The following is a 57671-nucleotide window of genomic DNA, read 5'->3' as shown; positions in this document are numbered from 1 at the left end:
CCCACCCTGCCCACCGCGGTCGCCGCGTACCGTTCCTGGTGCGGTGACCACGACGGCGATCCCGGCCGGGCGGACCGGCCGGAGACCGGTCTCGCCTGAGAGGCGCACCGCCCGAGCCGGCCGAGCGGGTCCGGCGTGCTCACGGGATCTCCTGTTCGGCCCAGATGACCTTTCCGTCCGGCGTATGGCGGGCGCCCCAGCGATGGGTGAGTTGGGCCACCAGGAACAGGCCCCGACCGCCCTCGTCCATGCTCCGGGCATGGCGGAGCCGCGGGGCGGTGCTGCTGGCGTCGGCGACCTCGCAGGTCAGCCGGGAATCGCGGAGCAGCCGCAGCCGGATGGGCGGTTCGGCGTAGCGGATCGCGTTGGTGACCAGTTCGCTGACGATGAGTTCCGTCGTCATGACCAGTTCCCCGAGCCCCCATCCCTCGACGACGCGCGTGGCCCGGGCCCGCATGTCGGAGACGGCGGCGGGGTCCACCGGCACCTCCCACGAGACCACATGGTCGTCTCCCAGGGTGTGCGTGCGTGCCAGGAGCAGGGCGATGTCATCAGGTTGCGGTACGGGCACGAGCTGCCGTACCGCGGCCGAGCAGAGCGATTCGAGATCGGGGTCCGACCGGGCGAGCAGCTCCCCGAGCCGCGTCATCCCCACCTCCATGTCGTAGTGGCCCCCCTCGACGAGGCCGTCGGTGTAGAGACCGATCAGGCTGTTCTCGGCGAGCTCGATCTCGTGGGTCTCGAACGCCATGCCGCCGAGCCCGAGCGGAGGCCCGGCGGGCAGTTCCGGAAAGGAGAACTGTCCGTCGGGGGTGACGACGACGGGGGGCGGATGTCCGGCCCGGGCCATCGCGCAGCGCCTGGTGACCGGGTCGTAGACGGCGTACAGGCAGGTCGCCCCGAGGAAGGACGCGGTGGTGCTCCGGTCGGACTCCCGTTCGTGGGTCCGCTCCTCGCTCAGCCGGAGCACGAGGTCGTCGAGGTGCGCCAGCAGTTCGTCGGGAGGCATCTCCATGTCGGCGAGGGTCTGGACGGCGGTGCGCAGCCGGCCCATGGTGGCCGCCGCGGTGATGCCGTGGCCGACCACGTCGCCGACGACCAGGCCCACGCGGGCGCCGGACAGCTGGATCACGTCGAACCAGTCGCCGCCGACCCCGCCGGACGGGTCCGCCGGCAGGTAGGAGGAGGCCACTTCGAGCGCTGTCCCGCCCGTCAGCGCGTGGGGCAGCAGGCTGCGTTGAAGGGTGACCGCCGCCGTGTGTTCCCGGGTGTAGCGGCGGGCGTTGTCGACGCAGAGCGCCGCGCGTGCCACCACCTCGCGGGCCAGCAGGACGTCGTCGGGCTGGAACGAGATCGGATTGACGGACCGTACGAACGTGGTGAGGCCGAGGGCGGTGTTGCGTGCCCGCATCGGCACGGAGATGAGGGAGTGCAGCCCGTACCGGCGGATGCTCTCCGCTCTCGCCGGCTCCTCGGCGATCCACAGGTCGTCGGTCGGATCGAGGACCTGGATGAGGACGGGCTCGCCGTTGGTGAGCAGGTGCACGTCGTGCGGCGGAGGGAGGAAGTCCGCCCGGTCGCCGACCCGCGCCACGGCCTCCGGACAGCCCTCCCGCACCGAGCTCAGTCCGGCGCGCCGCATCGTCGGCTTGGCGGGCGCGGGTCCCGCGTCCGAGAGCCACGCTCCGTGTCCCTCGGTGCTGAGGACGGATTCCAGGAGGTCGACGATGACGAAGTCGGCGAAGCGGGGCACGGCGAAGTCCGCGAGTTCCTGTGCCGTCCGCATGACGTCGAGGCTCCGGCCGATGGTGGTCCCGGCTTCGTTGACCAGTGACAGGAGCTGCCGGGCGTTCCACCGTTCGGTGACGTCCAGGACCATGTAGCACACGCCGGTGTAGGAGTTGTCGACACCGAGCAGCGGGAAGAAGGAGGTGGAGTAGGCGTGTCGGCGGTGCGGGTCGGCCCAACTCCATCCCAGGTACTCGTAGTCGATCACCGGTTCGCCGGTCGCGAGGACCTTGCGCATCAGCCCTTCGATGGTCTCCGCCTGCATCCCCGGAAGCAGTTCGGTCAGACGACGCCCGAGCCGATGCTCGCGCGGCACCCCGCCCAGGTGCTCCAGGGTGTCGTTCATCCAGACGTAGCGCAGTTGCAGATCCAGCACCGCCATGCCGACGGGCGAACGGGTCAGGAACCCGTCGAGGAAGGTCGGACCGACCGTCCACTGCCGTCGGTGCTGTCGTGCCGAGAGCAGAAAGCACTCGCCCTCACCGATACGGAAGGACGCGGACACACGCAGATCCACCTCGATACGGCGGCCGTCGCGGTGCCGTACGGGGACGAGTCCGCTCCAGCCCATTCCGGACCGGCACCGTTCCGCGACGCCTGCCGCACGCACCGGGTCCCTGGGCATCGCGAGCAGATGGTCGGCCCGGTGGCCGACCATCTCGGCAGCCGGGTGGCCGAGGAGTGCTTCGGCGCCCCGCGTCCAGCCCACCACGACCCCGTCGCCGGACACCACCACCGCCGCGTCGGTGGACGCGTCGAAGGCATCGCCCGGTCCTTGGGACGCGGGCGCATCGGGATCTTCTCGCGCAGAATCCATAGAGTTCATCCTTTACAGGACCCATGTTCCTGCTTGTCCGCCCGATGTGCACGGTCCGGCCGATGATCACCGGATGCGGGCGGGCCGGGCCGTTCCTGGCCCCTGACGCGGATGCGTCAGGACGTCCCGAGGGACGCCGTACGCCGGGGGCGGAGCCATCCCGCCCGGCCCGGCGCCACTCCGGGGCGGTACCCCACGGCGCCTTCCCTCTGGGCCTGAACATGCCAAGGAGCCGCTCTGGAGTGGGCAAGGCCGAGGGCAGGGCGCAGCATGGAAGGGCCGGGGTCGGCGCAGGGGTGCGCGGCAACGGCGACGAAGCCCGGCACACCGCGCCGGCCGGCGGAGGAGGGCCAGGGATGATTGCCGATTCCTCGCAGTCCGACAGTGGAGACTACGAACCCTCGTCGGCCCGGCCGACCGGCCTGCTGGACGTCCTCAGTGTGGGTGCGATGGTCCTCGACGCGGACGGGCGCATCGTGTTCTGGACCCCGCAGGCAGAGGAACTCATCGGTTACTCGGCGGAAGAGGCTCTCGGCAAGTACGCGGCGCGCCTGATCATCCACCCCGAGCACATGCAGTCCGTCACGAAGCTGTTCGCCGACGTGCTGGAGACGGGACGCAGTTGGGCCGGTGCCTTCCCCATCCGGCACAAGGACGGCAGCACCCGTCTCATGGAGTTCCGCAACATGCGGCTCCTGGACGACCTCGGAGACGTCTACGCGCTCGGCATCGCGGCCGACCACACCCTGCTGCAGCGCGTGGAGACCGATCTGGCTCTGTGCGAACAGCTGATCAACCAGTCCCCGATCGGTCTCGCCCTGATGGACCCGGACCTGCGCTATCTCATGGTCAATCCGGCGCTGGAACGGATCGACGGCATCCCCGCCGAGGACCACATCGGGCGTCACCTGCGGGAGACGCTGCCCTTCCCCGACGTGGACACCGTCGAGTCCGCGCTGCGGCAGGTGCTCACCACGGGGACACCGCTGCTCGACCAGTACCACGTGGGCCGTCCGCCGGCCGATCCCGAACACGAGCACGCCTGGTCCCTGTCCTTCTACCGGCTGGAGGACCCCGGCGGGCGGGTCCTGGGCGCGGCGGCCTCGGTCGTCGACGTCACCGAGCGCCATCGCGCGGCCGCCGAGGCCGACCGGGCGCGCCGGCGCCTCGCGCTCATCGCCGACGCCTCCACGCGCGTCGGGACCACCCTGGAGGTGGAGCAGACCGCCCGCGAGCTGGCCGACATCGCGACCCCGGAGCTGGCCGACGTGGTCGCCGTGGACGTCCTCGACTCCGCCCTGGCCTGCCGCCGCAAGCGCAGACCGGACAGCGGCCCGGAGTTCTTCCGCGCGCTGGCTCTCAAGGCCTCCCACCCCACCGTGGCCCTGCGCGCCGCGGATCCTCCCGGCGACCTCGCCGCGTACGACGGTGACCGCATGGTGACGCTGTGCGTCCACACCGGCAGGCCGGTCCTGGTACGTCATGTCGGCGAGCACGATCTGCCGCGCATCGCCCGCGACGCCGAGGGCACCACCCTGCTGGCCCGGGCCGGTGTCCACTCGTATCTCGCCGTACCGCTGATCGCGCACGGCGAGGTGCTCGGCGCCCTCGACCTCAAGCGCACCCGCAACCCGCTCCCCTTCGACGACGACGACGTGGTCCTCGCCACCGAGCTGGCCACCCGCGCCGCCGTGGCCATCGACAACGCCCGATGGTTCCAGAGCGTGCGCAACACCGCCGTCACCCTCCAGCGCAGCCTGCTGCCCGAGCATCCACCGCACCTCAACGGTCTCGAGGTCGCCTCCCGCTACCAGCCCGCCCAGGCCACCAGCGAGGTCGGCGGCGACTGGTACGACGTCATACCGCTGGCCGACGAACGGACCGCCCTGGTCGTCGGCGACGTCATGGGCAACGGCATCGACGCCGCCGCCACCATGGGCCGGCTGCGCACCGCCACGTGCGCCTACGCCGACCTCGACCTCGACCCCGGTGACGTGCTCCAGCACCTCGACAAGATCACGTGCGATCTGGAGCACTACATCGTCACCTGTCTCTACGCCGTGTACGACCCCCGCACGAGGCAGTGCCTTATCGCCAACGCCGGACACATGCCGCCCGCCCTGGCCCGTCCGGACGCCGCCCCCGTCCTGCTGGACCTTCCGACGGGAGCCCCGCTCGGCGTCGGCGGCATCCCCTTCGAGACCACCACGGTCGAACTCAAGCCCGGCGACCTGCTCGTCCTCTACACGGACGGTCTCGTCGAGACCCGGCTGCATGCCATCGACGACCGCCTGAACGTCCTCCTCAGCTTCCTCGACGAGCCGCGCCGCCCGCTCGAGGAGATCTGCGACCTCCTGCTGTACGGCCTGCGCAACTCCGACGACCACGACGACGTCGCCCTCCTCGTCGCCCGCGCGACGTAGCCGTACGACGGTCGGTCCCGGGCCACCGGACGGGGCGGAACCCGGGCCGCTCACGGGCAGCGCCCGGCCGGCACGTGCCGCTCCGCCCTCGGGCGTGTCCTAGGACTTCTTCGAGTCCTTGGAGCGGTAATGGGAGACCTGCTCGCGTGTGGTGCGCCACCGCGACCGCGTCTGTTCGACCACGTTGTCCCACTGCCGGCGGACCTCGTCGTCGGAGGGGCGGTCGCCCGCGCGGATCCGGACGAGCTCTTCCCGCATCTCACGCCCGAGGGCCGCCGACGCGACGATGACGAACATCGCGGCGAAGAGCGCCGAGATCATCGCGAAGACGGCACCGACCGACCCGTAGCGTGCGGCGTAGGAGTTGAACAGGCGCGGAAGGTAGACGGTCGCGCCGACCGAGTAGACCGCGGTCAGAACCGCCGCCGTGATGCCGAAGGGCAGCAGATCGCGCCAGGGGATCCGCTTCGCGGACAGGACCCAGCCGCTCCAGACGAGGAAGGCGACACTCACCGGGACCTCGCACACCGAAGCGAACAGCCCCAGCTTGCTTCCTCCGAGGACCGCGTGGAGCCACCCGGTCAGCGCCGCGTAGCCGCCGAGCGCGAGGATCCACCACAGGCCGTTCCTCGTGTTGCGGACGCTGAGCGGGGCCAGTTGCCACGTCTGTTCGAACAATCGCTGCGCGGCGCGCGCGAAGCTCAGCACGGAGATGATGAGGAACAGGCCTCCGAAGACACCCACGCTCGTGCTGGTTCCCTCGGCAGGCGCGAGGAGCGACCTGACCGCCTCGGCTCCCTGCCCGGTGAGGCTGTAGCGCTTGATGATGCGCTCGGCGGCGTCGTAGTCCGAGAAGCTGCTCAGCACGGCCCCGCAGAGGATGGTGAGCGGGATCATCGCGGTGAGCGCGCTGGATGCCAGGGCCATCGAGCGGTCGAAGCCCACGATCCTCTGGAACCGGCTGATGACCCGCAGCGCGAAGGCGGGACGCAGCCAGAACGTCAGCGTTCTGACGAGGCGCTCGCGATTGATCCCCGCCGTCCTGTCCTCCGTGAATTCGGGCCCGGTGTGGCGCTGCGAGCGTAACGGACGGTCGTCCGGGCGGCGGGGCGACACGGGCGGGCATGACTCCTCGTCACCCCACGGTGCGCGTCCGATGTCGGTGCTCCCCTCTAGTCTCGCGGTCATGAGTCGATGGTTGGGGAACAGGCAGGTGCTGGTCGAACAGGCCGACCGTTACAGGGATCTCGCCGGGCGCGGCGACCTGCGGGAGCTGTCCCGGGCGGTCATGCGGGCCGCCTGCGCCAACGGCTCCATGACGGGTGTCGGTGTCGAGAACATGGAGCTGCTGCGGGCGCTGCCGGACGACGACCGCCTCGAACTCGCGGGCATCTGGGCCCGTTGGTACGCCCACGTGGACGACGACTGGACCGCGGAGGAGTTCAGGCGGGATCTGGAGTACCTCCGCACCGAACTCCTCATGGTCGCGTCCGGCGTGGCCCGCGGCCTCGACGGTGACCTGCTGGCCGCCGAACGCCATGCGGAACTCTCCCGGTTGAGGGACGAGTACTTCGTCTGGTCGACCCACCGGATCTGGGAACTGGCCGATGCGGAACTCGCGGCCGGGCGGACTCCGGACGCGGCGGTCCTGGCTGCCTTCCGGCGCACGGGCGCGGCCGCGAACACGCCCGGCCTGGGGCGTACGCACGTGTCCGCGAACGGCTCCGAGCCCGGACTGCGGAAACTGCTGGCCGGCTTTCCGGGTCCGGTGCTCAATTCCGGGGAGCCGTGGGCCGACCAGGCACTCGAGGAAGCGGCCTCCGGCGGCGAACCATGGCTACGGCTGCTGGCCCATGCCGCCCCGGCGACCGCCGGCACCCCCTCGGCGAAGTGGAGACAGACCGGGTGCGGTCTGCTGGACGCCGTCGGTCCCGAGGAAGCGCGGAGCGCCCTGCTGCGATGGTTCGAGTTGGCCGCGCTGGATCGGACGGTCCCGCTTCGGGGACATCCGCACCTCCCGTTCGATGTGAACGCCTGCTTCGACGTCTACAACTCCCACACGCTGCGCGGCCTCGCCTGGATGCTCTCCTTCCTTCACCCGGGTCCGGACACCGTCCATGCTCTCGTCGGCCTCGTCGAGACCTCGCTGGACCACCGGTCCGGGGATGTTCCCCGCTCCCTTCACGTCGCCGAGGCGGGCATCGTCGCCCTGTCCCTGACAGACGACCGAACGGCACGATCCGAGCTGGAGACCCTGAGCAAGTGGGTCACGCACAAGGGTGCTCTGCTCCGGATAGGCAAGGCACTCGCGGGTCGCTGATCCACGGGAGACGGGGCGGGTGACCGGGCGGGAGACCACCCAGGGGACGGCACACCCGCGGCGCGCGGGCCCGCACACGGCCCGGGGCGCTCTCAGTCCTCCCCGGAAAGGGAGATCTCGGCCCAGATCGTCTTTCCGCGAGCCTCGGGCCGGGTCCCCCAACGCCGGCTGACCTGCCAGGTGAGGTAGAGGCCCCGGCCGCCCTCGTCGACCTCTTCGGCGTGCCGGAGATGCGGTGCCGTGCTGCTGTCGTCGGTCACCTCACAGACGATGGCGGTGTCTTCGAGGATGAGACGCACCTCGATGGGGCCGTCCGAGTACCTGACCGCGTTGGTGACGAGCTCGCTGACCACCAGGGTGGTGGTGAAGGAGTGCTGTTCCAGTCCCCAGGACGCCAGTTGGCGCTCGACGCGGGCGCGCGCCTCGGAGACGGCCGCGGGGTGGTTGGTCACCGTCCACGATCCGACCCGGTCCGGACCGAGGGCACGGGTCCGGGCCAGCAGCAGGACGGCGTCGTTCTCCACATGCTCGGGCGTCAGCTTGTAGAGCACCTCGTCGCAGATCTCCTGCAGCGGGCGGTCGGCCGGCAGCAACGCATCACAGATGCGGGCCAACTGCTCCTCCGGGTCCTCCGAGACGGCACGCAGCATGGCGGTGTTGGACAGCAGGAGAGTGCTGCCCTCCGCCAGCTCGAACTCGGCCGTGCCGTACTTCGCCAGACCACGGCCGAGCGGCGGCCCGGTGGGCACCACGGCGTACTCGGCGGTCCCGTCGGGCAGCGCCAGCACCGGAGGCGGATGTCCGGCGCTCGCCACGGAGCAGCGGCGGGTGATGGGGCTGTAGACGATGTAGAGACACGTGGTGTTCTGCGGTTCGTCGTCGGCCGCGGCCTCCTGCAGCTGAGGCCGCTCCCCGCGCAGGCGGGTCACCAGGGCGTGCAGCCGTTCCATTACCTCGTCGGGTGCCAGGTCGAGAACGGCCAGCGCGCTGATCGCCGCCCTCACCTCTCCCATGGTGGCGGCGGCCCGGAGACCCCGGCCCGCCGTGTCACCCGTCACCAGGGCGACCCGCGCCCCGGACAGGGGGATCACGTCGAACCAGTCCCCGCCGGCCCCGAGCGGGCAATAGCTGTAGGCGGTCTCCACCGCAGCGTGACCGGCTACCCGGGCCGGTCGCAGACTGAGCTGGAGGATGCGGGCGGCCGATCGCTCCCTGGTGTACAGCCGGGCGTTGTCCAGGCACAGGGCCACGCGCTCGGCGAGCTCGCCCGCCAGCGCGAGCTCGCCGTCGTCGAAGGGATGCGCGGTGCGAGCCCGGTAGCAGTGCGCCACCCCGACCACGGAGCCTCGGGCGGCCAGGGGCAGCACCAGCAGCGAATGCGCCCCCGCTTCGACCATGCGGCGCCCCCGCACCGGCTCCCGGGCCAGCCAGTCGGCGTCCGAGGTCAGGTACGGGACGACGCGGGGGCGCAGGTCGGACAGACTCTGGGCGAAGGGGGTCGCCGCGGACAGACCGATCGCCTCACCGATGGAGGGAAGACTCCGCTCGGCCTCCGGGAGCACGGACCGACGGCCCGTGCAGCGCAGAGCCCCGTGCTCCATGACGGTCCCCGGCGCGGAGACCTCGCCCCGCAGGACGGAGTCCAGAACCTCGACCACCACCGCGTCGCCCAACGCGGGCACCATCTCGTCGGCGAACTCCTGCGCGGTACGGAAGATGTCCAGCGTCGTTCCGATGCGTCCGCTCGCCCGCTCCAGCAGGGTCAGGCGCGCCCGCGCACGCTGCCGCTCGGTGATGTCCACGACCGCCGTCGCCAGCCCCAGAACGCCCCCCGCGGCGTCCTCCAGCCGGAAGCAGGACACCGACAGCACGATCTCGGGCGCGTCGGGACTCAGATGGCCCCGCACCTCCACGTCCAGGGCGGGCACACCGGTGTCCAGCACCTCGAGCATCGTCTCCTCGTAGGCGCCCGTGTAGAAATCACCCGCCCATTCCCTCGGGTGACGGCCCAGGGCCTCCTCCAGGGCGAACGCCCGGACGAAGCGGGCCGCCGTGTTGAAGCGCACCAGCCGCAGCTGCGGGTCCAGGACATGAAGGCCTATAGGGGACTCGGAGAAGAGAGCGCCGATAACGGCGTCGTCCAGCTCCGAACCCGGTCGGCCATGTCCGCCCAGCGATCCATCCATGACACTTCCGTAGACCGTTACCCACCTATACATTCTGATTTGTCAGGGTTCCACCATATTCGTTCGGTACCACCGCGCGACCGGAGTGACGGCGTGCGTCGATTCCCCCTGCTGAAACGAACGGATCCACCGCCGCACAGGGTTCTCCGTCCGCCGGCCCGGCCCCGCCCAGATCCCTGATCCCGGATCCCGCGGGGCGCCGAGAGAAGCGAGGTGACGGCCCCGAGGCCGCTGCCTCGTCCGCTCGGTCGCGGAGGGTGACGAGCCCGGCCCGACCGTGACCGCGGCGGGCGGGCGGGACGGCCGCCGGAGGAGCGGGACGGCGTGCTGTTCCGTCGCCCCTCCCGGCAGCCGCGTGCCGCGGACGGGGTGCGGCTCTGGAAGGGCGTCAGTGTCAGGCGAAGCTCCGTGCGCCGTGTACTGGATCAAGGAGGCGAAGTCGGCGACGTCGTCGAAGGCGAAGCCCGAGGCCTTGCCGTCCTCGGTGGCCGCGTGGAGGCCTTGGAGCAGTGGTTGGTGGAGTCGGTCCGGTAGAACTCGTCTGCGACCGCGGCCGGTTGGGGGGCAGGCGATCGCCGCTCACTCACCCCCGGAGAAGCGGTACACGAACGTGGGGAAGCCCTCCCCGGTCGCTCGTTCCCAGGCGTGCACGATCGCGTCCCGGTGCTCCGCGCGGGCATGGGCGAAGGCGCTGACACAGCGGGCGTGGACGTACGTCTGCCCGGTGCGGCGGCTGAGCGCCAGCAGGGAGCGCAGTGCGGTGACCGCGTCGGCGGAACGGCCGTCGGCCAGATGGGCGCGGGCCGCCGCGTCGAGCGCCCGGGCGAGACCGGAACGCGTGGCGGCCAGGGCGGAGGCGAGTCTGTCGGCTTCGGGACCTGCCGACTCGCCGACCAGGATGGACTCCGACTCCACATAGCAGGCGACGGACTCCCCGTGGTCTCCGCCGCGGGACAGGGCGCGGCCGAGCACCCTGAGACGGCGGGCCGTCAGGGCGTGGTGGGCCCTCCAGTCGGACTCGGCCAGCCGGCGCGTGAGGGCGACCGCCTCCCGGGCGTCCCCGATCGCACCGTCGAGGTCCCCGTCACCCTGTCGGCACAGACTCGAGTCCGCCAGCGCCCGGGCGAGTTGCGGTTCGTGCGCGGCCGGGTCGAGGTCCGCGGCACGCCGGTACGCGGCCACGCCGAGCTCGGTCGCCCGCAGTTCGGCACGACGGTCACCCGCCGCCCCGTGACAGTCGGCCAGCCGCTCGAGGCAGGTGGCGAGGAGGGGGTCGTAGACGTCCGGTCGCTCGACGGCGAGCGCGGTGTACAGATCGACCGCCTCCTGACGTGCCGTCAACTCCTGCGATCGTGAGCCCAGTTCACGGAGCTGATCGGCAAGGCAGTCGAGCGTGACGCCCAGCCACGCCTCCCGCACCGCCCGGTTCCGGACCGTCAGGGTCCGGGCCTCGGCGACGGCTTCCTCGGCCGTCGTCCGCGCCGCCGTCAGGTCGCCGGTGGCCTCCAGACAACGGGCGAGGTCCTCAAGGAGCCTGACGCGCAAGGGCCGTACCGCGTCGGGCGCGGCCCAGGCGAGGATCGGATCGGCGGCATCACGCGCCTCCCGGCCGACGGACAGCGCCTCCTCGTAGCGGCCCAATGCCCTCATTCCCGTGGTCAGTTCGCTCAGGACGCGCGCCCGTACGAGCATCACGCGTCCCGACTCCCGCAGCGACATCGCCCGCAGCAGTCCGGCGCACTCCTCGTAGACGGCCACGGACTCCTCCCTGCGGTCCAGGGCGCTCAGCACCAGCGCGTGGGTGCGCAACGCACCCGGCAGTCCACCCGGCGCCCGCTCCCGGCGCCCGGGGAGCGGACGCCGGTACGCCGCCACACACTGCGCCGCCGAGTCCAGCGCTTCGTCCAGCCGTCCCAGACCGAACAGGGCCTGCGCCCGAAGGTGCGACAGGAAGGCCCGCTGTGCCGGCGACCACCGCGCGCCCGGTACGGCCACGGACACGTCCATCGACGTGAGCGCCTGTTCACAGCGGCCGACGAGCAGCAGCGCGGACGCGTGCTGGGTCAGACCGCGGGCCAGGAGGTCCCGGTGTTCGGGACGCGGGTCCTTCCGCTCGGCCAGTGCCCGGTACACGGCCACCGCCTCCTCTGCCCAGGCCAGCCGGCGGTGGGGCGGCGGCGGTCGCAGCAGCACCCAGTCGGGGGTGAGGCAGCGCATCAACGCGGCGCCGTGCAGTCGCCGCCCATGGCTCGCGCTCAGCCGGGCCGCCGCCCGCGACGCCGGCAGCAGGGTGCGTACCAGTCCCATCCGCGTCTCCCCTCCGGGATCGTCAACCAGAGGACGAACGAGCGCCTTTCCTGGTTGCCCGGACGTCCCGGACGCGGGAGGAGGGGGCGTGCGGTCGGCCGGTCCGCGCGATCCGAGCACCGGCGCGGGCCCGAGACAGGGGTCACGTAGACCTGCCCGTGTCCCTCTGCGGCCGTCCATGGGCGGCCGTACCATGAGGCGGATGTCGTCCAGGGACGGATCAGCGGGATGCCGTCGCTGTGGGCGTCGTCGTAACCCTGCTCGACCAGGGCGGTGACATCGAACAGGCGCCGGTCGAGGCGGTTCGCGGCCAGGTTGGGCAGCACCCCGTCCGGGAAGACGTAGAGGTCGTTGCCGACGGTCTCGGTGCGAACGCCGCCGCGAGTGCCTTACGGCGACTCCGGCGGGGAGGTATGCGGGAGGTCATGGAGCGCTTTCCATCGGCCCCGGACCTGCGGAGGGAACAGCGGACGGTGGCACCAAAGCGCCTGTCCCACATGCGCCAGAACCGTCAACACCGCATAAATATGTGGGAGTTGTGACGGAACTCAGCGGCGGCGCGCGCCGCCGCCCGCACCGGCCGTCCCGCCGGTCACGAACCCGCGGGGGAACCGTTCGGTGCCGTCGCCGCGGGAGTTGTGCTCACCGTGCCGGTCGCGCCGGGCTCCGGCGTCTCCGCGGAGCTGCTGTCGGGCGAGAACCACGCCACGCCCACGAGCACCGCCAGCAAGAAGACCACCACTCCGGCGGCCGCGCCCACCGCTCGCGACCGGTTGCCGAGGAGCTCGCCGACTCCCGGACGCCGGCGTCGGCGTGACCGGTGGCCTCCGGAGGTGTCCCGTGACACCGACGGCAGGGCGTATGTGGTCGCGGGGCCGGCGGCTCTGAGGTCCTGCCGGTGGCGTCTGGGTTCCGGCACCGTCGGCGGCAGCGGCTCGGGACGCCCCTGCCAGGCACCCGCGCCGTACCAGGCGGCCGCCTGGACGGCGGTGGGCCGGTCTTCGGGCTGCTTGGCGAGAAGGCCGAGGAGGTGGTTCTCGAAGGCGGGCGGCAGGTCGGCGCCGAGTTCCCGGGGCGGGGTGGGCGCGGTGTCGAGGTGGTGATGGAGGACCGCGACGGGGCTGTTGGCCTGGAACGGCGGCCGACCGGTGAGGAGTTGGTACAGGACGCAGCCGAGGGAGTACATGTCGGACGGCGGCCCGGCGGTCTTGCCCAGGGCCCGCTCGGGGGCCAGGTACAGGCTGGTGCCGACGATCTGGCCGGTGGCGGTGAGACCGCCCGCCGGGTCGTCCAGGAAGCGGGCGATCCCGAAGTCGCCGATCTTGACGCTCCCTTGGGCGTCCAGCATCAGGTTGCCCGGCTTGATGTCCCGGTGCACGATGCCTTGCTGATGGGCGGCTGCGAGTCCCGCGGCGGCCTGGGCCGCGATCCGGGCAACCTGCTCGGCGGGCAGCGTCCCGGCGGTGGCGAGGACATGGGCGAGGCTGTCGCCCTCGACCAGCTCCATCACGAGGAAGAGCCGGTTCTCGTACGCCCCGAAGTCCAGGACTCCGACCACATGAGGGTGGTTCAACAGGCCCGCGGTCTGCGCCTCCAGACGGAACCGGGCCGCGGCGGTCGGGTCGGCGTCCTGGGAGAGGAGCAGCTTCACGGCCACGGACCGGCCGATCATCTCGTCGTGCGCCCGCCACACCTCCCCCATCGCGCCCCGCCCGAGAGTGGTGTGCAGCCGATACCGCCCCGCTATCAGCACTTGTGCTTCGTCCTCACGCTGTTGGGATTCGTCGATCGCCACGGGTCAATGCCCTACCGAGCAGGAGTGATCATCGGGGCGCCGCAGCAGGTTGAGCCTACTGCCAACACGGCGGTGATCAGACGCTGTTCACCCTCGGCCTCAAGATCGCGGAGAAGCGATCGGAGTGACACCGGACGCTGACCGAATGTGACACCGAAGGCCGGTCGAGAGACCTCCCACCAGGACGTACGGAAACGAACGCGGCGGACGATTCCGGCCTCTCGCTCGGACGTGTGCCGAGCGAGGACTCCCGAACGGCCCCGAACCCGCCTCCGCGCTCCCCGAAGAACGCCGAGAGAGCGGGCGCGCATTGGCATGGACCTGTCTACCGGTACCCACTACCCTCGTTCACGCAACTCTGAGAGCGCTCTCTCCTGCCCTTCGCCCCACTCACCGACCATCGGATCGACGAAAGGCAACTCCCTTGAGAAGCACTGCAGTTCTGCGTGCCGCCGTCTCGGCGGCCCTACTCGTCACCGCCGCGGCCGCCGGCCTCACCCAGGCCCAGGCCGACGACGCCCCCCTCACCGCGACCCCGAGGCACCGGGCACCCGCCTCGTCGGCGCTGATCGCGGCCATGCAGAAGGACTTCGGCCTCACCAAGGAACAGGCGACCGCCAGGCTCGCCGACGAGACAGCGGCACGCGGCGTCGAGCGCGCCGCCCGGCGCGTGGCCGGCACCTCGTACGGCGGCTCCTGGTTCGACGCGAAGAGCGGCCGGCTCGTCGTCGCCCTCACCAGGGCGGCCTCGCGCGAGGCCGTGGAGGCGACCGGCGCCCGGGTCACGCTCGTCGAGCACAGCGAGAAGCAGCTCGACGCCACCATGGCGCGCATCGACGCGCTCGACGCACCGGCCGGGGTGGGCAGTTGGCACGTCGACCCCAAGTCCAGCACGGTCGTCATCAGCGTGGTCTCCGCACACAAGGATGACAACGATGTCCAAGACTTCCTCGCCCGTGCCGGTGCCTCCGGCCCCGTCACCGTGCGGGGGACCGACAAGGCCCCGAGCACCTTCGCGGCGGGCACGGTGGGCGGCGATCCCTACTACACCGGCAACGTCCGCTGCTCCATAGGCTTCTCCGTGTACGGCGGCTTCGTCACGGCGGGCCACTGCGGCCGCCCGAGCGCGGGCGTCAGCGGCTGGGACGGCAGCTACATCGGCAACTTCCAGGGCTCCTCGTTCCCGGACAACGACTACGCCTGGGTCAACGTGGGCAGCGGCTGGTGGACGGTTCCCGTCGTCCTGGGCTGGGGCACCGTCTCCGACCAGCTCGTCCGCGGCTCGCGCGAGGCCCCGATCGGAGCGTCGATCTGCCGCTCCGGCTCGACCTCGCACTGGCACTGCGGCAACGTCCTCGCGAAGAACGAGACCGTCAACTACAGCCAGGGCGCGGTGCACCAGATGACCAAGACGAGCGTCTGCGCCGAACCCGGTGACTCGGGCGGCTCGTTCATCAGCGGCGACCAGGCACAGGGCGTCACGTCCGGAGGCTGGGGCAACTGCAGCAGCGGGGGCGAGACCTGGTACCAGCCCGTGAACGAGATCCTCAGCCGCTACGGGCTCACACTCCACACCGCGTGACCCGACCGCACCGGGCTCCGGCCGCTTGAAGCGGGCCGGTACAGCGGCCGCTCGGCCGCTTCCCGAGCAAGGCGAAGGCCCGCCACCGGAGGTGACGGGCCTTCGCACGAAACGCGACACGGACATCCGCACGAAACGCGGCACGGACATCCCACGGAATTCCGGAGGTCGTCAGGCATCCGGCCTACCGTTCGCCGAGAGCCTGTCGCACCCCTCCGCGGCGCCCCTCCGAACCCGGTCACCCTCCCGCCGCTCCGTTCCTGCACCTGTGCCGGCGCGCGCCCGCGTCGCCACGACGGCGACAGCCGTGCACGATGGGGATGTACCCCCGGCAGATTCGGAAAGGCTCCCCCGTGATCAGCATCCCGGCCCGCACGGCCCATGACGGTACGAAGATCCCGGCTGTCGGCCTGGGCACCTGGCCGATGGGCGACACGCAGGCCGAGGAAGCCGTGAGCCGGGCGCTCGGCCTCGGCTACCGACTCGTCGACACGGCGACCAACTACCGCAACGAGACCGCAACCGGACGAGGTGTCGCCCGCGCCGACGTGCCTCGCGAGGAGATCGTCGTCACCACCAAACTGCCGGGCCGGCATCACGGTTACGACGAGACCCTCGCCTCCTTCGAGGAGTCCCGCGTGCGCCTCGGTCTCTCCTGGATCGACCTCTACCTCATTCACTGGCCCTTGCCGCGCGTGGACAAGTACGTGGACTCGTGGAGGGCGATGATCAAGCTCCGCGACGACGGTCTGGTGCGTTCGATCGGCGTCTCGAACTTCACCGCCGACCATCTCACCCGGCTGGAGCGGGAGACCGGGGTGCTGCCCTCGGTGAACCAGATCGAGCTTCATCCCTACCTCCCCCAGGACGAGTTGCGTGCCTTCCACGCCGACAAGGGCATCGTCACGGAGAGTTGGAGCCCCCTGGGCCGTGGCAGCGGCCTCCTGGACGATCCGGCGCTCGGGAAGATCGCCGAGGCACACGGTGTGACACCCGGCCAGGTCGTACTGCGCTGGCACACACAACTCGGAGCGGTCCCCATCCCCAAGTCCTCCGACGCCGGGCGGCAGCGGGAGAACCTCGACCTCTTCGGATTCGAGTTGACCCCCGCCGAGATGGCGGCCGTCTCCGACCGGCCGCGGCGACGCCTCGGCGGCGACCCGACGACGCACGAGGAGTTCTGAGGCTCGGCGACGGCACTCGTGTCAGGCCTCCGCGCCGGGGTTCCGGCGCGGAGGTGTCGCCGCCGCGGGGCGCTGTGGGCCGCGGGCGAGGAGGTGGACGAACAGGACGGCCATGACGACGACTCCTGCCCACATGGCCTGCTGCCAGCCGTCCACGAACGCATCCTGGGCGGCTCGGATCAGTGCCTGCCCGTGCGGGCCTGCTTCGTCGGCGACCGCGAGGGCGTTGGCGACACCTTCGCGGGCCGTGTCGGCCGTGCCCTCGGGAACAGCGTCGAGCCGGGAGTCGATGGCGCCGCGATAGCCGGACGACAGGAGCGCTCCGAGCAGCGCGACGCCCAGCGCGGTGCCGAACTCCCGGGTGACGTCGTTGAGTGCGGACGCGACACCTTGACGTTCACGAGGCAGGGCGCCGGTGATGGCCTCGGTGGAGGGCGTCATCGTCAGGCCCATGCCGATTCCCATGGCGAGCATGCCGGGGAGGACGGAGAGGTAGCCGCCGTCGACGGAGACGAGGGTGGCCATGAGGGCCAGGCCGGCGCCGCCCAGGAGGATTCCCGCTGCCATGGTCGAGCGGCTTCCGAAACGTTCGGCCACGCGAGGGGCGAGTCCTGAGGCCGCCATCATCAGCAGTGCCATGGGCATGAGGGCGAGGGTGGACAGGAGCCCGGACCATCCCAGTACGGCCTGGAAGTAGGGGAAGAGCACCACGAAGATCCCCGCCTGCACCCCGAAGACCGCGAGGAGTGCCACCGAGCCGGAGGCCAGGCCGCTCGCGGAAGAGGCGGACGTCGAGGAGGGGAGCGTGCCGACGCAGTTCCCAGACCACGAAGCAGACGGCGGCGATCGCGCCGACGAACAGACTCACGAGGGTGACGGGTCCGGTCCAGCCGCGCTCCGGACCCTCCTGGAGAACGAGGATGAGTCCGACCACGGCGATGACGGAGGTCAGCGCACCGGCGGTGTCGAAGCTGTGCTCCGCCACGTCGCGCGAGTTCGGGACGGAACGCAGCGCCATGACGATCGCCACCACGACGAGAGCGACGGGCAGCACGAAGAGCCACCGCCAGCTCGCCACGTCCACCAGGGCCGCCGACAGGAACATGCCCAGCACACCGCCGCCTCCGGCCACGCCCGTCCATACGCCGATGGCCCGGCCGCGTTCCCCCTCGGGGAAGGTCGAGGTGATGACGGCGAGGGTGACGGGCATGATCATCGCAGCGCCGACGCCGCTGAGCAGGCGCGCGGCGAGCATGACCTCGGCCGAGGTCGCGAGCCCGGCGGCCGCAGCCGCCACACCGAAGACCGCCAGGCCGGTGATCAGCACCGGCTTGCGGCCCCACCGGTCGCCGAGCGCGCCGAGCGGCAGCAGGAGTGCGGCCAGGGTGATGGTGTAGACGTTGATGATCCACAGAACGGTGCTCTGTGAGGCGTCGAAGGCGATGGCCATGTCCGGCTGGGCGACGTTGAGCCCGGACACGGAGGCGATGACGGCCATGAGGGCGATACAGACGGCGATCAGGATCACGCGACGCCGACGCGGGTCGTCGACGCCCGCTTCGGGGGTGTCGACGCTCACCTGCGAAGACAGGTTCGTACTCATGCGGGGCTGACCTTTCGGTAGGGCGTGGAGGCAAGGCAGGTCCAACGGACGGCGGCTGGAAGGGTGTTGCGTTGCGCGCACGGGGACGACCGGACCACCAGGACGTCCGGAACGAGCGGACTGCCGAGGCTTCCCGAACGAGCGGACTGCCGAGGCTTCCAAAGCTTCCGGGCCGGGCGTTCCCCGGTGCCCGCGCGGTGCGGGTGCGGGTGATGGTGCGGTGGTGCGTACCGGCGACGAGGTGCGCCGTCATGGCGGTGAGGCCGCAGGCCGGCGGGCGCCCCTTTCGTCGCGGTGAGCAGGCCGCCAGCGGGTCGTTGCGCACTCACCGTAAGCATGCCTTGCGCTCCAGGCATAGGATGTTGCGCATGACGCAAGACCAAGGCGAGCTGGACAGCCTCGTACGCAAACGGATCCGCGCACTACGCGTGGCACAGGGCTGGTCCCTCGACGAGCTGGCCACCCGCGCCCAGCTCAGCCCGTCCACGCTCAGCCGCATCGAGACCGGTCGGCGCCGCCTCGCGCTGGACCAGCTCGTCACCCTCGCCCGCGCCCTGGACACCTCCCTCGACCAGCTGGTCGAGACCGCCACCGACGACGTCATCTCCAGCCCGATGATCGACGCGGCGCACCAGCTGATGCGGTGGCCCATCCGCGCGGACCCGGGCATGACCGTCGTACGGCAGCGCATGACGAATCCGCCGCCCGACAACCCCTCGCGCATGCGCGCCCACCCGGGCCGCGAATGGCTCGTCGTCCTCTCCGGCACCGCCGTCCTGCTGCTGGGCAACCGGCGCTTTCGCGTGGAGACCAACCAGGCCGCCGAGTTCCCGACGATGCTTCCGCATGCCATCGGCGCCGAGGGCGGGCCGTGCGAGATCCTCGGCATCTTCGACCGGGACGCCCGCCGCAGCCACCAGCGCGGGGAGGGCAGCGGCGACGTGAGCCGTCCCGCCCCGTAGAGACGCGGGCCGCAGGTGCTCCTCCGTGCGGCACGTGGCTCGCCGCCAAGTACCCATGCCGCGGGTGTCGCCACCCGGCCGCTCGCCGTCGCCTGTCGACAACATCTTGCGCGGCGGGCAGACGAAGCGGTCATCGTCTTGCTCTTTCGGGAAGCGCACGTGCCGCACACTCATGATCCACTTAGCGTGGCCCGCATGACTCACGCATCCTCCGCCGCGGCGCACCACCACGGCGCCCACCCGGTCCATCAGCACGGCGCGGACCATGACGCCGACGGTCAGGCGGAGATCCTCGACCTGGACGCGGAAGTGCTCTCCGAGCACATCGCCTCCATCACCGCCTGGCTGCCCCTCAAGGCCGACCCCCGTCACCTCGTGGATCTGGGGTGCGGAACAGGGGCGGGCACCTTCGCACTGCTCAGGCGCTTCCCCCGGGCCGAGGTGACCGCCGTCGACAGCTCGGCGAGCCACTTGCGCCGTCTGCTCGAGAAGGCCACGACGGCGGGCCTGGCCGACCGGGTGCACACCGTCCAGGCCGATCTCGACGCGGACTGGCCCGATCTCGGCACGCCCGACCTGGTCTGGGCCTCGGCCTCCATGCACCACATGGCCGACCCCGGCCGCACCCTGCGCCGGGTCCACGACATGCTCGCACCGGGCGGTCTGTTCGCCGTCGTCGAGCTGGCCGGCTTCCCCAGGTTCCTGCCCGAAGACGCCCCCGAGGACCGTCCCGGTCTCGAGGAACGCGCTCACGCCGCACTCGACCGGCACCACGCCGAGCAGATGCCGCACCGAGGCGCCGACTGGGGATCCGAACTCACCGCCGCCGGCTTCGACGTCGAGGCCGAACGCACCATCACCGTGAACATGGGCCCGCCCCACACGGACGCGGTGGGCCGCTACGCGCTCAACAGCCTCCGCCGCCTGCGCGGCGGCGTCGCCCAGGCGCTGGACGCCGAGGACCTCACCGCTCTCGACGGCCTCCTCGACACCGACAGCCCCCACAGCATCCTGCGGCGCGACGACCTGACGGTATGCACCGAGCGCACGGTGTGGGCCGCGCGACGCACCTGACCGCCGGGCGGGCCGGGGGACGGACGCTCCGGGTGCCAGTGGCGAGCTCGTCACCGTCACCACCGAGCACCTTCGGCAGACCGTCAACCACCACCAGCTCACCGAAGGGCTGGCCTACCCGGCCTTCTACCGCAACCTTTTCGTCGACCTCCGTCAGGAGCTCTCCGGGGCGGCGCGGCAGGCGCGTCAGGACGGGCGGGGGCTGTGGCCGGCCGACCAGACGCAGAGCGGGGCGAAGGTGGAGGGGCGGCTCACGCCGACCGACTCCGCGGTGCTGCTGCCCAAGCTCTGCTGTCGTCTGGCGGACTACTTCCAGCTCAACGACGGCGACCCGTCCCTGGAGGGCTTCCGTCCCTACCTGGAACAGCGCGAGGACCGGCTGTTCGTCCTGTCCACCGGGCAGTGGACCGGCTTCGACACGGTCGTGGAGGTCACGAACGGCGACACCGTGCGGCTCAACCGCCCTTCGGAGGACCTCGTCTTCGACGAGAAGTAGGCGACCGGGATGTCTTCCCGCGCGCCGACCGGCCGGGGGCCCGGTCTCTTGGGTCCGGGGCCGGTCGGCGCGCGGGGAGGTGCCGGGCCTACGAGGGGTCGTGCACCGTACCGGTGAACTTCGGTCCGTCGTGCGACTCACCGGTCTCGTCGTAGACGGTCAGGCGCAGCCGTACCTTCTCCTCCGGCTCGGTCACCGTGTCCGTGATCGTGGGGATGGTGATCTCGGCTCCCGTTTCGCCGGGCCGGACATCGACGAAGAGGCTGAGTCCTCTCAGCTGGGACAGTGGCCGTGACGGCCGGGGTGCCTCGCCGGAGTTCTCCCGCAGCCACTGGGGATCGACGTCGGTGGTGGACAGTTCGGCGCCGCTGGTCACCGGCAGGACGGCGACGCCGGCCTGGATGTCCGCGTCGGCCGCCGCGGACAGGGACACGCGCCAGGTCAGGTTCCCGCCCTCGGCGGCCCGGGCGGAGGCCGGGGTCACCTTGAGGGTGGGCATGGGATCGTCGTTCCGCGCGGTGACCCCGCCACGATGAGCGCCGATCACCGCACCCTGGACCGCCTTCACGAAGACGTCGTGCGACATGTCGTAGCCGAACCGTGTGTCGCCCCGGACCTCGACCTTCACGTCCGGGATGTCGCCGCCGGGTCCTACGGTCACCTCACGCGAGGTGGTCCGGCCGGTGACCGGGTCCGCGACGAACAGGCGGACCCTGCCGCTCCCGTGCCCGGAGACCTTCACCGGCACGTGGTAGGTCCGGACACCCGTGTCGCCCTCCTTGACGGTCAGCCGCCCGATGTCGACGCGCGGCAGTGCGGCGGACCGGACGGCGGGGGTACCGGGGCGCCATCCCCAGGCGTCGATGAGCCACGCCTGCCCGGACGACGTGCGCGGGACGATCTCCAGGGCCGTCACGCGGTGCGTGTCGATGCGCGCCCGGGTGGCGAAGCTCAGAGGTATCCGGACCTCCTGGCCCCAGTGGGAGGCGGTGCGCCCGGTTCCGGGCAGGCCGTCGAGGTGGACGCGCCCCAGGGTCGCCCGGTGGCCGGACGCGTCGGTGAGGGCGACGTCGAACCGGGTGTCCCTGGTGTTCGGCGGAACGATCAGGCGCAGTGCGAGGCTCTTGGCCCCAGCGACCGAGACCGGCGTCGCCGAGCGGACCCGGACCGTGGAACCGGGCGCCGTCCAGCGCAGGGCCACGGCGCGCCGGCCCGGCTCCTTCGATGTCTCCCAAGGGGCGAAGTGCGGCGAGAGGCCCTTCGCGCCGGAGTTGAGGCAGGCCGTGGAGTCGTCGTCGTCCACCTCGGCGCACAGCCGGCCGCCTTCGACGGAGACCGGTCCGTCGGGCAGGAAGGCCGGAGTGCGGCGTGCGCCGACGGCGTGGGTGAGAACGCGTGCCGGGCCGGCGGAGGGCGCGCGTCGCCCCGAACCGTCGAGCAGCGGTCGTACGCGGTCGTCACCGGCCACGAACAGTCGCGCGGCGGCGGCGATGTAGGTCGCGCCGACGGCCTGCTGCTGACGGGCCGTCAGCCTGGTCGCGGTGCCCGGCGAGCAGACCCGGTCCCGGGTGTCCCCGGTCCAGAAGTCGTCGTCCGCCGGTGCCTGGGCCTGCCCCGGCGTCCATTCGCTGTTGAAGAAGTTGTGGTTGGCGCCGACCACGTAGACGGCGCTGTGCAGGGCGGCGCCACGGCTGACACCGCGTGTCGCGTCCACGTACATCTGGCCCTGGAGGTCGGACACGTCGCCGTCGCAGCCGGGCAGGATCGTCGCCGACGGCACGTCGGGGGTCGGGTTCTGTCCGAAGATGGTGGGGCCGATGAGCACGGTGCCGCGGATGTGCCAGCGCACGGGGCCGCGGTAGCCGTCCTGGTCGGCGGGGGCGGCGTACAGGCTGTCCATGGCGGCCCGGTTCACGCCCTCGCCGCCGCGCGAGTGGCCGACGAGCAGGACGCGCGACAGGTCGGCGGGCGCCGCCCGTCGCACGATCGCGGGCGCGGAGGCCGGGTGCGCCACCCAGTCCGCCCAGCGGGCCAAGTGCTGTCGCACCAGGGACGACCGGGCCTGCGCGCCGCCGTCCTCCGCCGCGTAGTCCTGTCCATTGATGCCGTTGGCGGAGATGGACACGGTCACGTATCCCTGCGAGGCCAGCAGCTTCTGGGCCCTGAGGTAGCCCTTGTGGCTCGGGATCGGTTTCGAGCCCGCGGGGCAGGGCCATTCGCCGCCGGCCTGGTCGCCGTGACCGGTGTAGCAGGTGGCGTGGCGGCCGTGCAGGAACAGTGCCAGCGGACGGTGTCCCGTGGCGTTCGTGGGCGCGACCACCACGGCGCGCATCTCCACGGGCGCGGAGAAGCCGGGCAGGCGCACGGCGGCGAGCGCGTAGTCACCGGTGGCCGTCCGGTAGGTGCCCGGCTTCCCCGGGTCGACCGCGTTGGCGGGAAGGCGGGTCACGGGCTGGGCGGTGACTCCGGGCCGCTGCCCGGAGGGCGGGTCCTGCTCGGCGCCCGCCGCGTCCAGGCGCCGTCCGCCGGCCCGTACCTGGAGCTCCGAGGGGTCCCCGAGGGGTGCCGCGCCGAGCGGGAGCCGGAAGGAGCGGCCGTCCGGCGCGCCGACGGGCCGGCCCAGGAGACGGTCCCCGGAATAGAACGCGACGCCGGAATCGGTGACGGGCACCGGTGCGTCCGAGCGCCAGACCAGCTGTCGCGCCGCTCCCTCGCCGGTGATGGTCCAGCCGGCCGGTGCACCGCTGTCGGTGTCCGAGGACCCGGGTCCCGCGGATCGCGCGGAACCGGCTGTGGCGTCCTCTGCCTGGGTCGATCCTGGCGATCCTGCGACCGCTGCGAGCAACACCGCAGCGACGACCCCTATGCGCCGGACACGGAACAAGGTTCTTCTCCTCATGGTCGGCCTGCACCCCCGTCGCCCCGTTGGTCCCGAAGCGCTCTCCCCGTCCCACGAGGACGGAAAGCGAGGCCGATGGGTTGCCTCATGTCACCGGCGTATCTTCGGTCAACTACCGCGCGAGGCAGCGGAGTCGGGGGTCCGGTGAGGCGAGGAGGTGCAGTGCACCAGCGCGGGTGCCGGGGTGCCGCGGCCGACCGTGGTCACGCGTCCGGGCGGCCGTGCCCGGACGCGTCCTGCGGCGCTCTCAGTCGTCCTCCGGACAGAAGAAGCTCCCGGAAGGCCCCCAGCGCGTCACCGGCGCCGCCTTCGCGGATACCGCCCCGCACGTCAGGCCGGTGATCTTGGTGCCGTCCTCGGTGATCTCCCGGATGTCGACTTCCTTGTCGACCGGATACTTGTGTCCCTTGCCGATGGTCATGATCCCCGACTCTCCGACGTAGTCGGTGACTCCGGTCGACTGGAGGAAGGTGACGACGGCGCTGGGGGTGAACTGCGGGTCGGTGACCGCGATTTCGTTCATCACCTTGAAGAAGACCTTCACCGCGTCGTATCCGGCGGCGGCGTCGCTGTCGGAGGAGACCTCGAAGGACTTCCGGAAGTTCCGGACGAAGGGGCCCTGGGCGTCGGGCAGGCTGAACTGGCTGTAGAAGAGGCTGAGCGAGCCGTAGTCCTGCGGCATCAGTTCCGGGTGCAGCACGAGATTGGGAGCGGGGCTCTCGGCGAGGACGGCGACGCGGCCCTGGTGCGTACGGCATTGCTTGTCGCTCTGCAGGTAGTAGAACAGGTCGTGCATCACGCTGGATCGGCCCGCGTAGAGGATGAAGCCGTCCGTCCTGCGGATCAGCGCGCAGATGCCGGCCGCCACGGAGGGCGTCTGGCTGTCGTTGCCCGATTCGCCGTACGGCACCGGGTAGACCGGCCCCGCCGAACTGTAGGCGTCGGTGAACCGCTTCTTGAGATCCGCGCTGAAGTACCGGTCGTGGGGGTCGAAGACCACGACGGCGGCGGGTGCGGTGTGCCCCGGACCGACCTTGGTCAGGGCGGCCAGCCGAGGTGAGTGCCGGGCGAACGACGCCATGATGCGCGCGACGCGGGCGTCGGGCGCCGAGAGCTGGAAGTACGACACCGGGGAGTCGCCTTCGACCATGGGCTGGCCCGAGACGCCGGTGCCGAGGACCGTGACGCCCCGGGCATCGAGTTCGATGGCCGCCTGGAGGGACTCCGGGCGGCTCTGCGTGAGGCCGATGACGCCGGCGATGTGGTCCCGGTCGATCCGGTCGACGATCATGCGGGCCACGTCCACGTCACTGTGGTTCGTCGTGTTGATTCCCCCGCGCGATCCGAAGGCGAAGTACTCCCCCGCGTTGGCGACGAGGAGCCGGATCGGCATCTGTGACTTGAGGTTGAGATCGTTGACCTGCTTCTGGGCGAGCAGCGCGCCCCGCAGCATCTGGAAGCCGGTGGGCACGGTGCGGCGTGACGTGGAGCCGACGCTCAGTGGGGCGAAGAAGACCAGGGTGCGATAGGGCTTGGTCCGGTCGACTCCCGCGTTCTGGCGTCCCAGTCGGGCCTCCAGCTCTCGCAACTCGGGCGCGTACAGGCCGTGCGCGAGCTCGCAGTGGTCGGAGCCGTCGGTGATCCCGACGCGCTCGCCCGTGCTGACGCGCGGACACCAGCTGTCGGTGGCAGGGGGTTTGGCGTCGCCTCCGGTGCCGGGGTGCGCCTCGCCGGGCCTCAGCACCTGGGAGAGTCCGGCGGCGACCACCGCCACCACCGCCACGGCGGCCACGACGGGACGCAGCCAGTCGCCCGCGCGCCGGTCGCGGGAACGCACGGTCCGTTGCACGACCGGCCGTTCGGCCGCCGTCCCGCTGTCGGGCACGCGTGACAGCGGTACCACCCGCACCGCTTCGACCGGCTGCCCGGAGGCGCCGGCCGCCAGCAGCGACGCCACCGCCCGGTCCGTCGTGCCGTTGTCGCCGTGCCGGGTGCCCTGGAACGGGATGCCCTGCCGGGGCAGGCCGACGGCGTACGGCGGGATGTCCGCCGTGGCGGCGCCGAGCACGAGCACGGGGCAGGTCCCGACGTCCTCGGAGACGGCGGAGAAGGAGTTCAGGAGCTTGCGGCTCGGGGAGTCGTCACCGCCGACCGTCGGCAGCAGCAGGACGAAGGGCCATCGCCGGCGCGGCCTGCGCACACTCCACACCGGCGGGCGCGCCGCCCGGGCCAGGTCGTGGATCAGCGCGGTCAGCAGGACCTGCCGGACCACCGCCTCGTCGCGGGCCGACACGACGGACATCGCGGCCTGGGCCGCGGCCGCCGGCGCACCCGCGTCGGCCGGTGCCTCCTGCTCGGCCCTCTCCTGGGCCCTGGACCGCAGTTGGGCGTCGCGCAGGGACATCGCGGCGTTGAGGAAGCTGCGCCCCGGCTCGTCCAGCATCCCGCCGACCCACCGGAAGCGGGCGCCGCGGTCGATCCGTACGCCGTACGACCACCGCCACAGCCAGGCCAGTGGTGTGGTCACCACCCTCGTGATCGCCGACCACTGCTTGGCTCCCAGGTCGTCGCCGAGGCGCGTGACCTCGGCGGCGAACCCGAACTTCCAGGCGTACTTGTCGTAGATCCTGTCCCGCAGCGCCCGGCGTTCGTCCTGCACGTCCCCCGGGGCGATGTCGGCGCGCAGCACCGACAGACAGGCGTCGAACTCGGTGAGCCGCAGCGTGCCGGAGCCGTCCGGCATGGTGGTGCGCAGTTGGCGTGCGACCCGGTCCAACAGCCGTACGTGCGGGCCCTCGTACACCTCCCCGTCCTCCGCGGGACGGTCGCACGCGAGCAGTCCCTCGTCGACCAGCGCGTGCGGCGCGAGGCTGGCCAGGTGGCCCGTCTCACCGGTGGTGAGGCGCACCAGGCGGTGGTGGTAGACGTGCACCAGGGCCGAGAGCGCCGGATCCGCTTCGCCCCGTCCGGTATCGGCAGCCGCGACACCGGCCGCGTCCGTGGCCGCCGAGGTCGTGCCGGCGGCGGGCTCGCGGACGAACAGCAGGGCGGGCAGCCGGTGCCGTGAGCTCCGCCGCCTGGGCGGGACGCCGGTTCGCCGGTCGACGACGTAGCGGTCGATCACACGGACGATGTCGTCGAAACCGCAGGGCAGGACGAGATCTTGTTCGTCCGTCCGATGGGGTTGCGGCACGCGGGCCTCCCGGACGCTGAGAAACAGGAGGCGAGCCTAGGAACGGCCGGGCGAGTTCAAGGTGCTTTGCCTCTAATGGGCGCCCATTGAGCGATTACGGCCGTTTGCCTTTCGGATCGGACGCGCCCGAGGGGCACCGGCTCGGCGCGGTGTGCGGACCGTTCCGTGATCGCGCCCGGCGTACGGACGTACCCGCGCGGCCGGTCACTTCCACCCGTAGGCGTAGGCGGCCACCCAGGTGATGTCGAGTTCGGCGCTGCTGCCCGGCGCCGCTCCGGGGCCTTCGAGCGCGCTCTCGTTCTGCAGCACCCAGGACAGCGGTGCGGAGGGAACCCCGCGGGTGTCCTCACCCGTCTGCCTGCCGTCGACGAAGAAGCGCACATGTCCCGGTGTCCATTCCGTCGAGACGGTGTGCCACTCGGTCCACGCGCCGTCGCTCGGGAAGTAGCCCTGTTCTCCGCCTCCGCAGGGATGGTGGAACGCGGTGAGGCTGCCGGTCCACTCACCTTCGGGGTGGTCCATTTCGCAGCCACCGCCGTAGTGCAGCCACGCGGACTTGTATCCGGGAGCCACCTTCGTCACTTTGATACGAGCGCTGTACTTGCCGTACGCCATCCGCATCACGGCACGCGGTACGACCGCCGCAGCATGCACGGGGCCTCCGTCCTCGGGGCGCCACATCCGGATGCGCATCACCCCGTCGCCGTTCTCGCCGGGGCCCACGCTCACCGTGTCCTCGGGGTGGTACTCGCCGACGACGTCACGGCCCCGGTCGTTCGCGGTGTCCTCCCAACCGGACGGATAGGCCCACCAGTTGTCGCGGTACTTGCCGTTCAGCCCGCCGCAGAAGGCGCCGGACGTGTCGACGCGGTGGTCGCAGTCGCTGAACGAACCCAGCGGCACCCGGTCGCCGTTGAAGTCCTCCGCGAGGACCTGCCAGAACGGCCCGCAGTCACCGCGGGGCAGGACGGTGCTCGTGTCGTGACAGGCATCCGCCGAGCGGGGTGCCCCGTCGGCGCGGGGAACCCAGAACAGCGCGCCGGCCAGGAGGACGAGACCGAGTGGCATGAGCAGAGCGCGCCGGCGTCGGCCGGACGCCGCGTGCGACCCCATCGCAAGCCTCCCTCGCTCCGCGCCGTGCGAGCACCCGTCGCTCTCCCGCACGCAAGGTCCGCCAGAACCGCTCCGGACGCCGTCCGCGACAGAGAGCACCACGCGACGATGCATCCTCGCGTCACGACAGGCGCGGCACCACCCCGCGGGCACCGTTCGATGCGGATGGTCCGGCTCCGACAGGCCGGAGAGTCCGGTCCGGTGGCCCGTGGGTGCCGGCCCGGGCGGGTCCCGGGCGTGCCGCGGGCCCCGGTGGCCTGGATCGCCGCCGGGGCCCACGGGACGTGACTCAGGGCTGCAGAGGCATCGTCCAGCAGTTGGAGGTGGCGCGCTTGCCGGCGAGCCGGTCGGTCAGCCAGGAGATGGCGTCACCCTGGTCGGTGATGAGGGGTACGACGTGGTTGGTGAGCAGTCCGTCGCCGAGGTTCGGCAGGTTGATGGCGTCGTAGGTGATGTCGGCGCCCTTGCGGCACCAGTCGACGGCGAGTTGACGTGCCTGGCCGTGCGGCACGATGTCGTCCTGGATGCCGGTGACCAGGCGCACCGGACTGGTGGGCTTCAGCTTGCCGATGCGCTGGTTTTCGAGGGTGGCCCGCAGTTCCGGCGAGCTCGCGACGATGTCGCTGACGGACTGGCCGTCCGTCGTCCACGACGTGCTCTTCTTGAACGCGTATCCGAAGATCGCGTCGCCGACGCACATCGTGGAGAGGTCGTTGAGCGCGGCCTTCCCGGCGGAGTTGAGGTGGGCGTCGGCGACGGCCCGCAGCTCGGGGTCGGACTGCAGGAAGCCGTTGAGGGACCAGCCGAGGGCACCGGCGAGGGCGCTGCCGTCGATGCCCTTGATCACTTCGGTGAGGTTGGCGGGCGGTGCTCCGGAGTAGGTGCCGGCCAGCGTGATGTCCGGGGCGTAGGAGGGCTGGAGTTCGGCGGCCGACGCGCTGGCGCCGCCGCCCTGGCTGTAGCCGAAGAGGCCGACGGGTGACGCGGAGGTGATCGACGCACCGGTCAGCGTGCGTGCGGCGCGGACGGCGTCGAGGAGCGCGTGGCCGCCGTCGAGGCGGTTCACGTAGGTGTGGAGCCGGTCGGTCGCGCCCAGCCCGACGTAGTCGGTGACGACCACCGCCGTGCCGGCGGCCAGGAGCCGGTAGATGGCGAGGTCCTCGTAACCGACCGACACCGTGTCGCCGTTCAGGGAGAGCGGGTGCTCAAGTCCCATGGAGGCCGCGCACTGGTCGCCCTGGCCCATGGTGCCCGGAGCCACGGCCACCAGGGGTCGCGGGCCGCCGCCCTTCCAGGCGGCCGAGGGCTCGATGTAGGCGCCGGTCACCGCGACGGGCCGGCCGTTGGAGTCGGTGGACTTGTACATCAGGCGGGTCGCGGTGCCGGGGAGCGGACCGTCGAGGCCGGGCAGGCTGAGGGCGAGCGGCAGGGGTTCGGTGCGGATCAGGGCGCCGTCGGCCGCGGGGAGACTCGCGGGTGGCGTGTAGAAGGCGGGAATGCTCACGCCCCGGGAGACCACCCCGTCCGTGCCGGCGGCCACGGCGGGGATCGCCTGGACGCTCAGGCAGGCGAGGGCCGCGAGCGCGGTGGCGAGGAGGCGGCCGCGCTTCGCCGCGGCGGCTGCGGGATGCGCGGAGGGCAGCGGCCGCTCCGTGCGGGGACGTCGGGTGAACGCCGGATGCGGCTGGTCGGTGCTGGGGGGTCGTTCCATGCGGCTCACTCCCTGCTTCGTCGAAACGTGGGGGTCGTGCGGGCGGCCTGCGGCGTCAAGGACGTGACACCGGTTCGGGTGAGAGGCCGGCCCGGCCGCGACCGGGGGACTCCGGTGGCGGTCGCGGGTCGGTGCGGGGGAAAGGGCAGCGCACGGGGACGGACGGGGGCGGGACGATCGCACCCGCCCGGACCGCGGACGTGGGCAGGACGACGGACCCGCTCGCGTCGCGGACGGGGGCGGGACGACCGCATCCGCCCGCGTCACGGACGCGGGCAGGCCGGCACCGCACACGCGCCGTCGGCCGGGCGGCGCGCAGTGCGGAGCCCGCCCACGCGTCGTACGACGCCGGGCGAGGCGGCATGTCCTGAGGATTCTGAACACGGTGGAGCCCCGGTGCTCGTGGCTGTGGCTCCGCCGTCCTGTGCTGTCCCGTGTTGCCCTGTTCCTGTGCCTGTGATCGGCAGCAACGGACGCCGAAGTCCCGTGCGACGCCCGTTAGTTACTCCCGAGTCACATCAGGAGAGTAGGAGCGCATGTCACTCAGTGACAAGATGTCTGCGTGTGTCAGTTCCCAGGGGCTCGCTATGCTTCCAGCGATCTGACGGACAGGGATGGTGGGGCAACGGTGCGTGATGCGGCACCCGCAGACCGGACCACGACGGCCGGAGCGGCCGCGCGGCCGTCACTGGGCGAACGGCGCAGGGACGCACTCCGTCTCGACATAGCCCGCGAGGCCGTCCGCCTGTTCATCTCACAGGGCGTCACGGGCACCACGGGGGACCAGATCGCGGAGGCGGTGGGCGTCTCGACCCGCACCCTGTGGCGCCACTTCCCGACCAAGGAGAGCTGCGTACGCCCCTTACTCACAGCGGGGCTCGACGCCGCCACGGATCAACTGCGGCACTGGCCCCCGGACACCGGCCTGCTGGAGTTCCTCACACACTCCTGCCGGCACGGGAGACTGCCCTCCGCCGACCCCGCGGTGCTCGACCTGATCCGCATGACCCCCACCGAACCCGCACTGCGTGCCGTCTGGCTCCAGGCCCACGACGACGCACTGCCCGTCCTCACGGAACTGCTCGCCAAGCGCTCCGGCAGGAGTGCCGACGACCTCCGGGTGAAGGTGCACGCGGCCACCGTCAACGGCGCACTGCGCGCCGCGGCGGAGGACTTCGCCGTACGGTTCGCCGACAGGGCGGAGGCCTCGGAAGAGGATCTCGCCGCCTCCCTGCACGCCGCCCTGCACGCGGCGTCGGAGGGCCTGCCGTACTGACAACACCCCACCGGGACGGGCCCGTCGAGGCCGGGGCGCACCCGGGCGGGCGTACCGCGACGCACGCATCACCCCTTCACGCCCCACGAAGGCCGGGCGACGAACAACTCCTCGAGTAAAGAGTTCGCATGGTCTAGTCCAAAGACCCGTCTGGTCTAGTCCAACTCATTGACGTGATCGCGACAGCAGCCGGAAGCTGGGGCCACTCCCCCACCCCTCTGGAGGCACAGTGAGACGTCTTCGCGCATGTCTGGGCGCGGCAGCCGCCGTGAGCCTGGCCGCAGTCGGCACCACCGCGCTGGTCGCGGGCAACGCCTCGGGCGCGACCAGCGCGCTCAGCAACCGCTGGTACGCCGCCGCCCCCTATCTGATGCCGACGGACAACGAACCGCCGGACCCGGGCGCCATCATGGACGCGACGGGCCTCAAGGCGTTCCAGCTCGCCTTCATCCTCGCCCCCAACGGCGGTGGCTGCTCCCCCACTTGGGGCGGCACATCAGCGGTCTCCTCGGACACCGCCGTGCAGTCGGTCGTCAACACCATCCGCGCCAAGGGCGGCGACGTGTCCGTCTCCATCGGCGGCTACGGCGGCACCAAGCTCGGCCAGGCATGCTCGGACCCGGCCGCCACCGCCGCGGCGTACCAGCAGGTCATCACCAAGTACGGCCTGCACGCGATCGACTTCGACCTGGAGGAGCCGGAGTACGAGAACACGGCGGCCATCAGGAACGAGATCGGCGCCGCCAAGATCCTCCAGCAGAACAACCCCGGCCTGTACGTCTCCGTCACCACGGCCGGCACGGCGGACGGAACGGGCTGGTTCGGCAAGCAGATGCTGCTGGAGGCGAAGTCGCAGGGCTTCACGCCGAACAACTTCTCCATCATGCCGTTCGACGGCGGCTTCAACGGCGCCGCGTCGCAGACCAGCGCGCTCGCCAACTTCAACAGCATCCTCCAGTCCACCTTCGGCTGGGACCAGGCGACCGCGTACGCCCATGAGGGCTTCTCCGGCATGAACGGCCGCAGCGACACCGGCGAGTACTTCTCCCAGGCCGATTTCCAGACCGTGCTGGACTTCGCGACCGGCCACAACATGGACCGCTTCACCTTCTGGTCCCTGAACCGGGACCGCCAGTGCACGCCCGCCGACAACGGCGGTCGTACGTCCGGCACTTGCTCCAGCGTGGCCCAGAACTCCTGGGACTTCGCGAAGTACTCGGTGAAGTTCGCCGGAGCGACCCCGCCCACCGGCACACCCACCCCGACGCCCACGCCGACCCCGACACCCACACCGCCCAGCTCCGCCTGCAAGACGGCCTGGAGCGCGTCGACGGTCTACACCGCCGGCAACGAGGCCTCGTACAACCACCACAACTGGAAGGCCAAGTGGTGGACCCAGAACGAGGCGCCGAGCGGCGCCGAGTGGGGTCCGTGGCAGGACGAGGGCGCCTGCTGACGTCCGTTCTTCGGTTCCGGACGGCGTGTCCGAGCGGCGCCCCGCCCGGAGCCATCGGCTCAAGGCCTCCCCGCCGAGCCGCGGTGCTGAGGGGATGACGTCACCCGAGGTCGGGGCGGCGCCATCCCCTCAGCGCGTACACCCGAGGTCGGCACGGAACCCACAACGACGCCCAGCGGGCAGCGGGCAGCGGGCAGCGGGCAGCGGGCAGCGGGCAGCGGGCAGCGGGCAGCTCAAGGGCTACTCGGCCGGCAGTGCGTCCCGCATCACCCTCGCGGTGGACGTCGGGTCGTAGCCCTCGGGGACTCCGGGGACCAGGATGATGTCCCCCTCGATGTGCCGCGAGCGCAGGGGAGCGATCTCCCGGTAGGCGGGCGAGTCCCACCACGCACGCGCCTCGGCGATCGCGGGGAAGCCGATCACCACGACATGGCCGGGCCAACTGCCCTCCATCACCTCATGCCGCGTGGCATGCACGAGGAAGCGCCCACCGTACGGCTCGAAGGTGGAGCCGATGCGGTCGATGTACTCGGCGATCTCCGGGTGCGGCGCGGCATCCCGTAGGTGGGCTATGGCGTACGCGGTCATGACGTCCTCCGGCGGTCGGGGCTCCGTACACGAACGACCTTCGCAGCCGCGCACACCGGAGTCGATTACCCGAGAGGTAACCGGCTCCTCGGCGGAATCGGGCGCCGGGGATCCGGAGGCCTGCCCGGGACAGCCGCGGGAACCCCTGACCCACCGGGAGTCGGCAGGTCGGGCGGCCGTCGGGCCAACCACACACGTCCGGCCGAAAAGGTCACCCGCACCGCTCCCGACGACGGGCCGAACACCTCCGGCCGGCCGGCAAGTCCTCCCGGTGCGCGGGTGATCGACACCTGAAGTCTTGACAGGATCGATCACGCGTCACAGTCTTTGGCAACGTTGTCATTCGCCCTGACAACGTTGCCAACCCCAGTGCTCGGCAAGCACCACCCGTGTGATTGGACACCCTGCTGATGGCTCAGCCGAATCCGCCGCACTCCCCCACCCGACGATCGATCGTCCTCACCGGCTCGACGCTGCTGGCCGGATTCGGCCTGGGAACCGCGTTCCCGGGCACCGGCGCGGCCACCGAGCGCCAAGGCCCCGATGTCCCGCGGGGGTCCGCGGAGGAACTCGCCGTGTACCGGCCCGTGACCGTCTCCTCGACCGACTACGCCCCCACGCCCGGGGAGTTCGTGGTGGACCGGGTCCCTTCCCCCGGCGTGCGGGGCACCGGGTGGCGTGCGGCGGGCGGTGACCCGCAGTGGATCTCCGTCGACCTCCAGGCGGAATGCCGCGTCACATGGATCCGCCTCACCTTCGAAGCCGACGCGAGCGACCCGGTGTTCACCCCTCCGGCGAGCGGGAACTGGGCCGACGGAACCACCGGCAAGGAGATCCTTTCGAGCTACGCGGTCGACTTCGTGGTCGAGACATCGCGTGACCGCTCGTCCTGGGCGAGTGTCTACAGAACGACCGCCGGAACCGGCGGTGTCGTCGACATCCAGCTCCCCAGGGCGACCACGGCCCGCTGGGTGCGTCTGACCTCCCGCAAGCGGTCCAGTGCCAACCCGCTCGGACTGAACGGCTTCGAGGTGTACGGCACCGCGCAGGGGCATCGTCCACCGGCCACGGGCTGGACCGACTGGGGCACGCACGACGGCCACGCCCCCGCGCTGAAGCAGGCCGACGACGGCACGGTACCGCTGGAGTCCGGCTGGACGCTGACCATGGACGACTGGGCCGGGGGCGACGGCCCCGCGCTGTCGCGGGAGAGCGTGGACACCCGGACCTGGCTGCCCGCCACCGTGCCCGGCACGGTCCTGGCCTCCCTCGTCGACCAGGGCAGGCTGCCCGACCCGGTCGCCGGCCTGAACAATCTGCGCATCCCCGAGGCGCTCTCGCGCCACTCCTGGTGGTACAAGCGGGACTTCGAGGTGCCGCGCGGCCTGCGGAGCGGCGCCGGACGGCGGATCTGGCTCGAGTTCGACGGCATCAACCACCGGGCCGACATCTGGCTCAACGGGCAGCATGTGGGCGGCCTGTTGTATCCGTTCGCCCGCTCGGCGCACGACGTCACGGAACTCCTGCGCGTGCAGGACGGGAACGCGCTGGCGGTGAAGATCACGCCGATGCCCGTCCCCGGCAGCCCCGGGGACAAGGGACCGGCCGGCGAGGCCTGGGTCGACGCCGGAGCGAACCAGATGAACCTCAACTCCCCCACCTACCTGGCCTCTTCGGGCTGGGACTGGATGCCGGCCGTCCGGGACCGCGTCGCCGGCATCTGGAACCATGTCCGGCTGAGATCCACCGGTCAGGTCGTGATCGGCGACCCGCGGGTGGACACCGTGCTGCCCGACCTGCCCGACACGTCGACGGCCGAACTGACCATCGTCGTCCCGGTCCGCAACGCCGACGGCGCCGACCACAAGGCGACCGTCACGGCCGCGTTCGACGACGTACGGGTCTCGAGGACCGTCACGGTTCCGGCCGGCCGGAGCGTCGACGTCGTGTTCGGCCCGGACTCGTTCAGCCGCCTGCGGCTCCGCGATCCCGAACTGTGGTGGCCCAACGGGCTCGGAAGCCCCCGCCTGCACGACCTCACGCTCGTCGCCCGCGTGGACGGCACCGAGAGCGACCGGCGCACCACCCGCTTCGGGATACGCCAGTTCGGCTACGACTACGACATACCGCTGCCCTTCGTGGCCACCGGCGACGCGTACACCCAGACCGTGGACCTCGGCGCACAGCAGGCCCGCCACATCCGGATCAGATGCCTGACCCGGGCCACCGACTGGGGAAGCTCGCTGTGGGCCCTGTCCGTGTTCGACACGTCACGGCCGGGGACGGACCTCGCCCTGCACGGCGCCGCCGCCGCCTCCACGGTGGACGAGGACGGCCACGGAGCCGGCAATGTCACGGACGGCGACCCGGCCACCCGGTGGTCCTCGGCCTACCAGGACGATCAGTGGATCCGGGTGGACCTGGGCTCCACCCAGTCGTTCGACCGGGTCGACCTCGTCTGGGAGAAGGCCTACGCCCGGACCTTCGTGGTGCAGGTGTCCACCGACGGTTCCGAGTGGCGAGACGCGCGGGCCGTCGACAACATCGCGGTGCCGCTGCCCTTCAACAACGGCGACGCGAGCCTCCAGGTGGAGGAGTTCGCCCCGCGCACGGCCCGCTATGTGCGTATCAAATGCGGTCTGCGAAACACCAGTTGGGGCAATTCCCTGTGGTCCCTCTCGGTGATCGACAGCACCGATCCCGGTACCGACCTCGCGCTGCGCATGCCGGCCACCGCCTCCACCGAGGACGACGGTCACCCCGCGGCCTCCGCCACCGACGGCGACCCCGGCACGCGCTGGTCCTCGCAGTACGCGGACCACCAGTGGATCCGGGCCGACCTCGGCGCCGCGCGGCGCTTCGACCGGGTGGCCATCGTCTGGGAGGCCGCCTATCCGAAGACGTACACGATCCAGGTGTCGGACGACGGCGACGCGTGGACCGACGTCAAGTCGGTGACCAACACCCCCGAACCGCTGAAGATCAGCGTGAACGGCGTCCGGGTACTGGCCCGCGGCGGCAACTGGGGCTGGGACGAGCTGCTGCGCCGGATGCCCGCCGCCCGGACGGACGCGGCGGTGCGCATGCACCGCGACATGAACTTCACCATGATCCGCAACTGGGTGGGCAGCAGCAACCGCGAGGAGTTCTATGCCAGTTGTGATGAGCACGGGATCCTGGTGTGGAACGACTTCCCGAACGCCTGGGGCATGGACCCGCCGGACCACGACGCCTTCAACACGACCGCCCGGGACACCGTGCTGCGCTACCGCATCCACCCCTGTGTGGTGGTCTGGTGCGGCGCCAACGAGGGCAATCCTCCGGCCGCCATCGACAAGGGCATGCGGGAAGCGGTCGAACAGCAGGCGCCCGGCATCCTGTACCAGAACAACTCGGCCGGCGGCATCATCACCGGCGGCGGCCCCTACGGCTGGGTCGAGCCGGAGAAGTACTACGAGCCGTCGACCTACGGCAGCAACGGCTTCGGCTTCCACACCGAGATCGGCATGCCGGTCGTCTCCACCGCCGCCAGCCTGCGGAACATGACCGGCGACGAGCCCGAGTGGCCGATCCGCGGAGCGTGGTACTACCACGACTGGAGCGAACGCGGGAACCAGGCCCCGCAGAACTACAAGGCAGCCATCGAGGCCCGCCTGGGCGCGACGACGGACCTCGACGACTTCGCCCGCAAGGCGCAGTTCGTCAACTACGAGAACACGCGCGCCATGTTCGAGGCCTGGAACGCGCACCTGTGGGACGACGCCAGTGGTCTCATGCTGTGGATGTCCCACCCCGCGTGGCACAGCACGGTCTGGCAGACCTACGACTACGACTTCGACGTCAACGGCACCTACTACGGCGCCCGTTCGGCCTGCGAGCCGCTGCACGTGCAGGCGGACCCGAGGACGGGTCAGGTCATCGCGGTCAACCACACCCGTGCAGCGGTCGAGGGGGCGAGGGTCACCGCCCGCCTCCACGACCTCTCCGGACGACAGCTCGGCACCCCGCACACGAACGAGGTCGACGTCCCGGCCGCGGCCACGGCCCGGGCCTTCACCGTCGGCTGGGCCGACGGCCTGCCCGACCTGCACCTGCTGCGGCTGACGCTCGAGGACGCGTCGGGGCACCCGCTGTCGCGCAACACCTACTGGCGTTATCGCAGCCCGGCGGCCATGAAGTCCCTCACGACGGCCGAGCGGGTCCGGGTGTCCGCCTCGATCACGCGTCTCTCCCGGACCGGCGCGCGCCACGAGATGACCGCCACGGTCCGCAACCGGGGCAGGGCCGTGGCCGCGATGACCCGGCTCTCGCTGCTGGACCGCGGCAGCGGTGACCGTGTCCTGCCGACGCTGTACAGCGACAACTACCTGTGGCTGCTGCCGGGCGAGTCCCAGCAGGTCACACTGTCCTGGCCGGCCGCCGCGCTCCCCTCCGGTCGGCCCTCCCTGCGCGTGGAGGCGTTCAACAGCGACCCGACGTCGGCCCCTTCCTGAGACGAATGCCCGCTTTACCCACCGAAGCCCGCCTTCGACATGCGTTCTCGCTGCTCAGGGGCTTGTCGCCGCTGCGGTTGCCTGGTCTTCTGTACGCCGGTGATCGATGGCGCGTCGCCTCACCACGGTCTGTCCGCGGCCCGTGGTGAGGCGAGGCCGGCGGGAAGGGCGACAACGTGGACTCAGTGGCTGGGCAGGACATCCGGAGGGGACTGCCCGAAGGGCTGGGTGCGGCGATACGCGAGACCGCCGAGGACATCGCCGCGCTGCTGGGACCCGATGCCGACATGGAGCTCCGGATTCCCGGGGCGGAGTGGAGTGTCGGAGAGGCGGCGGCGCATCTGGCCGTGGCCAACGAGCTGATGGCGGAGCTCGCGGCAGGACATGCGCGCCCCTACGGGGACGGCACACCGCAGAGCCTCGCCCAGGCCAATGAGCGGTCGCTGGCGGAGTTCGGCGAGCGGGCGGCCGAACCGCTGGCGGCGATGATCGTCCGACACGCCGATGCGTGTGTGAAGGCGTTGGAGGAAGGGGCGGCGGAGGACCCCGTCGTCACTCCGCTGGGCCCCATGAGCCCGCAGGAACTGGGGTCGTACCTGCTCACGCACATGCTCGGCCACGGCTACGATCTCGCCCGTGCGCTGGGCCGGGCGCACATGATCGACCGGGTCCGGGTCGGGCTGACCCTGCCGTTCATGCTCACGGCGATGCCCCGGGTGACCGATCCGCTCCGCGCGGCCGGAATGAACGCCCGCTACGACATCCGGCTGTGGGGCGGCGGCCGGTTCGGCGTGACCCTGGCCGACGGCGTCCTGTCCGTCGACCGGGAGCCACCGGTCAGGCCGGACTGCACCATCCTCATCGAGCCGGTCACCTTCCTCCTGATGGGGCTCGGTCGCCAGGGACAGGCGGGTCCCATCGCCCGCGGCCGCATCATCGTCTGGGGCCGCAGGCCCTGGCTCGCTCCCCGCTTCCCGGGTCTCTTCACCGCGCCCTGAGAAAGCGGTTCCTCGCGGCGGCAGGACCGGAGGGGTCAGCCGAGCCTGCGGTCGAGGTTGAAGGCGGCGCTGATCAGGGCGAGGTGGGTGAAGGCCTGGGGGAAGTTGCCGCACTGTTCCCCGGTGTGGCCGATCTCCTCCGCGTACAGGCCGAGGTGGTTGGCGTACGTGAGCATCTTCTCGAAGGCGAGGCGGGCCTCGTCGAGACGGCCCGCGCGGGTGAGTGCCTCGACGTACCAGAAGGAGCAGATCGAGAAGGTGCCTTCCTCGCCCTTGAGGCCGTCGGGACTCGCCTGCGGGTCGTAGCGGTAGACGAGGGAGTCGGACACCAGGTCCTCGCCCAGGGCGTCGAGGGTGGCGAGCCATCTCGGGTCGGTCGGGGAGATGAACTTCCCGAGCGGCATCATCAGCAGCGACGCGTCGAGGATGTCGCTGTTCTCGGTCTGGGTGAAGGCGTTGCGCCGCGGAGACCAGCCCTGGCTCATGATCCGCCGGTAGATCGTGTCGCGGACGGCGCCCCAGCGGATGATGTCGGCGGGCAGACCACGGTGCCGGGCCAGCCGCATGGCGCGTTCGATGGCCACCCAGCACATGACGCGGGAGTAGAGGAACGGCTTGCGGCCTCCGCGGGTCTCCCACACTCCCTCGTCGGGCTGGTCCCAGTTGTCGCACACCCAGTCGACGAGCCCGCTCACGGTGTCCCAGTGGGCGCTGGAGAGGGGCTGCCCCCACTTGTCGTAGAGGTAGAGGCAATCGACCAGGGCGCCGTAGATGTCCAGCTGAAGCTGGCCGACGGCGCCGTTGCCGATGCGTACGGGAGCGGATCCGCGGTAGCCCTCGAGGTGGGTCAGCTCGCGTTCGGGCAGGTCGCGGCGCCCGTCGATGCCGTACATGATCTGCAGCGGGCCGTCCGGGCCGACGCGCTCGGGTATGTCGCTCTGGACGTGCTCGGCGAGGAAGCCCATGAAGGCCTCGGCCTCGTCGGTGAAGCCGAGACGCAGCAGGGCGTACACGCAGAACGCGGCGTCACGGATCCACACATAGCGGTAGTCCCAGTTGCGCTCGCCGCCGATCCGCTCGGGCAGGCTGGTGGTCGGCGCGGCGATGATGGCGCCGGTGGGGGCGTACGTGAGCAGTTTCAGCGTGAGGGCGGAGCGGTGCACCATCTCCCGCCAGCGGCCGCGGTACCGCGACTGGGACAGCCAGCGCCGCCAGTAGCGCACGGTCGCGTTGAACTCCCTCTCCGCCTCGGACACGGCGCAGAAGCGCGGGCCCACGTCGTCGTCGATCTGGTCGAGGGTGAAGACCGCGGTCTCCCCCTCGTGGAGTTTGAACAGCGACCACACATCGTGTCCGGCGGTCTCGATCGGCACCGTGGAGGTCAGGGCCAGTCTCAGCACGGACGAGGTGAAGATCGCCTGGCCGGAGTCCACGCGCACGGTGTGCGGGACCGTCCCGTACTCGAAGCGGGGCGCGACTCGCGCGCGAAACGGCAGTGTTCCGCGGACGCACACCACGCGGCGGATCAGGCGGTGCCGGCTGGCCTCGCGCGAGTCGTCGACGACCGGCATGAAGTCCTGGATCTCACCGACCCCGTCGTCCGCGAAGAACCGGGTGATCAGCACATTGGTGTCGGGGAAGTAGAACTGTTTCGTGCGCGCCAGGACGTCGGCGGCCAGTTCGAAGGAGCCACCGCGGTCGGCGTCCAGGATCGAGGCGAAGACGCTGGGCGCGTCGAAGCGCGGGCAGCAGTACCAGTCGATGGTGCCGTCCGTGCCGACCAGGGCCGCGCTGCGCAGATCGCCGATCAGACCGTGGTCGGCGATGGGCAGGTAGCGAGGGGTGTCCGCGCCGCGCGGGCCGCCGGGCGCACCACGGGCCCCGTCGTACGCGCCGGGCCCCGCAGTCACGTCAGCCATACCGGCCTCCTCTGGGCTGTCGCCCGAGCCCCCTCCGTTCCAGGCTAACGAGTCATCCGGAATCGGGGGCGCTCGTGCATCCGGACTCCCGCCACCCGACCCCTCGTACGACCGCGCAGGCGGACCGCCGCCCGCGGGACGGGCGGGCGAGCGGGGCACGTCGTGCTCCCCGCGAAGTCGTGACGTGTACGGCCGTGGACCCTGCGTCCACGCGGCCGTGCCGTCAGTGCTTGAGGACGACCTTGGCGGCCACGATGGTCAGTCCGAGAGCCAGGTTCACGAAGCCCTCGGCGATGACCAGACCGCGGGAGGCGCCTGCGCGGGCGGCTCCGAGGCACGCCCACATGACCTGCTGGGCCACCGCGACACCCAGGGCGATCCACAGGCCCGTGTTCACGCTCATGTCGAACAAGGCGCTGAGGGCCACGGCGGCAGCGGGAAGGGTGGCGGCCTCGACGATGGACCACTCGTGGGTACCGATCCGACGGATCTCCCGCCAGGACCAGACCTGACCGACGATGCGCTCCCCCGCGAGCTGTGCGTAGACGTGGGTCGCCCAGAAGACCAGGCCGGTGATCACCAGCAGCACGACCGCTTCGAGCCGTGGGTACTCCCCTCCCGCCCCGGCGGTGGCCACCACGGACGCGGCCAGGATGGAGCCGTAGATGGCGCCCGCGTAGTCGGTTCGATGGCCTGTCGACGGGTCCGCACGATCCCCACGCTCAGGGGGCACGCTGGAGCGACTCACCAGCTCACCATAGGAGGAGCGCCACGGCCGCGCCCGGCGAGCGTGCCGTCCGGGTCGCCGCGTGAGCGGGTTCGGACACGCGCCGGCCCTCATGGCCCGAGAGCTCCGGCACGGCTCACGCCCCGCCCCGCCCCGCCCTGCCCCGCCCTGCCCCGCCCTGCCCCGCCCTGCCCCGAGTAGCGGACACCCCCTGACCTCCATCCCTGCGACGGTGATCTCGTACAGGACAGCGCGCCCGACCGGAAGGACCCGATCACCGTGCACACCCCGACCGCGGCTCCCTCGCCGCCCGATGGAGAACGGGCCGACCACGCCGACGGCAGCAGTCACCGGCGCGGCACGACGACCGCGCCGCGGGCCGCCCGGTCCGCCCCGGAGCCCGGCTTCTCCGGGCGCCCTTCCGGACCGTCGCGCACCCGTGACGAGCGCCGCGCGGTGACACGATGACCGTTCTCGGCAGCCGGGCGCTCAACCGGGCGACGCTCGCCCGTCAACTGCTGCTCGACCGCGCGGACGTACCAGCGCTCGACGCCGTCGCGCACCTCTGCGGCCTGCAGGCCCAGGAACCGCAGGAACCCTTCGTCGGACTCTGGTCGCGACTGCGCGCGTTCGCCCCGGCGGCCCTGGACGACCTGCTGATCCGGCGCCACGTGGTGCGGACCCACCTCATGCGCCGCACGGTGCACCTCCTCGCCGCCGACGACGTCCTCGGCTGGCGAGCCCGCCACGACGCCATGCTGCGCCAGAAGGTGCTCGGTACCTACCGCCGCGAGCTCGACGGCGTCGACCTCGACGAACTGGCCTCGGCGGGACGCGCGTTGATGGCCGACGGCGAGGCGCGCTCGGCGGCCGACATGGTGCGCGCGCTGGCCACGCGCTGGCCCGCGCCCGGACGACGGGCTCTCGGCGAGATGCTGGTCGCCGCACTCGTACCGGTCGCGCAGACGCCGCCCCGCGGACTGTGGCGTGCCAAGGCGGGCGTGCACAACGTGCTGCTTTCCTCCTGGCTGGGCCGGGACGTGGACCCGCCCGCCCCCGACGGCTCCGACCCGGTCGGCCGGGCCCTGGTCCGCCGGTACCTGGCCGCTTTCGGCCCCGCCACGTCCTCCGACCTGCGCGCCTGGTGCGGCCTCGCCGGGCTGCCGGCCGCCGTGGCCGCCGTACGGGAGGAACTGGTGGCCTTCCGCGACGAGGCGGGCCGGGAACTGCTGGACCTCCCCGACGCGCCACGCCCTGATCCCGACACACCCGCCCCGGTGCGGTTCCTGCCCGCGTTCGACAACGCGATCCTCGGCTACCAGGACCGCGCCCGGATCGTCGACACCGCCCACCGCGGGCTCTCGGTCGCGGGCGAGCGCGTGGTGCTGCTCGACGGCCGGGTCGCCGCGACCTGGAAGGCCGAGGCGGACACCGTGGTCGTCGCCCCGCTGCGCTCGTTGTCCCCGGCCGAACGCTCCGCCGTCGCCGAACAGGGCCAGGAACTGTCGTCGTTCCTCTCCGGCCGGGACAGCGACCGCGTACACGTCGTGGCGGCTCCGGGGTAGGGCACGTCGGACGGCCTGCGGGTCACGGTCGAGCGGACCGGGTCGGCCCGATGCCGGCCGCCTCGGCGGCGAGTTCGCCGCGGATCAGCTCCAGGAGCCGTCCGGCCCAGTTCCGTCCGCGCTGCCCGCCCTCGCTCCAGTAGTACGAATCCGCGGTGGAGTAGAGGATCGTGGCGTCCCCCGTGCTGAGCAGAAGCTCCGCGAGCGCGGGATGCTGGGCGTACTTGGCCCGCATCAGCTCCGCCATCACGGCGAGTCGAGCCTGTCCCCAGCCCGGGCGCGGGGGAGCCGCCTCGGCCGTCCGCCTGGCCGCGTAGTTGTTCTCGGCGGCGAGCACCGCCTGCTGCCGGGTCTCGTCGTCGGTGGACAGGGCCAGGTAGGCGCGCTCGACGTCGGGATACTCGACGCCTCGCGCCTGGATGCGGCACGGGTACTCGTTCCGCAGAGCGAGCAGGCCCGGGTCGTCCGGCCAGCCTTCCGGGAAGACCGTGTGCGCGAGCCTGACGGCGGGGGCGACGGGCTCGGCAGGTCCGAAGATCTCGGTCCTGGCCTCCTGTTCGGTGCGGAGTTCACCGTGCCGGGCGAAGTAGGCGAGCGCCGAGGCGTGCATCTTCTCGGTGACGGCTTCGCCGCCGCGCGGCATGCGGCCGCCGACGCCGACCGCCAGCACTTGAAGGGGCCGGTCCTTGTTGTCCATGTCGCCCAGCGCGTAGTGGCGCAGGTGTTCGGGGATGGCGAGGTAGGCGTCGAACAGGTGCCGTCGGCGCTCTTCCGTCGGGTCGGCGAGGTAGGTGTCGGCCGCCTCCCGGCATCGTTCGGTCGAGTCGGGGCGGCCGTTCAGCTCGTCGATGGTGTCCCGGACCTCGCCGAGGAGCATCTCCGGGGTGACCCACGACTCCGGCGCATCGAATCTCCATGAGGCGACGTGATGGATCGAGGCCCTGGCCCCCTGTTCGAGCGTGGTGGCGACCCATCCGGAGCGGAGCTTCTCCTCGAAATCGGCCACACCGACGAGTCCCCAGCAGTCGATCAGGCCGTCGGCGTAGACGATCAGGTCGGTGAGGTAGTAGTCGCTGCCGTTACGGATGAACGCGTGCCGCGTGGTGCCGGGTATCCGCTCGCCGTCGACGTGCCGGTACGTGGGGTGCTGGGCTGACATGCCGCCAGCTTAGGGCGGTGATCACAGAGGTGTCCGCCGGGCCGGTCGGACCGCCGGGCTCGCCCTCGGGACGGACGGAGTCTCGGCAGCGGGCACGGGCCGGCCCCGTTTCGAGGCCGGAGGCCATCGATCCGCGCGCGTGCGCCCGGCGCAATGTCTGTACGGCGCCCGCGTCCTGAGATAGCGTCACCTCGCCCACCACGATTGAATCGTTTCAACCCGCTGAGGAACGAGGCGCCATGCCGTTGAACAGCACTCCTGAGAACGCCCCACGGTCGGGTCTCCCCCGGCGAACGGTCGTCGCCGCGGGGGCCGGTGCCCTGGCCCTGTCCGCCGCGGGCCTCCCCGTCGCGGGGACCGCGTCCGCAGCCGAGAGATCGGCAGGTACGGCGACCCCCTCGCCGGCACCCCGTTCCGGAAAGGACTGGCAGCGCTATGTGCAGGCTCCGGCCTCCCGCGCCGTGCGGCCGGTGCGCGTCATCGACTCCACCGGCGATGTCCGCAGCCCCGAGGGCCTGTTGAAGTCCGGCGGCCCCCGGACCGTGCTGCGGCGCCCCGAGCCCACGCCGGCCCCGCGCTGGCCCGAGGGCACCGTGGCCGAGGCCTCGTCGGCTCACGCCGGCAACAACGGCAACGACGGGCAGCCGCGCACCTACGACGCCAAGAACGCCATCGACGGCGATCCCGAGTCGTTCTGGAACGACGACACGCTGGGCACGTTTCCCGACACGCTCACCATCACCCTGCCCGCGTCGCGGGAGCTGTCGGGCATCACGATCGTCTCCAACAGCGACGGCGTGCCCACCGACTTCGTGGTCGACGTGTGGCAGGACGGCGCGTGGCAGACGGCCGCCACGGTCGAGGACAACGATGTCATCCAGCGGGCCGTGCCGTTCACGGCCAAGCTCTCCACGACCAAGGTCCGCATCACGGTGACGGGCGTCCAGGACACCCCGCGCGGAGCCTTCACCCGGGTCAACGAGGTGTGGCCCGAGCCTGTCGCGCCGGTGGTGCCACCGAGTGTCACGGTGGACTTCGGCAAGGTCGTCGTGGGATTCCCGCGCGTCCGCTTCACCTCCGCGTCGGACAACTCCCCCGGTGTGCGGCTCGCGTTCTCCGAGACCAAGCAGTTCCTGACCGACCGCTCCGACTTCACCCGCTCCGACCAGTCCGGCGGCGCGGGCCGGGGAACCGACCAGTTCGCGGTACCGGCCGCGGGCGCGGACTGGACCGACCACAAGGGTTTCCAGGCAGGCGACAAGGTCTACGCGGACGGACTGCACGGCTTCCGCTATCTCAAGATCACACTCGACGCCCTGGCGAGCGACGCACCCGCCGCGCAGCCGTGGGGATCGGTCGAGATCGACTCCGTGGGCCTCGACTTCAGCGCCTACCTGGGCACGCCGAGCACCTACCGGGGATGGTTCCTGTGCTCCGACGACGACCTCAATCGCTACTGGTACGGAGCCTCGTACACCAACGAGCTGGTCACGGACACCTTCCGTCAGGACGACGTCGACCCGCGCAACGCCTGGAGTCCCTCGCTCGAAGGCAAGCTGGTGCTGCACGACGGCCCCAAGCGCGACCGGGACCCCTATGTCGGTGACCTGGCGGTGTCGGCCCGGACGCTGTATCTGACACATGACGACACGGCCGCTGCCGCACGCAACGTGCTGGCGGACCTGGCCGACCATCAGCGCGCCGACGGATGGATCCCACCGGCATCGATCGGCGGCTACACCCTCCCCTTGTTCGACTATCCGCTGTGGTGGGTCACCTGCAGTTGGGACTACGTGCTCTACACGGGAGACCGCTCCTACGCGAGCCGCTACTACCCGACCCTGCTGAAGGTGCTCGACACCTGGTATCCGAGTGTCACCGACAGTGCCGGTCTGCTCAGCAAGGGACTCAACGGCACGGGCGGATACGGCGATTACGCCTTCCTGGACCGCACCGGACGCATCACCTACTACAACGCCAACTACGTCCAGGCACTCAACGACGCGGCCCGGCTGGCGCGTTGGATGGGCCATGAGGGTGACGCGGAGCGCTGGAGCCGGCGGGCCGCATCGGTGAAGGACGCCATCAACGAGCATCTGTGGGACGAGGCGGCTGGTGCCTACCTCGACTCGGCGACGGGACCGGTCAGACACGCGCAGGACGGCAACGCGATCGCCATCACCGCGGGTGTCGCCGGGAGCGAGCGCGCCGCCTCGGCCCTCGCCCATCTGGACGCCTCCACACAACGGCCGTACGGCAACGCGTTCATGGACAACGACACCATCTTCGGCGATGCCTCACAGCGTGTGTACGCCTTCACCTCGTACCCCGAGATCGTGGCACGCTTCGAGACCGGGCGGGCGGAATCCGCGGTCGACCAGATCCGGCGCACCTACGGCTGGATGGACAGCCACGATCCCGGCACCACGCACTGGGAGGGCATCGGTCCCGGCGGGTCGCTGTACGAGGGCGCCTACACCAGCATGGCGCACGGCTGGTCCACAGGCGTTCTCCCCGCGTTGACACATCAACTGCTCGGCGCCCTGCCGACATCCCCCGGCTACGCCACATGGGAAGTGCGGCCACATCCCGGTGGCATCGCCTGGGCCCAGGGACAACTGCCCACACCTCAGGGCCCGTTGGAAGTGAAGTGGGAGAACTCCGCGCAAGCCTTCGAGTTGACCGTGCGCGTGCCCGCGGGAACCCGGGGCGCGGTCGTGTTCCCCATGGACAGTCGTGATGTGACGGTGCGAGGCGGCGGGCGCCTGCTCTGGGACGGCCGACGGGCCTCCGGCAGCGGCGTTCGGGTCACCGACGGCCGGCTCACGGTCTCCGGCCTGCGCGCGGGCACCCACAGCCTCTCCGCCGTTCGGCACGACTGAGAGACCTCGCGTCGCGGGGAAGCGAGCGCGGGGCCGACGCTCAGTCGGCCTCGCGCTGTCGCGTGCCGGTCGGGCGGAAGCACGCCGTGACCGTCTTCCCGTGCCGCTGGCACTTCATGCCCCACTCGTCGGCGAGCATCCGCACAATGCCGACCCCGCGGCCGGACACCGCGCCCGGCTCCGGATCACGCTGGAGCGGCAGGGTGGAGTCCTCGTCGTGAACACTCACGTGAAGGCAGTCGCCGTCCCAGGTGAGAATGAGATGCGCGTCGCTGCGGGCGTGAACATGAGCGTTGGTGAGCAGTTCGGACACCGTCAACACGACGGCGTCGACCGTCTCGGGTTCCTCGGCCGTCCACGGCAGGGACTCCAGGTGCGCGCGGGTCCAGCGCCGGCCGGCGCTCACACCTCCGGAGACCGGGAACGAGTGTGCCCAGCCCATCGCCTTGACCGCCATCGCCCGACCTCGCTCCCGTTCCTGCAACAGTTCCGCTCTCGTACTGGCCCTGTACCCGCAAGCCGCCCACACACTCGGCGCAGCCGCCGGCGGGCCCGGGAGATCACGGCGACAGTGCGTGGAGAGTTGATGGACGCTCCTGGACGGTCGCCCCATCGGTGAGACGCTGCGGAGCCCCGAAAAGGCACCTCGGGAGTGAACGTCGCGCCACAACTCGCGCTCCCCTTTGGGGCGAACCATCACGCGAAGGGAACAACAGGCCAACACTGTCCGTACTATCTGTAAGCCGGGGCATACGCATCAAGTGCGGCTGCCCATCCCTGCAGCCCGGTCAACGGGAACAAGCCCCGCCCCCCGGCGGCTTCATGGTGTGTTCATGCGGCGGCCGCGCACCGAAGAGAGGTCTCCATCGTGCCCGACACCAAGACTCCCACCGAACTGACATCGCACTACACCGCTCAAGTGGTCGGCGACCTCGAGCGCAACGCCAAGGAACAGGAGCGCATCGGCGCGGAGATCGACGCGCTGCAGGAGCAGTTGACCGCTCTGCGGCAGGACCACGCCGTCCTCACCAACCTGCACCAGGCGTTGGGTGCCACGAGCGCTCTCACCGAGACCGCACCCGAGCCCACCGTGGTGCCCTCGGTCCCCCAGCAGAAGACCCCTGTCACCTCCACCAAGGCCACCAAGGCCACCAAGGCCACCAAGGCGGCGGACGGCAAGCGAACGCGGTCCAAGAAGGCCGGCGCCGTGAAGGACGCGCCCGCCCGGACGCCCGCCGCCAAGAAGCCCGCGGTGAAGGACACATCGACCCAGCCCACCCTCATCGAGCTCATCCGGCGCTACCTCACGGAACAGAGCGAACCGCGCTCCGCCGCCGAGGTGTCGACGGCGCTCGGCCAGACCCACCCCGACCGCCGCATCCAGACCAACGTCGTCCGCACCACGCTCGAGAACCTCGTGGCCAAGAGCCACGCCCATCGTGCCAAGCAGGGCAGCTCCGTGTTCTACACGACGACCGACGCCGCGGAGCCGACGGCGCCCGCGCCGAGCTCGGAACAGCCGGCGGAGAAGGTCAGCAACTGAAGCCGGTCAACCTCGGCACACGACAGCGGACTTGGGCAACCATGCCGACCGCGTCGACGGGACGGGACTGCGCTCGTGACGGCCGTCGGCGAGTCCGGCGCGGCTCCGCACCCGACGCCTTGATGTGCCTACTCCCGGAGTCGGGCTCAGGCCCGCCGTCGAACCCGGGCGGCCCGTTCGAGACGAGGGTGTGAGGGCGGCCCGTTCGAAGTGAAGGTGTGAGGGCGGCCGGTTCGACGTGAAGGTGTGAGGCAGCGACAGCCGTCCCGGACTCCTGGTGCTCGCCGTACCGGCGCGCACCGCGCGTGCCGGTCCCGCCGTCATCGGGGCGCCCGGGTCACCGGGCTCCCGACGGGTCCACGGGTGCGAGGCTCTCGGTCTGCGGCCCTGGCCCTGGGCCGCACCGAGATCCGGTCGGCAGGCCGACATGCCGTGATCTCGGATTTCGTGGCCCCCTGACACACCGGACCATCGCTCAGGCCGTCACCTTGGCGACGAACGCCGCCAGGTTCGCGACGGTCCGCTGGATCTTCTCCTCCAGGGTCAGCGACTCGTGGAGCCGCCCTCCCACGCCCGCGTCCTTCTTTCCCCTGACGTACAGCGAGCAGGCCAGGTCGCTGCACAGGTAGGCGCCGACCGAGTTGCCCTGCTGTCCGGCCTTCCCGGCCTTGAGCGCGACCATGAGGGAGACACCGCCGGTGTGGGTGGTCACACACACGGAGCACATGCTGCGCCGCATGTGCCCCGCGATCGAGCTGGGGCAGCGCAGCATGAGGGCCTTCGGGCCGCCGCCCAGCTCGGCCACGATGTAGGCGCGTTCGGGTGACTGAGGGTCTCGCCAGCCCAGGTAGTCCAGGTCGTCCCAGGGCCGGTCGGCCAGGTCGCGCGGGACGGAGAGGCGCTTCGCCTCGCCCTTGGTGCAGTTCACGAACGCGGTACGGATCTCTTGCTCGGTCAACGGCTTCATATAGCTCACGGTAATTTGCCTAAAGGTATTAGGCAAATGCATAATCAGTTACGCCAAGGGAGAGGAAGGACATGGTTCGCGCGGGACTGAACGCCGAGCGCCTGACACGGGCGGGCGCCGAGCTGGCCGATGAGGTCGGCTTCGATCAGGTGACCGTCTCGGCGCTGGCCAGACGGTTCGACGTCAAGGTCGCGAGCCTGTACTCGCACCTGAAGAGCTCCCAGGACCTCAAGACGCGGATCGCCCTGCTCGCTCTGGACGAGCTCGCCGAGCGCGGTGCCGCCGCACTGGCCGGGCGGGCCGGCAAGGACGCCTTGACCGCCTTCGCGAACGTCTACCGCGACTACGCCAGGGAGCACCCCGGTCGTTATGCCGCCGCTCAGTTGAGGCTGGACGCCGAGACGGCGGCCGCGAGCGCCGGTGTCAAGCACGCGCAGATGATGCGGGCGATCCTGCGGGGCTACGAGCTGGAGGAACCGGACCAGACCCATGCCGTCCGGATGCTGGGCAGCGTGTTCCACGGCTATGTGAGCCTGGAGGCGGGCGGAGGCTTCAGCCACAGCGCCCCCGACTCGCAGGAAAGCTGGACCCGCGTCCTGGACGCCCTCGACACCCTGCTGCGGAACTGGCCCGCTCCCTGACCGACGCCCCGACCGTGGGGACGCCGACGGTCCGTACGCCCCTTCCAGGGCCCGGTGCCGGACACCGCCGACTCTGCCGGTGTCCGGCACGGAACCATCCGCCGTGCTCCCCTGAAGACATCGTGCATGACACCGCGTCACCACCGCATTGCCGGTTCCCGGCAGTGTTGCCTAGGCTCTGCGTGCCGGTCAGCGTCAGGAAGTCGTCACCGGACCGTCAAGAAACCGGGGGACTCCATGATGGAACGGGAGATGACCGAGCAGTATCTGGAGGGCTATGCCCTGATACTGGCCGAGGTCTCCGGCACCGGCCGACGCCTCACCCGGGACGAGATCGAGTCGCGGCGGACCCTGGGCGAACGCGCTGCCGACGCCGGTCATGGCCTCCCCGCGCTCGTCAGTGCCCATCTCTCCGCCGCCCGCGCCGCCTGGCCCGCCTCACCGCATTCCGCCGACAGCACGCTCGCCGCGATCCAGCAGGTCATCGACGCCTTCGCCGAGGGCTACGGGCGGGCTCAGTTGCTCGCCGTGCGCAAGGAGGAAGCCGCGCGCCGCGAGTTCATCGACGACCTCCTCCACGGACGCAGCGACCTGGGCCGCCTCGCCGAGCGCGCGGAACGTTTCGGTCTGCGGTTCTCCCACGCGCACGCCGTCGCCGTCGCGGAGGGCCCCACGGCCTACGACGAGTCGGCGCCCGCTCCCCGCCGGGTGGAACAGGCGCTCATCGCCCGCTTCGGTGACCGCAGCATCCTGCTCACCACGAAGGACGGCCGGATGCTGTGCATCGCGCCCGGCGACCAGGAGGACGTCCTCACCCACTTCGCCAGGCAGGCGCACGCCGCGACCGACGGTGGACGCGTGGCCATCGGCCGGCCCCAGCCCGGCCCCGGCGGCGTCGTCCAGTCGTACGAGGAGGCACTGAACGCCCTCGAACTCGCCGAGCGGCTCGACCTCGACACTCCTGTGCTGCGCGCCGCCGACCTGCTCGTCTACCCGGTCCTCACCCGGGACCGCCAGGCGATGGCCGACCTGGTCCTCGCCGCGCTCGGCCCGCTCACCGGCGCCCGCGGCGGCGCCCAGCCGCTCCTGGACACCCTCACCGCGTATTTCGACACCGGTTGCGTCGCCGCCGCGGCGGCCCGCCGCCTCAGCCTGAGCGTGCGCGCCCTCACGTACCGCCTCGAACGCATCCACCAGCTCACCGGGGCCGACCCCGCCGATCCCGCGCACCGCTACACGCTGCAGACCGCGGTCATCGGCGCCCGGCTGCTGGACTGGCCCGCACGGAGTCTGTGAGTCAGCGGTAGTCGGGGTTCGGCGCGTCGAGGCGGCAGCCCGCGTCCCACTCCGAACGCTGGTTGCCGTGGGCCGGGATGCCGCCGGACCGCTTCAGCAGGGCCGCCACATGCATCAGGTTCCAGGTCATGAAGGCGGTGTTGCGGTTGGTGAAGTCGTTCTCGGGGCCGCCCGAACCGGGGTCGAGATACGACGGGCCGGGTCCCGCCGGGCCGATCCAGCCGGCGTCGGCCTGCGGCGGGACGGTGTAGCCGAGGTGCTGGAGGCTGTAGAGGATGTTCATCGCGCAGTGCTTCACGCCGTCCTCGTTGCCGGTGATCAGACAGCCGCCGACGCGCCCGTAGTAGGCGTACTGACCGGCGGAGTTGAGCAGTCCCGAGCCGCTGTAGAGCCGTTCGATGACCTGCTTGGTGACCGAGCTGTTGTCACCGAGCCAGATCGGCCCGGCGATCACCAGGATGTCGGCGGCCATCACCCGCTCCTGAAGGGCCGGCCAGGCGTCCGTGGCGAAGCCGTGTTCGGTCATGTCCGGGTAGACGCCCGGAGCGATGTCGTGGTCGACGGCGCGTACGACTTCGGTCGTGACTCCCCGCCCCTCCATGATCGCCCTGCTCTTGTCGACCAGTCCTTGGGTGTGACTCTGCTGAGGCGTCGGCTTGAGGGTGCAGTTGATGAACAGCGTGCGCAGATCGTCGAAGCGGTACGCGTCGTCGGCTGCCGAGGTCGACGCTGATTCGGTCATGGGGACTCCTTGGTGCGGGGCTGCGACAGCGAGCGGGCCGTGGCGTCGGCGCCTCGGCCGCGCTTCCGGTCGATTGCTCAGGAGCAGCGTCTCCCGCGCACCCCCGCCTGTCCCCGAACGACGCACGGGCAGGCGTGACATGTGGCGTGCGCCGATGGGCGCGCCGCGTGCGGAGATGCGCACGCCCGGGCGCGGCCAGTCTCCTCGCCGCACCGGGCGGTCCTCGCGGGGTTCCCCCGTGGATTCCCCCGTGGGGACGGGCCCCGGAACCGTGGCGGTTCCGGGGCCCGCGGGAGCCTTACGGGTTGTCAGGGCGAGACGAGCTGGTGCTCGGCCCCGATGCCCGACCCGTTGCCCTCGGTGTACAGACTCAGTTCACCGTCGGACCAGCGGACGAGCGTGTCGTCCGGCCACGGGTTGTCGCTGAAGTCGCCGCCGGTGACGAGCATGGCGTGCTCCCACAGATCGTTCGGCGCCTTCCACTGATGCTCGCCCCAGCTGTCGCCGGTGCCGGTGAAGTCGTCGTAGCAGGTGACCTCGCCGTCGGACCAGCGCACCACCAGGTCCCAGGTGTCGTTCTTGGTGTAGTCGCCCGACCCGATCTCCACGGCGTGCTTCCACAGCTTGTTCGGGTTGACGACCTTGATCTCCTTGCCCAGGCTCGCACCGGTGTTCTGGTACACCGTCAACTCGCCGTCGGACCAGCGGACCACCAGGTCGTCCTGCCACTTGTTCCCGCCGTAGCGTCCCGCGGTCAGGGCCTCGGCATGCTTCCAGGTGTCGTTCGGCGGCATCAGCTGCTTCTCGCCGTGGAAGCCCCTCTCGTCCACCGAGGGATACAGGGTGAGTTCGCCGTCGGACCAGCGAACCATCAGGTCGGAGCCGTTGTCGCCGGTGAAGTCGCCCGCCACGACCTGAGCGGCGTGGTCCGCCCAGAGCTTGTTCGGCCCCTGGACGCGGATCTCCTTGTCGAAGTAGTTCAGCCCCTTGCCGGCGCCCCGGTAGATCGTCAGCTCGCCGTCGGACCAGAGGACGAACATGTCCATGTGGTCCTCGGAGACCGGCCCGTTCAGCGCGAAGTAGCCGGAGGCGATGTCCTTGGCGTGCTTCCAGGTGGACGCGGCCGGCAGGACGATCGGCGTCGGCTTGCGCCCGTCCACCGCGGCGTCGTAGATCCGCTTCACATCGCTGTCGAAGTACGAGGAGTACGAGGTGTCGGCGTTGTGCCCGCCCGTCTGCCAGCCGCCTGTCACCCCGACAACCAACGGATCGTCCCCGCCGACGATGAACGGTCCGCCGGACGTGCCGGACACATAGCCGTCGCAGTCGATCTGCGAGAACGTGCCGCCCTTCCAGCCGCCCTCGTCCCCGGTGGTGAACTTCTTCATCGGCGAGGTGCAGTCGAGCGGGTCCTGCTTCGGGTGGTAGTGCGGGTCGCCGTTGTCCAGGTACGGGTAGCCGATCACCCGGGTCCTGGGGTGGTCGAAGCCGGTGCTGTAGCCGATCGGGATGGCGCCGACGACGTCCTCGAGCTTCTTGCCGTCGGACCGGGGCTCGGTCTTGAGGATGGCGAAGTCCAGGTCGGTGTTGTCGTGGTCACCGCCGCGGCGCAGGTAGCGCGGGTCGGCATAGATCTGCCCGACCTTGATGGGGAACAGCCCGTACGGGGCCGGGTGGTTCTTGCTGTGCTTCGGCACGAAGACCTGCTTCATGTGCTGGTCCTGGCTGTCGAAGCAGTGCGCCGCGGTGAGGACCATGTCCTTGCCGGGCGACGGCACGACGGTGCCCGCGCAGTAGCGGTGGTACAGCTCGCCGTCCCGGCGTTCGTCCCAGTAGAACGTACCGACTTCCTTGACGCCCTCGAACGTGTGCGACGGCGACCGCAGCAGCTTCCTGCGCTGCGCGGCGGACAGCCCTGCCTCGCGGACTTGGTCCTCGTGGACCGGCACGGCCTCGGCCATCCGCTCGGGCGTCCAGTACTTCTCGAGGTCGGACAGCGACTCGGAACCGTCGTCCGGGCCGCCGCTCGTGGGCGGGCCGGTGGGCGTGGCCGAGGGGCTCGGGGTCGCCGCGCCGCTCCCGTCCGGCGGCGCGGGGGCGGACGGGGTGGCAGGGCCGGTGGTGGTGTTCGACGGTGACGGCCCGGACGTCGTGCCGGGCGTCCAGGTCGGCGAGGTGGACGAACCGGTCGGCGCTGCGGTTCCGGTGGACGCGGTGCCGGGTGTCGGACCGGCCCACGCGGGCGCTGACACGGTGAGTCCGGACAAGGTGATCGCGGCGGTCACCGCGGTGATGGTGACAAGGCTGTGTCTCAGCCTCATTTCCCCCTCCATCTGGTCATTCCGGATCGTGGTCAGTGATCCGGATCTTGGACAAGCCACCGACCGTAGCCAAAGAAGACCCGAAATGCCGAATCTTTGTGCGACATCGATCCAAGGGGTGCGATCGGGCAACCCGCGGTCCGGAAAAGGCATCTGACCCGGTATGGCGACGACACCTCACCCCTTCATCGGCTCCATCGGGCGGGCCCGCGCGCTCGGTCTCGTCGTAGGAGCGTGCCTGGCCGCCTCCGCGTGCGGATCCACGGACGGCGCCGCCCGGCCGCCGGCGGCACCGTCCGACGGGACCGGCCGGCCGTCGGCGTCCGCGCCCGGACACCGGCAGGCGTACGACGCCGGATTCGCCGTGGGCAGGCGACTGTTCGAGGACGGCGGCAAGGGCAGCGCGGTACGGGAGGTGAACGGCGGGTGCGTCCGCCGCTCCCTCACCGCGAAGCCCACGGCGGTGGTGGACCTCGACCGGGGAGCCTGGGTCCTGGGCTGCAAGCAGGGCAACGGAAGCAGCGTCCCCCATCCCCCGAGCGGCCCCGTCACCCGGCGTGAACCGGACGCGGACCTGCTGCACCGCTTCGGGAGCTGGGCGCGCGAGAACGGGGCCGCCGGCTCCGCCCGCCACCTCACCCGGGTCACGCTGGTCCACCTCGACGCGGGCGAGTACGACGTCGAACTCACCACCACCTACACCGCCGGGGCCGACGGGCCCGGCGCGCGCCGCCTGGCCCGCGACTTCGTGCTCTGGTGGGACGGCGACGACGGTACGGAACCGGCTTGGAACCTCCTCGTCACCGACACCGACGGGCAGCGCCTCACCACCCGCGGCCTGCACTCCCGGAGCGATGCGTCGTGACCGGCGTGCCGACCGGGGCCACTCCCGGATCAATGATCGGCACTCCGGACGAAACCCGCCTAGGGTGTTCGCCGTGATGACTGAACGGTGGGCACTGGGCGGCGACTTGGATGTCGCGCGCATCGGATACGGCACGATGAAGCTGACCGGTTGGCCGAGAGGCGGCCGGCCGGACCGGGAGACCGCGCTGGGCATTCTGCGCCGTGCCGTGGAACTCGGGGTGAACCACATCGACACCTCGTACTACTACGCACGTGACGGGGTGGCGGCGAACGAGCTGATCCGGGAGGCGCTGCACCCGTATCCGGACGACCTGGTGATCGTGACCAAGGTGGGCGCGCTGGTCGAGGGCTCCGACATCGGCCTGCCGGCGGCGGAGAAGACGGGGCTCACCGCCGACAACCTGCGTCGTGGCATCGAGGCGAACCTCCGCTCGCTCGGCCTGGACCGGCTGGACGTGGTGAATCTCCGGCTGGGCGATCTCGACCGGTCCGGGACACCGTCCCTGGCCGAGCCGCTGGAAGCCCTGCTGGCGCTGCGCGACGAGGGCCTGATCCGGCATCTGGGCATCTCCAACGTCACCGTCGACGAGTTCGCCGAGGCCCGCAAGATCGCGCCGATCTCCTGCGTCCAGAACCTCTACAACCTGTCCCGGCGCGACGACGACCCCCTCGTCGACGCCTGCGCGGAGGCCGGCATCGCCTACGTCCCGTTCTTCCCGGTCGGCGGCTTCCAGCCGGTCACCGCCGAGCACCTGGACTCCGTCGCCGCCCGCCACCGGGCGACCGTGCCCCAGGTCGCCCTGGCCTGGCTGCTGGCCCGGTCACCGAACATCCTCCTCATCCCCGGCACCGGCTCCCTGGCCCACCTGGAGGAGAACATCGCTGCCGGAGGGCTCGAGCTGACCGCCGAGGACATCGCCGAACTGGGTTAGGCCCGCCGGCCGAGCTCCTCCGCCTGGAGCACCAGAGAGCTCCAGCGGACGCCGACGCGACCGTGCAGATCGGGACGCTCACCGCGGTGAACCGTCCGCAGACCGTGCGTACCCCCGAGTTCGGCCGTCTCGGCGGCGGACACATCGAACATACGGCGGCCGTGCGGCACGGGTCCGTGCCGCAGATTGACGAAGAACCGGCCGCCGGGTACGAGCAGTTCGGCGATCCTGCCCATCGCGCGCCGGCGTTCGCCGGCGTCCAGGTGCATCCACACCGCGGTCGCGAAAACCGCGTCGAACCGCCCCGGGTGCCGGTCGAGCGACAATGCGGGAAGCGCGTCGTCGACCCACTCGACGGCGCTGCCCCCGTGGATCCGCTGCCCATGCACCCGCAACTCCGCCGTCGGCTCGACGGCCACGACTTCGTGCCCACGAGCCGCCAGGGCGGCGGCGTCCCGACCGGTTCCCGCGCCCACATCCAGAACGCGACCGGCCTCGACAGGAACCCATCGCAGCACGTCACGGTGGACTTCCTCGAAGGTGACGTCCTCGTACTGAACGGCCAGCGCGTCCGCCGTCTCGGCATAGCCGACGGTCCCCCCGACCCGCCTGACGTCCTGCCCGGCAGGGACCAAGTGCTCATTCATGGCTGGAGGTTACCGGCACCCCGACTCGGCAGGTGGCGCCCCACCCGCACGTACGTCAGTCGAGCTCAGGCCGTGGGCGGCTTCCCTGTACATCGTCCCTGCCCGGACCCGGACCCGGACCCGGAGACGGTCGGCCTGGTCCGGTGCCGGGGTCCGATTGCCGAGGGGTGCCCGCCCGGGAGGCGGGCCGGCCGGTTGCGGAGGGGTTAGCCGGCTCGGGGGGTACGTCGGTGTCGCCGAGGACCTCTGCCACGCTGAAGGGGTCGTTCATTCGTCCATCCTGAGGCTTGCCAGGTGCATATGCACGTCGACCGGCGCGCATCATGACTCGTCAGCTGCCGAGGAGCGTTTCCAGGCGGGCGATGGACCAGGCCGCTTCCTGGGAGCCGACCTGTGCGTTCAGGTGCCGCGCCCGGAGCAGCGCGTCAAGGGCCTCGGTCCGCTGCCCGGCCTCGGCGTGCAGGCGGGCGCGGGCCACCCAGGTCAGCACGATGGGCCGCTCCTCGTGGGCGGCCCGTTCCTCCATCGAGATCTGGAGAGCGGTCCTCGCCGCGTCGTGTCTGCCGAGGCGGCGGAGCACACATGCCCGCCGGAAGTGCAGCGCGGCCGGCCGGTAGCTGCCGAAGGGGCCCAGGTTCTCGTCCGGCGCCGCGGCCAGCAGGCGCAGCGCGATGTCCAGCCAGTCCATCGCCTGGGACTCGTCCCCGATCACGGCGCTGGTCTCCGCGGCCTGGACGGCGACGTAGGCGCGTACGCCGGCCGGGGTCCGCCTGGAGACCTGCAGCGCGTGCTGCACATGGGTGGCGGCCAGGGCCGTCAGTCCTCGGGTCAGGGCGTACTCGCCCTGGAGTCGCAGGGCGATGGCCTCGGCGGCGTCGTCCCCCGCACGCGCCGCCAGCACGGCCGCGCGTTCCAGGATGTGCTGGGCCTCGAAGAACCGGCGCATGTCGGTGCAGGCGCGGGCGAGCAGGACGAGGGTGCGCGCAGCGTGGGCCAGTTCCGGGGCGGACACCGAGGACGGGCGGACGACCCCGGTCGCGCCCAGGACGGTGCCGCGCAGATAGGCCGACAGGACGGGCCGGGTCGACCGGCCGCCCAGCGTGTCCCCTTGCAGGGCGAAGAAGCGTTCCGCGCACGCGAAGGCGATCTCCCTGGCGGACATGGCCGTCGCGGGTCGCGCGAGGGCGGGGGTCCGCTGC

The 57671-nt window shown here is 71.2% G+C and carries 38 protein-coding genes and 2 pseudogenes (2 of these 40 cut by a window edge); 19 read left to right on the top strand and 21 right to left on the bottom strand.

Annotated elements, in window-relative coordinates; translation table 11 throughout:
- Positions 1–99, top strand: partial view of a SulP family inorganic anion transporter gene (locus OG788_RS41290; RefSeq protein WP_406376047.1) — the 3' end only. Its footprint begins 1659 nt before the window's first position; the window shows 99 of its 1758 coding nt (coding positions 1660–1758); its start codon lies off the left edge, out of view; it ends in the stop codon at positions 97–99.
- Between the two features lie 40 nt (positions 100–139).
- On the opposite strand, the gene OG788_RS41285 is transcribed toward OG788_RS41290, so the two are convergent.
- Positions 140–2605, bottom strand: a complete 2466-nt coding sequence (locus tag OG788_RS41285) for a SpoIIE family protein phosphatase (RefSeq protein WP_406376046.1) — start codon at positions 2603–2605, stop codon at positions 140–142.
- Positions 2606–2961: 356 nt separating this feature from the next.
- On the opposite strand from OG788_RS41285, the gene OG788_RS41280 reads away from it, so the two are divergent.
- A complete protein-coding gene (locus tag OG788_RS41280) occupies positions 2962–5028 on the top strand; it encodes a SpoIIE family protein phosphatase (protein ID WP_406376045.1) in 2067 nt (688 codons plus the stop codon).
- Between the two features lie 99 nt (positions 5029–5127).
- Here the strand turns inward: OG788_RS41280 and OG788_RS41275 are convergent, their stop codons facing one another.
- Positions 5128–6216, bottom strand: a complete 1089-nt coding sequence (locus OG788_RS41275) for a YihY/virulence factor BrkB family protein (RefSeq protein WP_406376044.1) — start codon at positions 6214–6216, stop codon at positions 5128–5130.
- Here OG788_RS41275 and OG788_RS41270 point away from each other — a divergent pair.
- Entirely contained in the window at positions 6215–7348 is a 1134-nt protein-coding gene (locus tag OG788_RS41270) for a hypothetical protein (protein ID WP_406376043.1), read from the top strand. The two genes, OG788_RS41275 and OG788_RS41270, sit on opposite strands and share 2 nt — an antisense overlap.
- Before the next feature lie 92 nt (positions 7349–7440).
- Here OG788_RS41270 and OG788_RS41265 read toward each other — a convergent pair whose 3' ends face one another.
- The 4 genes and pseudogenes from OG788_RS41265 to OG788_RS41250 all read right to left on the bottom strand — a co-directional run bounded on the left by OG788_RS41265 (position 7441) and on the right by OG788_RS41250 (position 13636).
- Positions 7441–9534, bottom strand: a complete 2094-nt coding sequence (locus OG788_RS41265; RefSeq protein ID WP_406376042.1) for a SpoIIE family protein phosphatase — start codon at positions 9532–9534, stop codon at positions 7441–7443.
- Positions 9535–9914: 380 nt separating this feature from the next.
- Positions 9915–10097 (bottom strand): annotated as a pseudogene (locus OG788_RS41260) (beta-1,3-glucanase family protein); the annotation flags it as partial.
- Between the two features lie 16 nt (positions 10098–10113).
- On the bottom strand, positions 10114–11841 hold the full coding sequence (locus tag OG788_RS41255; RefSeq protein ID WP_406376041.1) for a hypothetical protein: 1728 nt from the start codon (positions 11839–11841) through the stop codon (positions 10114–10116).
- Between the two features lie 592 nt (positions 11842–12433).
- Positions 12434–13636 (bottom strand): serine/threonine-protein kinase, encoded by a 1203-nt coding sequence (locus OG788_RS41250; RefSeq protein ID WP_406376040.1) that lies wholly within the window; start codon positions 13634–13636, stop codon positions 12434–12436.
- Between the two features lie 424 nt (positions 13637–14060).
- On the opposite strand from OG788_RS41250, the gene OG788_RS41245 reads away from it, so the two are divergent.
- Both OG788_RS41245 and OG788_RS41240 read left to right on the top strand, forming a co-directional pair.
- Positions 14061–15218 (top strand): S1 family peptidase, encoded by a 1158-nt coding sequence (locus tag OG788_RS41245; protein ID WP_406376039.1) that lies wholly within the window; start codon positions 14061–14063, stop codon positions 15216–15218.
- 353 nt (positions 15219–15571) lie between these two features.
- The gene (locus OG788_RS41240) at positions 15572–16402 is read left to right on the top strand and encodes an aldo/keto reductase (RefSeq protein WP_406376038.1); all 831 of its coding nucleotides are present in this window, start codon (positions 15572–15574) and stop codon (positions 16400–16402) included.
- A gap of 21 nt (positions 16403–16423) precedes the next feature.
- Here OG788_RS41240 and OG788_RS41235 read toward each other — a convergent pair.
- Positions 16424–18005: pseudogene (locus tag OG788_RS41235) on the bottom strand (MFS transporter).
- A gap of 368 nt (positions 18006–18373) precedes the next feature.
- Between OG788_RS41235 and OG788_RS41230 the strand changes: the two are divergent.
- The 3 genes from OG788_RS41230 to OG788_RS41220 all read left to right on the top strand — a co-directional run bounded on the left by OG788_RS41230 (position 18374) and on the right by OG788_RS41220 (position 20537).
- Positions 18374–18967 (top strand): helix-turn-helix domain-containing protein, encoded by a 594-nt coding sequence (locus OG788_RS41230; protein WP_406376037.1) that lies wholly within the window; start codon positions 18374–18376, stop codon positions 18965–18967.
- A 195-nt stretch (positions 18968–19162) separates the two neighbouring features.
- The gene (locus OG788_RS41225; protein WP_406376036.1) at positions 19163–20041 is read left to right on the top strand and encodes a class I SAM-dependent methyltransferase; all 879 of its coding nucleotides are present in this window, start codon (positions 19163–19165) and stop codon (positions 20039–20041) included.
- A gap of 238 nt (positions 20042–20279) precedes the next feature.
- Positions 20280–20537, top strand: coding sequence for a hypothetical protein (locus tag OG788_RS41220; RefSeq protein ID WP_406376035.1), 258 nt, complete (start codon positions 20280–20282; stop codon positions 20535–20537).
- Positions 20538–20625: 88 nt separating this feature from the next.
- Here OG788_RS41220 and OG788_RS41215 read toward each other — a convergent pair whose 3' ends face one another.
- The 4 genes from OG788_RS41215 to OG788_RS41200 all read right to left on the bottom strand — a co-directional run bounded on the left by OG788_RS41215 (position 20626) and on the right by OG788_RS41200 (position 29453).
- Positions 20626–23421, bottom strand: a complete 2796-nt coding sequence (locus OG788_RS41215; RefSeq protein WP_406376034.1) for a hypothetical protein — start codon at positions 23419–23421, stop codon at positions 20626–20628.
- 262 nt (positions 23422–23683) lie between these two features.
- On the bottom strand, positions 23684–26629 hold the full coding sequence (locus OG788_RS41210; RefSeq protein ID WP_406376033.1) for a hypothetical protein: 2946 nt from the start codon (positions 26627–26629) through the stop codon (positions 23684–23686).
- 204 nt (positions 26630–26833) lie between these two features.
- Entirely contained in the window at positions 26834–27742 is a 909-nt protein-coding gene (locus OG788_RS41205) for a glycoside hydrolase family 16 protein (RefSeq protein ID WP_406376032.1), read from the bottom strand.
- Between the two features lie 289 nt (positions 27743–28031).
- The gene (locus tag OG788_RS41200) at positions 28032–29453 is read right to left on the bottom strand and encodes a lipase family protein (protein ID WP_406376031.1); all 1422 of its coding nucleotides are present in this window, start codon (positions 29451–29453) and stop codon (positions 28032–28034) included.
- A gap of 628 nt (positions 29454–30081) precedes the next feature.
- Between OG788_RS41200 and OG788_RS41195 the strand changes: the two genes are divergently transcribed.
- Positions 30082–30729, top strand: coding sequence for a TetR family transcriptional regulator (locus tag OG788_RS41195; protein WP_351556383.1), 648 nt, complete (start codon positions 30082–30084; stop codon positions 30727–30729).
- A gap of 229 nt (positions 30730–30958) precedes the next feature.
- Positions 30959–32185 (top strand): chitinase, encoded by a 1227-nt coding sequence (locus OG788_RS41190; RefSeq protein WP_406376030.1) that lies wholly within the window; start codon positions 30959–30961, stop codon positions 32183–32185.
- 240 nt (positions 32186–32425) lie between these two features.
- Here the strand turns inward: OG788_RS41190 and OG788_RS41185 are convergent, their stop codons facing one another.
- Positions 32426–32773, bottom strand: coding sequence for a DUF1330 domain-containing protein (locus OG788_RS41185; protein WP_406376029.1), 348 nt, complete (start codon positions 32771–32773; stop codon positions 32426–32428).
- A 410-nt stretch (positions 32774–33183) separates the two neighbouring features.
- On the opposite strand from OG788_RS41185, the gene OG788_RS41180 reads away from it, so the two are divergent.
- Positions 33184–37266 carry a discoidin domain-containing protein gene (locus OG788_RS41180; RefSeq protein WP_406376028.1) on the top strand — a complete coding sequence of 1361 codons (4083 nt, stop codon included), beginning with the start codon at positions 33184–33186 and terminating at the stop codon, positions 37264–37266.
- 185 nt (positions 37267–37451) lie between these two features.
- On the top strand, positions 37452–38264 hold the full coding sequence (locus OG788_RS41175; protein WP_406376027.1) for a maleylpyruvate isomerase family mycothiol-dependent enzyme: 813 nt from the start codon (positions 37452–37454) through the stop codon (positions 38262–38264).
- A 35-nt stretch (positions 38265–38299) separates the two neighbouring features.
- On the opposite strand, the gene OG788_RS41170 is transcribed toward OG788_RS41175, so the two are convergent.
- Both OG788_RS41170 and OG788_RS41165 read right to left on the bottom strand, forming a co-directional pair.
- Positions 38300–40183 carry a glycoside hydrolase family 15 protein gene (locus tag OG788_RS41170; RefSeq protein WP_406376026.1) on the bottom strand — a complete coding sequence of 628 codons (1884 nt, stop codon included), beginning with the start codon at positions 40181–40183 and terminating at the stop codon, positions 38300–38302.
- 223 nt (positions 40184–40406) lie between these two features.
- Entirely contained in the window at positions 40407–40931 is a 525-nt protein-coding gene (locus tag OG788_RS41165) for a hypothetical protein (protein ID WP_406376025.1), read from the bottom strand.
- 443 nt (positions 40932–41374) lie between these two features.
- Between OG788_RS41165 and OG788_RS41160 the strand changes: the two genes are divergently transcribed.
- On the top strand, positions 41375–42475 hold the full coding sequence (locus tag OG788_RS41160; RefSeq protein ID WP_406376024.1) for a winged helix DNA-binding domain-containing protein: 1101 nt from the start codon (positions 41375–41377) through the stop codon (positions 42473–42475).
- Positions 42476–42497: 22 nt separating this feature from the next.
- Here OG788_RS41160 and OG788_RS41155 read toward each other — a convergent pair whose 3' ends face one another.
- Positions 42498–43634: an NADAR family protein gene (locus OG788_RS41155; protein ID WP_406376023.1), complete on the bottom strand. Its 1137-nt coding sequence runs from the start codon at positions 43632–43634 to the stop codon at positions 42498–42500.
- A 239-nt stretch (positions 43635–43873) separates the two neighbouring features.
- On the opposite strand from OG788_RS41155, the gene OG788_RS41150 reads away from it, so the two are divergent.
- The gene (locus tag OG788_RS41150; protein WP_406376022.1) at positions 43874–46516 is read left to right on the top strand and encodes an alpha-L-rhamnosidase C-terminal domain-containing protein; all 2643 of its coding nucleotides are present in this window, start codon (positions 43874–43876) and stop codon (positions 46514–46516) included.
- 40 nt (positions 46517–46556) lie between these two features.
- On the opposite strand, the gene OG788_RS41145 is transcribed toward OG788_RS41150, so the two are convergent.
- Positions 46557–46973 carry an ATP-binding protein gene (locus OG788_RS41145; RefSeq protein WP_351549441.1) on the bottom strand — a complete coding sequence of 139 codons (417 nt, stop codon included), beginning with the start codon at positions 46971–46973 and terminating at the stop codon, positions 46557–46559.
- 411 nt (positions 46974–47384) lie between these two features.
- Between OG788_RS41145 and OG788_RS41140 the strand changes: the two genes are divergently transcribed.
- Positions 47385–48059, top strand: coding sequence for a hypothetical protein (locus tag OG788_RS41140; RefSeq protein ID WP_406376021.1), 675 nt, complete (start codon positions 47385–47387; stop codon positions 48057–48059).
- Between the two features lie 475 nt (positions 48060–48534).
- Here OG788_RS41140 and OG788_RS41135 read toward each other — a convergent pair whose 3' ends face one another.
- Positions 48535–49026, bottom strand: coding sequence for an FBP domain-containing protein (locus tag OG788_RS41135; protein WP_406376019.1), 492 nt, complete (start codon positions 49024–49026; stop codon positions 48535–48537).
- 71 nt (positions 49027–49097) lie between these two features.
- Here OG788_RS41135 and OG788_RS41130 point away from each other — a divergent pair, with 71 nt between their 5' ends.
- Together OG788_RS41130 and OG788_RS41125 are read left to right on the top strand one after the other, a co-directional pair.
- Positions 49098–49667, top strand: coding sequence for a WHG domain-containing protein (locus OG788_RS41130; protein WP_351549450.1), 570 nt, complete (start codon positions 49098–49100; stop codon positions 49665–49667).
- 237 nt (positions 49668–49904) lie between these two features.
- Positions 49905–50963: a PucR family transcriptional regulator gene (locus tag OG788_RS41125; protein WP_406376018.1), complete on the top strand. Its 1059-nt coding sequence runs from the start codon at positions 49905–49907 to the stop codon at positions 50961–50963.
- Position 50964: 1 nt separating this feature from the next.
- On the opposite strand, the gene OG788_RS41120 is transcribed toward OG788_RS41125, so the two are convergent.
- The gene (locus OG788_RS41120) at positions 50965–51705 is read right to left on the bottom strand and encodes a flavodoxin family protein (RefSeq protein ID WP_406376017.1); all 741 of its coding nucleotides are present in this window, start codon (positions 51703–51705) and stop codon (positions 50965–50967) included.
- Positions 51706–52013: 308 nt separating this feature from the next.
- Positions 52014–54026, bottom strand: coding sequence for a trypsin-like serine protease (locus OG788_RS41115; RefSeq protein ID WP_406376016.1), 2013 nt, complete (start codon positions 54024–54026; stop codon positions 52014–52016).
- Positions 54027–54189: 163 nt separating this feature from the next.
- Between OG788_RS41115 and OG788_RS41110 the strand changes: the two genes are divergently transcribed.
- Entirely contained in the window at positions 54190–54891 is a 702-nt protein-coding gene (locus OG788_RS41110; protein WP_406376015.1) for a hypothetical protein, read from the top strand.
- A 76-nt stretch (positions 54892–54967) separates the two neighbouring features.
- Positions 54968–55825: an oxidoreductase gene (locus OG788_RS41105; protein ID WP_351549581.1), complete on the top strand. Its 858-nt coding sequence runs from the start codon at positions 54968–54970 to the stop codon at positions 55823–55825.
- Here OG788_RS41105 and OG788_RS41100 read toward each other — a convergent pair.
- Both OG788_RS41100 and OG788_RS41095 read right to left on the bottom strand, forming a co-directional pair.
- Positions 55822–56472 (bottom strand): class I SAM-dependent methyltransferase, encoded by a 651-nt coding sequence (locus OG788_RS41100; protein WP_406376014.1) that lies wholly within the window; start codon positions 56470–56472, stop codon positions 55822–55824. The two genes, OG788_RS41105 and OG788_RS41100, sit on opposite strands and share 4 nt — an antisense overlap.
- Before the next feature lie 331 nt (positions 56473–56803).
- Positions 56804–57671, bottom strand: the 3' portion of a protein-coding gene (locus OG788_RS41095; RefSeq protein ID WP_406376013.1) for a tetratricopeptide repeat protein. The gene runs 317 nt beyond the window's last position; 868 of the gene's 1185 nt are visible here — the last part of the coding sequence; its start codon lies beyond the right edge, outside the window; it ends in the stop codon at positions 56804–56806.

Origin of the sequence: Streptomyces sp. NBC_00647, from assembly GCF_045207245.1 — a bacterium.
Classification (GTDB): Bacteria; Actinomycetota; Actinomycetes; order Streptomycetales; family Streptomycetaceae; genus Streptomyces.
Note: the sequence above shows the minus strand (reverse complement) of the source record. Positions and strands in the feature narration are given on the sequence as shown.

Excerpts from the sequence above, each read along its gene's own strand:
- OG788_RS41285 (WP_406376046.1), bottom strand. The coding sequence starts at position 2,605 with ATGGATTCTGCGCGAGAAGATCCCGATGCGCCCGCGTCCCAAGGACCG.
- OG788_RS41280 (WP_406376045.1), top strand. The coding sequence starts at position 2,962 with ATGATTGCCGATTCCTCGCAGTCCGACAGTGGAGACTACGAACCCTCG.
- OG788_RS41270 (WP_406376043.1), top strand. The coding sequence starts at position 6,215 with ATGAGTCGATGGTTGGGGAACAGGCAGGTGCTGGTCGAACAGGCCGAC.
- OG788_RS41275 (WP_406376044.1), bottom strand. The coding sequence starts at position 6,216 with ATGACCGCGAGACTAGAGGGGAGCACCGACATCGGACGCGCACCGTGG.
- OG788_RS41265 (WP_406376042.1), bottom strand. The coding sequence starts at position 9,534 with ATGGATGGATCGCTGGGCGGACATGGCCGACCGGGTTCGGAGCTGGAC.
- OG788_RS41255 (WP_406376041.1), bottom strand. The coding sequence starts at position 11,841 with ATGGGACTGGTACGCACCCTGCTGCCGGCGTCGCGGGCGGCGGCCCGG.
- OG788_RS41230 (WP_406376037.1), top strand. The coding sequence starts at position 18,374 with ATGACGCAAGACCAAGGCGAGCTGGACAGCCTCGTACGCAAACGGATC.
- OG788_RS41225 (WP_406376036.1), top strand. The coding sequence starts at position 19,163 with ATGACTCACGCATCCTCCGCCGCGGCGCACCACCACGGCGCCCACCCG.
- OG788_RS41205 (WP_406376032.1), bottom strand. The coding sequence starts at position 27,742 with ATGGGGTCGCACGCGGCGTCCGGCCGACGCCGGCGCGCTCTGCTCATG.
- OG788_RS41200 (WP_406376031.1), bottom strand. The coding sequence starts at position 29,453 with ATGGAACGACCCCCCAGCACCGACCAGCCGCATCCGGCGTTCACCCGA.
- OG788_RS41185 (WP_406376029.1), bottom strand. The coding sequence starts at position 32,773 with ATGACCGCGTACGCCATAGCCCACCTACGGGATGCCGCGCCGCACCCG.
- OG788_RS41180 (WP_406376028.1), top strand. The coding sequence starts at position 33,184 with ATGGCTCAGCCGAATCCGCCGCACTCCCCCACCCGACGATCGATCGTC.
- OG788_RS41170 (WP_406376026.1), bottom strand. The coding sequence starts at position 40,183 with ATGGCTGACGTGACTGCGGGGCCCGGCGCGTACGACGGGGCCCGTGGT.
- OG788_RS41160 (WP_406376024.1), top strand. The coding sequence starts at position 41,375 with ATGACCGTTCTCGGCAGCCGGGCGCTCAACCGGGCGACGCTCGCCCGT.
- OG788_RS41155 (WP_406376023.1), bottom strand. The coding sequence starts at position 43,634 with ATGTCAGCCCAGCACCCCACGTACCGGCACGTCGACGGCGAGCGGATA.
- OG788_RS41150 (WP_406376022.1), top strand. The coding sequence starts at position 43,874 with ATGCCGTTGAACAGCACTCCTGAGAACGCCCCACGGTCGGGTCTCCCC.
- OG788_RS41145 (WP_351549441.1), bottom strand. The coding sequence starts at position 46,973 with ATGGCGGTCAAGGCGATGGGCTGGGCACACTCGTTCCCGGTCTCCGGA.
- OG788_RS41135 (WP_406376019.1), bottom strand. The coding sequence starts at position 49,026 with ATGAAGCCGTTGACCGAGCAAGAGATCCGTACCGCGTTCGTGAACTGC.
- OG788_RS41130 (WP_351549450.1), top strand. The coding sequence starts at position 49,098 with ATGGTTCGCGCGGGACTGAACGCCGAGCGCCTGACACGGGCGGGCGCC.
- OG788_RS41125 (WP_406376018.1), top strand. The coding sequence starts at position 49,905 with ATGATGGAACGGGAGATGACCGAGCAGTATCTGGAGGGCTATGCCCTG.
- OG788_RS41120 (WP_406376017.1), bottom strand. The coding sequence starts at position 51,705 with ATGACCGAATCAGCGTCGACCTCGGCAGCCGACGACGCGTACCGCTTC.
- OG788_RS41115 (WP_406376016.1), bottom strand. The coding sequence starts at position 54,026 with ATGAGGCTGAGACACAGCCTTGTCACCATCACCGCGGTGACCGCCGCG.
- OG788_RS41110 (WP_406376015.1), top strand. The coding sequence starts at position 54,190 with ATGGCGACGACACCTCACCCCTTCATCGGCTCCATCGGGCGGGCCCGC.
- OG788_RS41105 (WP_351549581.1), top strand. The coding sequence starts at position 54,968 with ATGACTGAACGGTGGGCACTGGGCGGCGACTTGGATGTCGCGCGCATC.
- OG788_RS41100 (WP_406376014.1), bottom strand. The coding sequence starts at position 56,472 with ATGAATGAGCACTTGGTCCCTGCCGGGCAGGACGTCAGGCGGGTCGGG.